The sequence below is a fragment of the Pseudomonas reactans genome, from assembly GCF_013385825.1.
GTDB classification, from domain to species: Bacteria; Pseudomonadota; Gammaproteobacteria; order Pseudomonadales; family Pseudomonadaceae; genus Aquipseudomonas; species Aquipseudomonas reactans.
Window position 1 is genome coordinate 85,774 of record NZ_JACAPG010000005.1, and the last position, 55,430, is coordinate 141,203.

56 protein-coding genes (2 of these 56 only partly in view) are annotated in these 55,430 nt (G+C 60.4%); 18 read left to right on the plus strand and 38 right to left on the minus strand.

Translation table 11 applies throughout. The annotated features are described in order from the left end of the window. The 17 genes from nuoJ to HX868_RS05190 form a co-directional block, all read right to left on the minus strand. Positions 1-361, minus strand: the 5' portion of a protein-coding gene (gene nuoJ, locus HX868_RS05110) for an NADH-quinone oxidoreductase subunit J (RefSeq protein ID WP_016974946.1). 143 nt of this gene lie to the left of the window's left edge; the window shows 361 of its 504 coding nt (coding positions 1-361); the start codon lies at positions 359-361; the stop codon falls past the left edge of the window. A 9-nt stretch (positions 362-370) separates the two neighbouring features. Beyond that, a complete protein-coding gene (nuoI, locus tag HX868_RS05115) occupies positions 371-919 on the minus strand; it encodes an NADH-quinone oxidoreductase subunit NuoI (protein ID WP_003174725.1) in 549 nt (182 codons plus the stop codon). Between the two features lie 11 nt (positions 920-930). Next, entirely contained in the window at positions 931-1,938 is a 1,008-nt protein-coding gene (nuoH, locus tag HX868_RS05120) for an NADH-quinone oxidoreductase subunit NuoH (protein WP_017137518.1), read from the minus strand. Then, a complete protein-coding gene (gene nuoG, locus HX868_RS05125; protein ID WP_177002132.1) occupies positions 1,935-4,649 on the minus strand; it encodes an NADH-quinone oxidoreductase subunit NuoG in 2,715 nt (904 codons plus the stop codon). The genes nuoH and nuoG overlap by 4 nt, the downstream gene beginning before the upstream one ends. A 135-nt stretch (positions 4,650-4,784) precedes the next feature. Continuing rightward, the gene (nuoF, locus tag HX868_RS05130) at positions 4,785-6,140 is read right to left on the minus strand and encodes an NADH-quinone oxidoreductase subunit NuoF (RefSeq protein WP_016975547.1); all 1,356 of its coding nucleotides are present in this window, start codon (positions 6,138-6,140) and stop codon (positions 4,785-4,787) included. Further along, positions 6,137-6,634: an NADH-quinone oxidoreductase subunit NuoE gene (nuoE, locus tag HX868_RS05135; RefSeq protein WP_016975546.1), complete on the minus strand. Its 498-nt coding sequence runs from the start codon at positions 6,632-6,634 to the stop codon at positions 6,137-6,139. Before nuoE ends, nuoF begins: the two co-directional genes overlap by 4 nt. A 2-nt stretch (positions 6,635-6,636) precedes the next feature. Next, positions 6,637-8,421, minus strand: a complete 1,785-nt coding sequence (gene nuoC, locus HX868_RS05140; RefSeq protein ID WP_177002133.1) for an NADH-quinone oxidoreductase subunit C/D — start codon at positions 8,419-8,421, stop codon at positions 6,637-6,639. 72 nt (positions 8,422-8,493) lie between these two features. Beyond that, entirely contained in the window at positions 8,494-9,168 is a 675-nt protein-coding gene (locus HX868_RS05145; protein WP_016975544.1) for a NuoB/complex I 20 kDa subunit family protein, read from the minus strand. Between the two features lie 10 nt (positions 9,169-9,178). Beyond that, positions 9,179-9,592, minus strand: a complete 414-nt coding sequence (locus HX868_RS05150; protein WP_003219575.1) for an NADH-quinone oxidoreductase subunit A — start codon at positions 9,590-9,592, stop codon at positions 9,179-9,181. 632 nt (positions 9,593-10,224) lie between these two features. Further along, complete coding sequence (gene aceA, locus HX868_RS05155; RefSeq protein ID WP_034120253.1) at positions 10,225-11,550, minus strand: isocitrate lyase; 1,326 nt, start codon at positions 11,548-11,550, stop codon at positions 10,225-10,227. 491 nt (positions 11,551-12,041) lie between these two features. After that, positions 12,042-12,779 carry a secretin N-terminal domain-containing protein gene (locus HX868_RS05160; RefSeq protein WP_177002134.1) on the minus strand — a complete coding sequence of 246 codons (738 nt, stop codon included), beginning with the start codon at positions 12,777-12,779 and terminating at the stop codon, positions 12,042-12,044. A 210-nt stretch (positions 12,780-12,989) separates the two neighbouring features. Continuing rightward, on the minus strand, positions 12,990-13,412 hold the full coding sequence (locus tag HX868_RS05165) for a GNAT family N-acetyltransferase (protein WP_095015613.1): 423 nt from the start codon (positions 13,410-13,412) through the stop codon (positions 12,990-12,992). Beyond that, positions 13,405-14,571 carry a ribosomal protein uL16 3-hydroxylase gene (locus tag HX868_RS05170; RefSeq protein WP_177002135.1) on the minus strand — a complete coding sequence of 389 codons (1,167 nt, stop codon included), beginning with the start codon at positions 14,569-14,571 and terminating at the stop codon, positions 13,405-13,407. Before HX868_RS05170 ends, HX868_RS05165 begins: the two co-directional genes overlap by 8 nt. An 84-nt stretch (positions 14,572-14,655) precedes the next feature. Then, complete coding sequence (purB, locus tag HX868_RS05175) at positions 14,656-16,026, minus strand: adenylosuccinate lyase (RefSeq protein ID WP_177002136.1); 1,371 nt, start codon at positions 16,024-16,026, stop codon at positions 14,656-14,658. A gap of 124 nt (positions 16,027-16,150) precedes the next feature. Next, the gene (gene hflD, locus HX868_RS05180) at positions 16,151-16,774 is read right to left on the minus strand and encodes a high frequency lysogenization protein HflD (RefSeq protein ID WP_016975539.1); all 624 of its coding nucleotides are present in this window, start codon (positions 16,772-16,774) and stop codon (positions 16,151-16,153) included. Next, positions 16,771-17,895 carry a tRNA 2-thiouridine(34) synthase MnmA gene (gene mnmA / locus HX868_RS05185; RefSeq protein ID WP_177002137.1) on the minus strand — a complete coding sequence of 375 codons (1,125 nt, stop codon included), beginning with the start codon at positions 17,893-17,895 and terminating at the stop codon, positions 16,771-16,773. The genes hflD and mnmA overlap by 4 nt, the downstream gene beginning before the upstream one ends. A 59-nt stretch (positions 17,896-17,954) precedes the next feature. After that, on the minus strand, positions 17,955-18,401 hold the full coding sequence (locus HX868_RS05190) for an NUDIX hydrolase (protein WP_177002138.1): 447 nt from the start codon (positions 18,399-18,401) through the stop codon (positions 17,955-17,957). 248 nt (positions 18,402-18,649) lie between these two features. Between HX868_RS05190 and HX868_RS05195 the strand changes: the two genes are divergently transcribed. Beyond that, a complete protein-coding gene (locus tag HX868_RS05195) occupies positions 18,650-19,546 on the plus strand; it encodes a DMT family transporter (protein WP_177002139.1) in 897 nt (298 codons plus the stop codon). Between the two features lie 35 nt (positions 19,547-19,581). Continuing rightward, positions 19,582-20,490, plus strand: a complete 909-nt coding sequence (locus HX868_RS05200) for a LysR family transcriptional regulator (RefSeq protein WP_177002140.1) — start codon at positions 19,582-19,584, stop codon at positions 20,488-20,490. Positions 20,491-20,547: 57 nt separating this feature from the next. Here the strand turns inward: HX868_RS05200 and HX868_RS05205 are convergent, their stop codons facing one another. Then, positions 20,548-22,773, minus strand: coding sequence for an NADP-dependent isocitrate dehydrogenase (locus tag HX868_RS05205; protein WP_177002141.1), 2,226 nt, complete (start codon positions 22,771-22,773; stop codon positions 20,548-20,550). A 493-nt stretch (positions 22,774-23,266) separates the two neighbouring features. Here HX868_RS05205 and icd point away from each other — a divergent pair, with 493 nt between their 5' ends. Next, entirely contained in the window at positions 23,267-24,523 is a 1,257-nt protein-coding gene (icd, locus tag HX868_RS05210) for an NADP-dependent isocitrate dehydrogenase (protein ID WP_028616796.1), read from the plus strand. 76 nt (positions 24,524-24,599) lie between these two features. Here the strand turns inward: icd and cspD are convergent, their stop codons facing one another. Next, entirely contained in the window at positions 24,600-24,866 is a 267-nt protein-coding gene (gene cspD / locus HX868_RS05215; RefSeq protein WP_425504214.1) for a cold shock domain-containing protein CspD, read from the minus strand. A gap of 219 nt (positions 24,867-25,085) precedes the next feature. Here cspD and clpS point away from each other — a divergent pair, with 219 nt between their 5' ends. Beyond that, entirely contained in the window at positions 25,086-25,454 is a 369-nt protein-coding gene (gene clpS / locus HX868_RS05220) for an ATP-dependent Clp protease adapter ClpS (RefSeq protein ID WP_005789091.1), read from the plus strand. 29 nt (positions 25,455-25,483) lie between these two features. Further along, positions 25,484-27,754, plus strand: a complete 2,271-nt coding sequence (gene clpA, locus HX868_RS05225; RefSeq protein ID WP_033896823.1) for an ATP-dependent Clp protease ATP-binding subunit ClpA — start codon at positions 25,484-25,486, stop codon at positions 27,752-27,754. A gap of 186 nt (positions 27,755-27,940) precedes the next feature. On the opposite strand, the gene infA is transcribed toward clpA, so the two are convergent. The 3 genes from infA to aat form a co-directional block, all read right to left on the minus strand. Further along, on the minus strand, positions 27,941-28,159 hold the full coding sequence (gene infA / locus HX868_RS05230) for a translation initiation factor IF-1 (protein WP_002553999.1): 219 nt from the start codon (positions 28,157-28,159) through the stop codon (positions 27,941-27,943). A gap of 100 nt (positions 28,160-28,259) precedes the next feature. After that, positions 28,260-28,967 (minus strand): arginyltransferase, encoded by a 708-nt coding sequence (locus HX868_RS05235; RefSeq protein ID WP_177002143.1) that lies wholly within the window; start codon positions 28,965-28,967, stop codon positions 28,260-28,262. Between the two features lie 55 nt (positions 28,968-29,022). After that, a complete protein-coding gene (aat, locus tag HX868_RS05240) occupies positions 29,023-29,703 on the minus strand; it encodes a leucyl/phenylalanyl-tRNA--protein transferase (protein ID WP_028616792.1) in 681 nt (226 codons plus the stop codon). Positions 29,704-29,949: 246 nt separating this feature from the next. Here aat and HX868_RS05245 point away from each other — a divergent pair, with 246 nt between their 5' ends. From HX868_RS05245 to cysG, 7 genes are read left to right on the plus strand one after another with little or no spacing between them, the layout of a single operon-like run. Then, positions 29,950-30,225: a hypothetical protein gene (locus HX868_RS05245; protein WP_177002144.1), complete on the plus strand. Its 276-nt coding sequence runs from the start codon at positions 29,950-29,952 to the stop codon at positions 30,223-30,225. After that, positions 30,200-32,608 (plus strand): DNA translocase FtsK, encoded by a 2,409-nt coding sequence (locus HX868_RS05250; RefSeq protein ID WP_095015622.1) that lies wholly within the window; start codon positions 30,200-30,202, stop codon positions 32,606-32,608. Before HX868_RS05245 ends, HX868_RS05250 begins: the two co-directional genes overlap by 26 nt. Before the next feature lie 54 nt (positions 32,609-32,662). Next, the gene (gene lolA / locus HX868_RS05255; protein ID WP_177002145.1) at positions 32,663-33,286 is read left to right on the plus strand and encodes an outer membrane lipoprotein periplasmic chaperone LolA; all 624 of its coding nucleotides are present in this window, start codon (positions 32,663-32,665) and stop codon (positions 33,284-33,286) included. Positions 33,287-33,296: 10 nt separating this feature from the next. Continuing rightward, positions 33,297-34,619, plus strand: a complete 1,323-nt coding sequence (locus HX868_RS05260; protein WP_016975526.1) for a replication-associated recombination protein A — start codon at positions 33,297-33,299, stop codon at positions 34,617-34,619. After that, positions 34,619-34,993 (plus strand): fluoride efflux transporter CrcB, encoded by a 375-nt coding sequence (gene crcB, locus HX868_RS05265; protein ID WP_012724934.1) that lies wholly within the window; start codon positions 34,619-34,621, stop codon positions 34,991-34,993. Before HX868_RS05260 ends, crcB begins: the two co-directional genes overlap by 1 nt. A gap of 16 nt (positions 34,994-35,009) precedes the next feature. Further along, on the plus strand, positions 35,010-36,290 hold the full coding sequence (gene serS / locus HX868_RS05270; protein WP_028616788.1) for a serine--tRNA ligase: 1,281 nt from the start codon (positions 35,010-35,012) through the stop codon (positions 36,288-36,290). Next, entirely contained in the window at positions 36,291-37,685 is a 1,395-nt protein-coding gene (cysG, locus tag HX868_RS05275; RefSeq protein ID WP_177002146.1) for a siroheme synthase CysG, read from the plus strand. Positions 37,686-37,732: 47 nt separating this feature from the next. Here cysG and HX868_RS05280 read toward each other — a convergent pair whose 3' ends face one another. The 6 genes from HX868_RS05280 to tusD form a co-directional block, all read right to left on the minus strand. Beyond that, positions 37,733-38,728, minus strand: a complete 996-nt coding sequence (locus tag HX868_RS05280) for a glutathione S-transferase family protein (protein ID WP_177002147.1) — start codon at positions 38,726-38,728, stop codon at positions 37,733-37,735. An 88-nt stretch (positions 38,729-38,816) separates the two neighbouring features. Beyond that, a complete protein-coding gene (locus HX868_RS05285) occupies positions 38,817-39,818 on the minus strand; it encodes a glycosyl transferase family protein (protein WP_177002148.1) in 1,002 nt (333 codons plus the stop codon). Next, positions 39,815-40,150: a TusE/DsrC/DsvC family sulfur relay protein gene (locus tag HX868_RS05290; protein WP_177002149.1), complete on the minus strand. Its 336-nt coding sequence runs from the start codon at positions 40,148-40,150 to the stop codon at positions 39,815-39,817. Before HX868_RS05290 ends, HX868_RS05285 begins: the two co-directional genes overlap by 4 nt. Further along, positions 40,147-40,425, minus strand: a complete 279-nt coding sequence (tusB, locus tag HX868_RS05295) for a sulfurtransferase complex subunit TusB (protein ID WP_177002150.1) — start codon at positions 40,423-40,425, stop codon at positions 40,147-40,149. The genes HX868_RS05290 and tusB overlap by 4 nt, the downstream gene beginning before the upstream one ends. Next, on the minus strand, positions 40,425-40,775 hold the full coding sequence (tusC, locus tag HX868_RS05300; RefSeq protein ID WP_016977548.1) for a sulfurtransferase complex subunit TusC: 351 nt from the start codon (positions 40,773-40,775) through the stop codon (positions 40,425-40,427). The genes tusB and tusC overlap by 1 nt, the downstream gene beginning before the upstream one ends. Before the next feature lies 1 nt (position 40,776). Then, on the minus strand, positions 40,777-41,169 hold the full coding sequence (gene tusD, locus HX868_RS05305; protein ID WP_177002151.1) for a sulfurtransferase complex subunit TusD: 393 nt from the start codon (positions 41,167-41,169) through the stop codon (positions 40,777-40,779). A gap of 157 nt (positions 41,170-41,326) precedes the next feature. On the opposite strand from tusD, the gene HX868_RS05310 reads away from it, so the two are divergent. Further along, complete coding sequence (locus HX868_RS05310) at positions 41,327-42,490, plus strand: CaiB/BaiF CoA transferase family protein (protein ID WP_177002152.1); 1,164 nt, start codon at positions 41,327-41,329, stop codon at positions 42,488-42,490. Positions 42,491-42,558: 68 nt separating this feature from the next. Here HX868_RS05310 and HX868_RS05315 read toward each other — a convergent pair whose 3' ends face one another. Both HX868_RS05315 and HX868_RS05320 read right to left on the minus strand, forming a co-directional pair. Continuing rightward, positions 42,559-43,053, minus strand: coding sequence for a SprT family zinc-dependent metalloprotease (locus HX868_RS05315; protein ID WP_010209629.1), 495 nt, complete (start codon positions 43,051-43,053; stop codon positions 42,559-42,561). Positions 43,054-43,181: 128 nt separating this feature from the next. After that, positions 43,182-43,784, minus strand: a complete 603-nt coding sequence (locus HX868_RS05320; RefSeq protein WP_016977555.1) for a Yip1 family protein — start codon at positions 43,782-43,784, stop codon at positions 43,182-43,184. 341 nt (positions 43,785-44,125) lie between these two features. Here HX868_RS05320 and ttcA point away from each other — a divergent pair, with 341 nt between their 5' ends. Then, positions 44,126-44,950 carry a tRNA 2-thiocytidine(32) synthetase TtcA gene (gene ttcA, locus HX868_RS05325; RefSeq protein ID WP_177002153.1) on the plus strand — a complete coding sequence of 275 codons (825 nt, stop codon included), beginning with the start codon at positions 44,126-44,128 and terminating at the stop codon, positions 44,948-44,950. Between the two features lie 67 nt (positions 44,951-45,017). Continuing rightward, positions 45,018-45,689, plus strand: a complete 672-nt coding sequence (locus HX868_RS05330) for a DNA-3-methyladenine glycosylase I (RefSeq protein ID WP_028616779.1) — start codon at positions 45,018-45,020, stop codon at positions 45,687-45,689. A gap of 152 nt (positions 45,690-45,841) precedes the next feature. On the opposite strand, the gene HX868_RS05335 is transcribed toward HX868_RS05330, so the two are convergent. Genes HX868_RS05335 through arsC form a run of 3 tightly spaced genes read right to left on the minus strand, consistent with a single transcriptional unit; the run spans position 45,842 to position 47,194 of the window. Beyond that, the gene (locus tag HX868_RS05335; protein WP_177002154.1) at positions 45,842-46,246 is read right to left on the minus strand and encodes a DUF2069 domain-containing protein; all 405 of its coding nucleotides are present in this window, start codon (positions 46,244-46,246) and stop codon (positions 45,842-45,844) included. After that, a complete protein-coding gene (gene wrbA / locus HX868_RS05340; protein WP_028616777.1) occupies positions 46,230-46,844 on the minus strand; it encodes an NAD(P)H:quinone oxidoreductase in 615 nt (204 codons plus the stop codon). Before wrbA ends, HX868_RS05335 begins: the two co-directional genes overlap by 17 nt. Further along, on the minus strand, positions 46,841-47,194 hold the full coding sequence (gene arsC, locus HX868_RS05345; protein ID WP_177002155.1) for an arsenate reductase (glutaredoxin): 354 nt from the start codon (positions 47,192-47,194) through the stop codon (positions 46,841-46,843). Before arsC ends, wrbA begins: the two co-directional genes overlap by 4 nt. 115 nt (positions 47,195-47,309) lie before the next feature. Here arsC and HX868_RS05350 point away from each other — a divergent pair, with 115 nt between their 5' ends. After that, positions 47,310-47,771: a TlpA family protein disulfide reductase gene (locus HX868_RS05350; protein ID WP_095015633.1), complete on the plus strand. Its 462-nt coding sequence runs from the start codon at positions 47,310-47,312 to the stop codon at positions 47,769-47,771. 123 nt (positions 47,772-47,894) lie between these two features. Here the strand turns inward: HX868_RS05350 and HX868_RS05355 are convergent, their stop codons facing one another. The 4 genes from HX868_RS05355 to HX868_RS05370 all read right to left on the minus strand — a co-directional run bounded on the left by HX868_RS05355 (position 47,895) and on the right by HX868_RS05370 (position 52,697). Continuing rightward, positions 47,895-48,299 (minus strand): META domain-containing protein, encoded by a 405-nt coding sequence (locus HX868_RS05355; RefSeq protein WP_177002156.1) that lies wholly within the window; start codon positions 48,297-48,299, stop codon positions 47,895-47,897. Next, the gene (locus HX868_RS05360; protein ID WP_177002157.1) at positions 48,296-48,736 is read right to left on the minus strand and encodes a hypothetical protein; all 441 of its coding nucleotides are present in this window, start codon (positions 48,734-48,736) and stop codon (positions 48,296-48,298) included. The genes HX868_RS05355 and HX868_RS05360 overlap by 4 nt, the downstream gene beginning before the upstream one ends. Before the next feature lie 71 nt (positions 48,737-48,807). Further along, on the minus strand, positions 48,808-49,797 hold the full coding sequence (locus HX868_RS05365) for a 2-hydroxyacid dehydrogenase (RefSeq protein ID WP_177002158.1): 990 nt from the start codon (positions 49,795-49,797) through the stop codon (positions 48,808-48,810). A 146-nt stretch (positions 49,798-49,943) separates the two neighbouring features. Beyond that, positions 49,944-52,697: a response regulator gene (locus HX868_RS05370; RefSeq protein ID WP_177002159.1), complete on the minus strand. Its 2,754-nt coding sequence runs from the start codon at positions 52,695-52,697 to the stop codon at positions 49,944-49,946. 206 nt (positions 52,698-52,903) lie between these two features. Between HX868_RS05370 and HX868_RS05375 the strand changes: the two genes are divergently transcribed. Beyond that, positions 52,904-53,632, plus strand: coding sequence for a response regulator transcription factor (locus HX868_RS05375; RefSeq protein ID WP_016977572.1), 729 nt, complete (start codon positions 52,904-52,906; stop codon positions 53,630-53,632). After that, entirely contained in the window at positions 53,619-54,977 is a 1,359-nt protein-coding gene (locus HX868_RS05380) for a sensor histidine kinase (RefSeq protein ID WP_177002160.1), read from the plus strand. Before HX868_RS05375 ends, HX868_RS05380 begins: the two co-directional genes overlap by 14 nt. Here the strand turns inward: HX868_RS05380 and HX868_RS05385 are convergent. Then, positions 54,974-55,430, minus strand: the 3' portion of a protein-coding gene (locus HX868_RS05385) for a DUF2062 domain-containing protein (protein WP_012724913.1). The gene runs 59 nt beyond the window's last position; 457 of the gene's 516 nt are visible here — the last part of the coding sequence; the start codon falls outside the window, past its right edge; the stop codon is at positions 54,974-54,976. The genes HX868_RS05380 and HX868_RS05385 overlap by 4 nt on opposite strands.

Below are 55,430 nucleotides of genomic sequence, written 5' to 3' on the forward strand. Positions count from 1 at the left end.
CGATGGCCTGGCCGCTCTGGTGAGCGAACAGCACATACAGCAGTTCACCCAGCAGCAGGGCTGCGAGGATAACCGGGCCGAGCCAGATGCCGGGCTTGAGCCAGACGCGTTCCTGGGCGACCGAAGCCGGGCCCAGGTTGAGCATCATCACCACAAACACGAACAGCACCATGATGGCGCCCGCATAGGCGATCACTTCCAGCACGCCGGCGAACGGGGCGCCGAGTGCGAAGAAGGTCATGGCCACGGCGATCAACGAAATGATCAGGTAGAGCAGGGCGTGCACAGGATTGGTGTTGGTGATCACGCGAAGCGTGGACACCACTGCAATACCGGACGCGAAATAGAAAGCGAATTCCATCTTTCTTCCTTAAGGCAGCAAGCTCTTCACGTTGATCGGCTCGGCTTCGTTTTGTGCGGCGCCTTTCGGCTTACCGGCAACGGCCATACCTGCAACACGATAGAAGTTGTAATCAGGGTTTTTACCGGGACCAGAGATCAGCAGATCTTCTTTCTCGTACACCAGGTCCTGACGTTTGAACTCGGCCATCTCGAAATCCGGTGTCAGCTGGATCGCGGTGGTCGGGCAAGCTTCCTCGCAGAGGCCGCAGAAAATGCAGCGCGAGAAGTTGATGCGGAAGAAGTCCGGGTACCAGCGACCGTCTTCGGTTTCAGCTTTCTGCAGGGAGATGCAACCCACCGGGCACGCCACGGCGCACAGGTTGCAGGCTACGCAACGCTCTTCGCCATCGGGGTCGCGGGTCAGCACGATACGGCCGCGATAGCGCGGCGGCAGGTACACCGCTTCTTCCGGGTATTGCAGGGTGTCGCGTTTGCGGAAGCCGTGACCGAACACCATCACCAGGCTTCGCAACTGGGTACCGGTACCCTTAACGATGTCGCCAATATATTTGAACATGGGTCAAATCCTCACTGAACCGCGCCGGCTGGCGTGTTCAACAACACAACGGCAGCCGTCACCAGCAAATTGATCAGGGTCAGTGGCAGGCAGAAGCGCCAGCTGAAATCCATCACCTGGTCGTATCGTGGACGCGGAATGGAAGCGCGCAGCAGGATAAACAACATGATGAAGAACGCGGTCTTCAGGAAGAACCAGAAGAACGCCAACTGCGGCAGGATGCCGAACGGACCGTGCCAGCCGCCAAAGAACAGCGTGACCAGCAGGGCCGAGATCAAGATGATGCCGATGTACTCACCGACGAAGAACATGCCCCATTTCATGCCGGCGTATTCGATGTGGTAGCCGTCGGCCAGTTCTTGTTCCGCTTCCGGCTGGTCGAACGGGTGACGGTGAGTCACGGCGACGCCAGCAATGAAGAAGGTACAGAAACCGAAGAACTGCGGAATGATGAACCACAGGTTCTGCGCCTGGTACTCGACGATGTCGCGCATGTTGAACGAGCCAACCTGCACCACGATGCCCATCAGCGCGAGGCCCATGAACACTTCGTAGGACACGGTCTGGGCCGAAGCCCGCAAGCTGCCCAGCAGGGCGAACTTGTTGTTGCTCGACCAACCGGCGAACAGCACCGCATAGACCGACAAACCGGCCATGGCGAAGAAGAACAGCAAGCCGATGTTCAGGTCCGCCACGCCCCAGGTCGGGGTGATCGGGATGATCGCGAAGGCAATCAGCAAGGCGCTCATGGCCACGACCGGTGCCAGGGTGAAGATCACCTTGTCGGCAAACGGCGGGGTCCAGTCTTCCTTGAAGAACATTTTCAGCATGTCGGCCGCGATCTGGAACATACCGAATGGGCCAACGCGGTTCGGACCGTAACGGTCCTGCCACCAGCCCAGCAGGCGACGTTCGACGAAGCTGAGCAGGGCGCCCGCGACGACCACGGCCAACAGGATCACGATGGCCTTGACCACCGAAATGATCACGTCAATTACTTCCGGCGTGAACCAAGTCATTGCGCTGCCTCCTGCAGACCGTCAACGGTTTTGCCAAAGATCGCCGCTGGAATGCCAGCGAAACCCTTCGGCAGTGCAACCAGGCCAGCGCCTAGCTCGTCGTTGATGCGCAGCGGCAGACGCAGGGTCTGGCCGGCGACGTTCAGGCTGAGCAGGGCACCATCGTTGACGCCCAGGCGGTCGGCTTCGGACTTGGCCAGGGAAACGTAGGCGGCTGGGATGCGCTCTTGCACCGGGGCGGCTTTCGAAGAGTTCTCTTCGCTGCCGAACAGGTGGAAGAACGGCACGACCTGCCAAGTGCCCTGGGCCGGGTTGAATGGACGTGGTACGGCAGAGAACCAGTTCAACGAATCACCGGTGCTTTCGATCAGGCGCGTGCCCGGGTCGCCAGCACGGATGTGACCACCGACTTCGTCCTGGAACTTGTTCCAGGCTTGCGGCGAGTTCCAGCCCGGCGACCAGGCGAACGGTACCTGTTGGCGCGGTTCGGCGGAGCCCGAGTAGCCTTCCATGGAGAAGGCGAACGCGGTGTCCGGGTCTTGCGGAGTACGTGGCTCGTGCACGCTGATATTGGCGCGCATGGCGGTACGACCGGAGTAACGCAGCGGCTCACGGGCGAGTTTCATGCCCTTGATGCGGAACGCGGCGGACGGTGCGGCGTCGACGATACGGGCGAGTTGCGGCGCGCTCGCGGCGGCAGCGGCGGTCACGTGGTCGAGCTGGGTCCAGTCGATCGGCTGGTTCAGCAGGGTCGCGCGCAGGGCATGCAGCCAGCGCCAGCCTTCGTGAACCAGGATGCTGGCGTCCATGTACTTCGGATCGAACACCTGGAAGAAGCGCTGGGCGCGGCCTTCCTGGCTGACCAGAGTACCGTCGCCTTCGGCGAAGGTGGCGGCTGGCAGGACCAGGTCGGCGCGCTCGCTGGTAGCCGTCTTCTGGTGGTCGGCAACGATCAGCACCTTGGCGGCGTTGAGCGCAGCGTCAACCTTGGCGGCATCGGTGCGGGTGTACAGGTCGTTTTCCAGCACCACGATGGCGTCGGCTTTGCCGTCTGTTACGGCTTGCAGGGCCGCGTCCAGGGACTCGCCACCGAGCATGGCCAGGCCAAGACTGTTGGCTTCCGGCACGACCAGGCTGATGGAACCGTTCTTGTCGCGCAGCTTCAGCGCCTTGGCGATGTTGGCAGCGGCTTCGATCAACGCCTTGGAACCCAACGAGGTGCCGGCGATGATCAATGGACGCTTGGCCGCCAGCAGGGCGTCGGCGATACGCTGGGCCAGTTCAACGGCTTCAGCGTCCAGGCCTTCGACGGCAGGGGCGCTGGCGTCGAGGGCGTGGGCCACGGCGAAACCGATGCGGGCCAGGTCGTCCGGTGCTGCGTGCACGCATTCTTCGGCGATGTCGTCGAGCTTGGTTTCAGCCAGGCTCGCGATAAACAGCGGGTTCAGCGCGTGCTGGCCGATGTTTTTCACGGCGGCGTCGAGCCAAGGCTGTACGCGCATGGCGTCGGCCATGTCTTCAGCCTTGCCTTTGACCGACTGGCGCAGCGAAAGGGCGACACGGGCAGCGGTCTGGGTCAGGTCTTCACCGAGCACGAAGATGGCGTCGTGGTCTTCGATGTCGCGCATGTTCGGAACCGGCAGCGGGCTGTCGTTCAGCACTTGCAGGACCAGACGGATGCGCTCCAGCTCAGCGGCTTCGATACCGCTGTAGAAGTGCTCGGCGCCAACCAGTTCGCGCAACGCGAAGTTGCTTTCGAGGCTGGCGCGCGGCGAGCCGATACCGACGATGTTGCGCCCGCGCAGCAGGTCGGCGGCTTTATCCAGGGCGTCGTCCAGGCTCAGTTTGCCGCCGTTGGCCAGCAGTGGCTGGCGTGGGCGGTCTTCGCGGTTGACGTAGCCATAGCCGAAACGGCCACGGTCGCACAGGAAGTATTGGTTGACCGAACCGTTGAAGCGGTTTTCGATGCGACGCAGTTCGCCGTAGCGCTCACCCGGGGAGATGTTGCAACCGCTGGAGCAGCCATGGCAGATGCTCGGGGCGAATTGCATGTCCCACTTACGGTTGTAGCGCTCGGAGTGAGTCTTGTCGGTGAATACACCGGTCGGGCAGACCTCGGTGAGGTTGCCGGAGAACTCGCTTTCGAGCACACCGTCTTCAACGCGACCGAAGTACACGTTGTCGTGGGCGCCGAACACGCCGAGGTCGGTGCCGCCAGCGTAGTCTTTATAGAAGCGCACGCAGCGGTAGCAGGCGATGCAGCGGTTCATTTCGTGGGAAATGAACGGGCCGAGGTCCTGGTTCTGGTGGGTACGCTTGGTGAAGCGATAACGGCGCTCGTTGTGGCCGGTCATCACCGTCATGTCTTGCAGGTGGCAGTGACCGCCTTCTTCACAGACCGGGCAGTCGTGAGGGTGGTTGGTCATCAGCCATTCAACAACACTGGCGCGGAACGCCTTGGATTCATCATCGTCGATGGAGATCCAGGTGTTGTCGGTGGCTGGGGTCATGCACGACATGACGATACGACCACGGGTGTCGTTCTCGTCGGTGTATTGCTTGACCGCGCACTGGCGACAGGCACCGACGCTACCAAGCGCGGGGTGCCAGCAGAAATACGGGATGTCGAGGCCTAATGAGAGACATGCCTGTAACAGGTTGTCTGCCCCATCGACTTCGAGCGCTTTGCCGTCTACGTGGATAGTGGCCATGGTTCAAAGTTCTTCGTTGGCCCGTTGTCAGCGGGCGTGGCTAATGGAATCTTGTTATTCATGGGCATCAACACAGCCTTTACGGCGTCAGCCCATGAGAAAGCTACGGGTGTGGACCCTTCGCCTTTTAAAGCGTTACGCGCCGACTACGATCGGCTTTGCCAGAGGCGGGACGGCGGCGCTGGTAGGCGCGATGCCGGCTTCGAACTCCGAGCGGAAGTATTTGATGGCACTGCCCAATGGCTCCACGGCGCCCGGTGCGTGAGCACAGAAGGTCTTGCCTGGGCCAAGGAAACCGACCAGGCCGAGCAGGGTTTCGATATCACCCTCGCGGCCTTCGCCATTTTCCAGCGCCATCAGCAGCTTCACGCTCCACGGCAGACCGTCGCGGCATGGGGTGCAGAAACCGCAGGATTCACGGGCAAAGAACTGCTCCATGTTGCGTAGCAACGAGACCATGTTCACGGTGTTGTCCACCGCCATCGCCAGGCCCGTACCCATCCGGGTGCCGACCTTGCCGATGCCGCCGGCGTACATCTGTGCGTCGAGGTGCTCGGGGAGCAGGAAGCCGGTGCCGGCGCCGCCTGGCTGCCAGGCTTTCAAGGTGTAGCCGTCGCGCATGCCGCCGGCGTAGTCCTCGAACAGCTCGCGTGCGGTCACGCCGAACGGCAGCTCCCACAGGCCAGGGTTCTTGACCTTGCCGGAGAAGCCCATGAGCTTGGTGCCCATGTCTTCACTGCCTTCGCGGGCCAACGATTTGTACCAGTCCACGCCGTCGGCAATGATTGCCGGCACGTTGCACAGGGTTTCGACGTTGTTCACGCAAGTCGGCTTGCCCCACACGCCGACAGCGGCGGGGAAGGGCGGCTTGGAGCGCGGGTTGGCGCGGCGGCCTTCGAGGGAGTTGATCAGTGCGGTTTCTTCACCGCAGATATAACGCCCGGCGCCGGTGTGTACGAACAGTTCGAAGTCAAAACCCGAACCGAGGATATTCTTGCCCAACAGGCCTGCTGCCTTGGCTTCTTCTACCGCACGGTTGAGGTGCTTGGCGGCGGTGGTGTATTCGCCACGCAGGAAGATATAGCCACGGTAGGTTTTCAACGCGCGGGCGCTGATCAGCATGCCTTCGATCAGCAGATGGGGCAGTTGCTCCATCAGCATGCGGTCTTTCCAGGTGTTCGGCTCCATTTCATCCGCGTTGCACAGCAGGTAACGGATGTTGATGGATTCGTCCTTGGGCATCAGGCCCCACTTCACGCCCGTGGGGAAGCCTGCACCGCCGCGACCTTTCAAGCCTGCGTCTTTCACGGTCTGGACGATGTCGTCCTGGGCCATGTCGGCAAAGGCTTTGCGCGCCGCCGCGTAGCCGTTCTTGGCCTGGTACTCGTCGAGCCACACGGGCTCGGCATCGTCACGCAGGCGCCAGGTCAGCGGGTGGGTCTCAGGCGAACGCTTGATCAGGTTGGCCGGGCCGAAAGATGTAAGGGTCATGGGTAGCCCTCGAGCAATTGGGTCACGCCAGTTGCCTGCACGTCACCGAATGTGTCGTCGTCGATCATCAACGCCGGCGCCTTGTCGCAGTTGCCCAGGCAGCACACTGGCAGCAGCGTGAAGCGGCCGTCAGGGGTGGTTTGGCCGAGGCCGATGCCCAGTTTGGTCTGGATCGCGTCAACCACCGATTCGTGGCCGCCGATATAGCAGACCATGCTGTCGCACACGCGAATGATGTGGCGACCGACCGGCTGACGGAAGATCTGGCTGTAGAACGTGGCCACGCCCTCAACGTCGCTGGCAGGGATGCCGAGGATCTCGCCGATGGCGTAGAGGGCGCCATCCGGCACCCAGCCACGTTCCTTCTGGACGATCTTCAAGGCTTCGATCGACGCCGCGCGCGGGTCTTCGTAGTGATGCAGCTCGTGCTCGATGGCCGAGCGCTCGGTTTCACTTAGGGTGAAACGGTCTGTCTGGATAAGCGTGCTGTTCATGCTTAGCGGTCCACGTCGGCCATAACGAAATCGATACTACCCAGGTACGCAATCAAGTCCGCGACCATCTCGCCTTTGATCACCGAAGGGATCTGCTGCAAGTGGGCAAAGCTTGGGGTACGGATCCGGGTGCGGTAGCTCATGGTGCCGCCATCGCTCGTCAGGTAATAACTGTTGATACCCTTGGTCGCTTCAATCATCTGGAAGGATTCGTTGGCCGGCATGACCGGGCCCCACGAAACCTGCAGGAAGTGCGTGATCAGGGTTTCGATGTGCTGCAGCGTGCGCTCTTTCGGCGGCGGCGTGGTCAGCGGGTGATCCGCCTTGTACGGGCCGGCCGGCATGTTGCGCATGCACTGCTCGATGATCTTCAGGCTCTGGCGCATTTCTTCGACGCGCACGATGCAACGGTCGTAGGCATCGCCATTGGCCGCCAGCGGCACTTCGAATTCGAAGTTCTCGTAGCCGGAGTACGGACGCGCTTTACGCAGGTCGAAATCGCAACCCGTTGAGCGCAGACCGGCACCGGTGACGCCCCATTCCAACGCCTCTTTGGTGTTGTACTGGGCGACGCCGATGGTACGGCCCTTGAGGATGCTGTTATCCAGCGCAGCCTTTTGGTACTCGTCCAGACGCTTGGGCATCCAGTCGATGAATTCCTTGACCAGGCGCTCCCAGCCATTCGGTAGGTCGTGGGCAACACCGCCGATACGGTACCAGGCCGGGTGCAGACGGAAGCCGGTGATGGCTTCGATGACCTTGTAGGCACGCTGACGGTCGGTGAAGGTGAAGAACACCGGGGTCATGGCGCCGACGTCCTGGATATAGGTACCCAGGAACAGCAGGTGGCTGGTGATCCGGAAGAACTCGGCCATCATGATGCGGATGGTGTCGACGCGGTCCGGTACCTTGATGCCGGCCAGCTTCTCGACCGAGAGCACGTACGGCAGGTTGTTCATCACGCCGCCGAGGTAGTCGATACGGTCGGTGTACGGGATGAAGCTGTGCCACGACTGACGCTCGGCCATCTTCTCGGCACCACGGTGGTGGTAGCCGATGTCCGGGACGCAGTCGACGATTTCTTCGCCGTCCAGTTGCAGGATGATACGGAAGGCACCGTGAGCCGAAGGGTGGTTCGGGCCCAGGTTGAGGAACATGTAGTCCTCGTTGGTGCCAGAGCGTTTCATGCCCCAGTCTTCCGGACGGAAACGCGCCGCTTCCTCTTCAAGCTGTTGCTTGGCGAGGTTGAGGCTGAACGGGTCGAATTCAGTGGCGCGGGCAGGGAAGTCCTTGCGCAGCGGGTGACCTTCCCAGGTCGGCGGCATCATGATGCGCGTCAGGTGCGGGTGGCCCGGGAAGTCGATACCGAACATGTCCCACACTTCACGCTCGTACCAGCTGGCGTTCGGCCAGATACCGGTGACGGTCGGGACGCTCAAGTCGCTTTCGTTTAGTGCGACCTTGATCATCACGTCGCTGTTACGTTCCAGCGACATCAGGTGGTAGAACACGGTGAAATCGGCGCCGCTCGGCAGGCCCTGGCGCTTGGTGCGCAGACGCTCGTCCACGCCATGCAGGTCATAGAGCATGACGTACGGCTTGGGCAGGTTGCGCAGGAAGGTCAGGACTTCGACGAGCTTGGCGCGCGCCACCCACAGCACCGGCATACCGGTGCGCGTGGCCTGGGCGGTGAAGGCGTCAGGGCCAAAACGGTTATTGAGTTCGACGACCACATCCTGGTCGTCTGCCTTATAAGGCGGGATGTACAGAGCGCTGCCTGTAGTCATGGTTTTTTTATCGCTTTCGGTCAACGTAAAGAATGAAGCCAGGTGTTCGTTCTATAAAAGAAGCGGGCTGGATCAGACTTCGTCAGGGCTGCGCAGGTTGGTGACTGCGATTCGCTGTTCGCGGCGCTCTTCCTTTTGCGAAGGCATCTCGGCGCGGTACACGCCTTGATCGCCGACGACCCAGGAAAGCGGGCGACGCTCCTTGCCAATCGATTCCTGCAGCAGCATCAAGCCTTGCAGGAATGCTTCAGGGCGGGGCGGGCAGCCAGGCACGTAGACGTCCACGGGCAGGAACTTGTCCACCCCTTGAACGACGGAGTAGATGTCGTACATGCCACCGGAGTTGGCGCACGAACCCATGGAGATAACCCACTTCGGCTCGAGCATTTGCTCGTAGAGACGCTGGATGATCGGCGCCATCTTGATAAAGCAGGTGCCGGCGATAACCATGAAATCCGCCTGGCGCGGTGATGCCCGGATAACTTCGGCGCCAAAGCGCGCGATGTCGTGGGGCGCCGTGAAGGCGGTGGTCATTTCCACGTAGCAGCACGAAAGGCCGAAGTTGTACGGCCACAGGGAGTTCTTACGTCCCCAGTTGACCGCGCCACTCAGCACGTCTTCGAGCTTGCCCATGTAGATGTTTTTGTGGACTTGATCTTCTAACGGATCGGAAACGGTTTCCCGTTCGCCGATAGGGTACTGATCGTTAGGAGCATCCGGGTCGATCCTGGTGAGATTGTATTGCATCGCCAAAGCCTCATTGTTTCAGCTTCGCTTGCCGCTTACGACGAGCTTCCGGAGCCCAGTCAAGGGCGCCCACTCGGAATAGGTAGACAAGGCCTGCCAACAGAATTGCTATGAAAACGAGAGCTTCGACGAATCCGGTCCAGCCGCTTTCGCGGACGGACACAGACCAGGCAAAGAGAAAGAGGGCTTCGATATCGAAGATCACGAACAGCATCGCGACCAGATAGAATTTGGCTGAGAGCCGCAAGCGGGCGCCACCTGTAGGCAGCATGCCGGACTCGAACGGTTCATTTTTGCTGCGGCCCCAGGCTTTTGACCCGAGGAGGCTGGAGACACCAAGCATGAAGGCGCAGAGGCCGACAACACCGAGGAGGAAAATGGCAAAGCCCCAGTTGTGGGCCATGAGTCCTGTCGCTTCGGTCATGCTGGAAATCCTTAACAGAGAGCAAAAGTCTCTGAGCTCGAAAAAGTAACGATGCAGTGACGATATGTCGCACTGCAATCAATCGCGGTGATTTTATGGCTAAACACCGGGCAAGTAAAATTCCTATAGCGAAATTATTCGATGGAATAAGGACATAGTGCACCTTCGTGGGGCTGTAGCCCTTGTGTGGTGGGCATTAGCGGGCATTTAATCAAATGTGTTTTGTTTAGACTGTAACGAAGTTTTCATACGCCAAATGATAATGAATATTGTTTGCGTGGGGTTTAAGCGAATGTTTCTCGTGTGGCGAGGGAAGTTGCCGTAACTTGCTTGATTGTCGCTTAGTTGCTGACGGGGATCTTTTAACCGATCTGAACCACGCGAATACCGCTCTGGATCAATGTTTTGCACATTTTTTCATGCGCGCCGCCCTGTAGGAGCCGGCTTGCCGGCGATGAGGCCCTTGAATCTTGCGGTGATTTCAACGTCGCCATCGCCGGCAAGCCGGCTCCTACAGAGTGTGGTGTTTTTGCTGTGGGCAAAAAAAACGCCCCGAACAGGTCGGGGCGTGATTGTTGTGCGGCACTGCGGTTAGGCCTTCCTTGGGGCCGCAGTGGCCGTGTACGCAGTGCTTAGTGGAACTGCTCTTCTTCGGTCGAACCGGTCAGCGCGGTTACGGACGAGGTGCCACCCTGGATCACGGTGGTCATGTCGTCGAAGTAGCCGGTGCCCACTTCCTGCTGGTGCGCCACGAAGGTGTAACCCTTCGATGCGTCAGCGAACTCCTGCTCTTGCAGCTTCACGTAGGCGGTCATGTCGTTGCGGGCGTAGTCGTGCGCCAGGTTGAACATGCTGTGCCACATGTTGTGAATGCCGGCCAGGGTGATGAACTGGTGCTTGTAGCCCATGGCGGACAGTTCGCGCTGGAACTTGGCGATGGTCGCGTCGTCCAGGTTTTTCTTCCAGTTGAAAGAAGGCGAGCAGTTGTAGGACAGCAGTTGGTCCGGGTATTCCTTCTTGATCGCTTCGGCGAAACGGCGGGCTTCGTCCAGGTCCGGCTTGGCGGTTTCGCACCAGATCAGGTCGGCGTATGGCGCGTAGGCCAGGCCGCGGGCAATCGCCTGGTCCAGGCCGGCACGTACCTTGTAGAAACCTTCCTGAGTGCGCTCGCCGGTCACGAACGGTTGGTCGTACGGGTCGCAGTCCGAAGTCAGTAGGTCAGCAGCGTTGGCGTCGGTACGCGCCAGGATGATGGTCGGAGTACCGGCAACGTCAGCAGCCAAGCGGGCAGCGGTCAGCTTCTGCACGGCTTCCTGGGTCGGAACCAGTACCTTGCCGCCCATGTGGCCACATTTCTTCACGGAAGCCAGTTGGTCTTCGAAGTGCACGCCGGCAGCGCCAGCCTCGATCATGCTCTTCATCAGCTCGTAGGCGTTCAGTACGCCGCCGAAACCGGCTTCAGCGTCAGCCACGATCGGCGCGAAGTAGTCGATGTAGCCTTCGTCGCCTGGGTTCTTGCCGGCTTTCCACTGGATCTGGTCGGCGCGACGGAACGAGTTGTTGATGCGCTTGACCACGGTTGGAACCGAATCCACCGGGTACAGCGATTGGTCGGGGTACATGGATTCAGCGGAGTTGTTGTCCGCTGCCACTTGCCAGCCGGACAGGTAGATCGCCTGGATACCGGCTTTTACCTGTTGTACTGCCTGGCCGCCAGTGAGGGCACCCATGCAGTTGACGAAATCTTTGTCGGGACGGAAGGAAGGCTTGGCACCTTGGGTCACCAGGTTCCACAGCTTCTCGGCGCCGAGTTTTGCAAAGGTGTGCTCAGGTTGAACCGAGCCACGCAGGCGGACGACGTCAGCAGCGGAATAAGCGCGGGTCACGCCTTTCCAGCGTGGGTTTTCAGCCCAGTCTTTTTCGAGGGCTGCAATTTGCTGTTCGCGTGTCAGTGCCATGGAAGTAAACCTCGTCGCGTCTTCTTGTGGTGGAAAAAATCCATTTGCCAGCCCTGCATTCAAATGCGTGGGCAGGGCTGCTCGCTGACCAGAAGCTTAGGCGGTCATGTCGGGTCTGGCGGGGAATGCGACGGGATGAACGATTGGCGAGAGGGGCGGTAGGTAAAGGCGGGCCGCGAACAGTCTGAGGGCGTCGTGGGCCCTTGGGTGTTCAACAGCGTGTAGCCGGGTTACCTGGTTAGCTTCCGTCCCTCGGGACAACTTCGTTCCAGTCGCAACCTCGTCAAACACGCCTTGTGGGCGGTACAGACACGAATCGGCTCAGGTGGGTAGCTTAGAGCGGCGATCCGAAGGCCCTTGCCAGGGCCCCTGATTAGCGGGAGCGAGGCCATCATGCCCATGCTTTTTTGGATCGTCAAATGTTTTGTAGTGCTTTTTTTCAAGCACTACATCTTTAGTCTAATACGACTCATCAGTCAGTTTTTGGTGCTTCAGTTCAGGGTGTCGACCTTGACCCGCACAGTCAGGTCGTCACGGCCCTGAGTAGAGTAGCTGCGGGTTGTAGAGGATTTGTCGGCCTGGGTTTCGCGATTGATGCCGGCCAGGGGGATCCACTCGCCTAGTCGCCCGCTGACAGTTGTGTCGGTGCTTTGCACATTCACTACATCGGGACGCTCCTGGCTCATGCGGTCACGGTTGGTACTGATCGCCAGGTGCACGGTCTCGCCGGTAACGCTTGCAGTCACATAGAAACCCTGGGTGACGTTGCGATACTGGGTCTGGTTCTGCAGGCGGCCGTAGCTGTCTTGCTGGGTGGTGGTCAGCGGGACGCTCTGGCCGACCTGGATCAGTGCGGGCACGCCTTCGCTAGCCTGGATCTGCTGGATCCCGCCGTCGCGGCTGGCAGTGCCGTAGCTGATGATGCGGGTCTGGCTGTCGCCGCTGTTCTGCTGGTTGTTTTCGTTGGTGTCGACGGTGATCAGCAGGCGCTTGGCCGGGGTGTCGAGCTGTGAGAGCAGGGTGCGCAAGTCTTGGATCTTGGCGGGGGCAGCGTTGACAATAAGCTGGTTGCCGTAGGCGCTGACGGTGCCGTCCTTGCCGATGAAGTTCTGCGCAACGGGCAGCAGGTCGGTGCTGGTACGGTTGCTCAGGTTGACGACTTCAGTGTCAGCCATGGCTGAAACGCTGGCGGTCAGGAGAAGGGCGGTGAGCAGGGTGCGTAGGGACATGTCCGTTATCTCTGCAGTCATTTAGGCTGGATAGTGCCAGTTTGTCGGCCTGGCAGGTCGCAAATTGAATCGTAGACGGCAAAATGCCCTGCATGGCAGGGCATTTTGAGTGTTGCTGGTATCGCTATCGCCGGCAAGCCGGCTCCTACAGAGGAGCGCGCATTTTTGTAGGAGCCGGCTTGCCGGCGATAAGGGCGACGCGGTTCCGGATCAGCCCTCGCGCACCATATCGACGTGCGGAATCCCGACTTCAAGGAATTCGTCACTGACGATCTTGAAGCCCAGTCGCTCATAGAACGGCGCCGCATACACCTGCGCACTCAGGAACTGCTTGGCCTGGCCGCGCTGCTCGGCCACGCCGATCACCGCTTCCATCAGCTTGTCACCGACCTTCAGCCCGCGCCAGTCCTTGAGCACTGAAACGCGTCCGATCTCGCCGCTGGGCAGCAGGCGCGCGGTGCCAATCGGAAAATCGCCTTCGAATGCAAGGAAATGCACCGCGCCGGCGTCATCCGCGTCCCACTCCAGCTCTGGCGGAACCGATTGTTCAGCGATAAACACCGCTTCACGAATGCGCCGAATCTCGGCGATATCCTTTTGCCAGTCCGCGACACTTACGTGAATCTTATTCATCGGCAAATCCCAGGCTTCCTTGCTTGACCAACTCGCACAGCAGGTCGCGACCGTCTTCGTCCGCCAGCCACGGGCCGAGGTTTTCGGCGTGCAGGGCGTCGGCGGCGCAGATCAGCTTGAGCAGTTCGCGCAGCTTGCCCGGCAGGTAACGGCTTTGGCCGCTGGCGAACAGCAGCACGTCGTCGTCGACTTCCGACCAGGCCATGCGCGCGCTCGGGTTGCGTACCAGGATCGCGCCGTCTTGCAGGGCGCTGATGAAGTCTTCTTCGCCCAGTTCCTCGCCGGCCACCAGTTCAGGATAGCGCGGTTCGGTCATGAACTGGCCGAACCAGGTCAGCAGCATGCGCTCGTCGCTCATGTGCTCGGCCAGCAGGCTCTTGAGGCGATCCAGCGCGTCGCTCTGGATCTGGTGCGGGTCGCTGACCGGCTGGGCGTCGGCGTCGGTGTAGCGTTCTTCGTCCGTCAGGTATTGGCTGAGGAAGTCGGTGAAGTGGGTCAGCACTTCAGCAGCGCTCGGTGCACGGAAGCCCACGGAGTAGGTCATGCAGTCATCTTCGGCAATGCCGAAGTGCGCCAGGCGTGGCGGCAGGTAGAGCATATCGCCCGGTTCCAGCACCCATTCGGCGCTCTCTTCGAATTCGGCGAGGATGCGCAGGTCGGCGTGCTGCAGCAGCGGGCTTTCCGAGTTGCACATCTGGCCGATCTTCCAGTTGCGCTTGCCCTGGGCTTGCAGCAGGAACACGTCGTAGTTGTCGAAGTGCGGACCCACGCTGCCGCCGGGCGCGGCGAAGCTGATCATCACGTCGTCGATGCGCCAGCTTGGCAGGAAGCGGAACTGCTCGAGCAATTCGGCCACTTCCGGCACGAACTGGTCGACGGCCTGCACCAGCAGGGTCCACTCGCGCTCAGGCAGGCTGCTGAAGGCATCTTCAGCAAACGGGCCGCGACGCAATTCCCACGCACGCTCGCCGTGTTCGATCACCAGGCGCGATTCGACTTCTTCTTCCAGGGCCAGGCCGGCCAGTTCGTCGGCGTCGATCGGGCTTTCGAAATCAGGGATGGCCTGGCGGATCAGCAGCGGCTTTTTCTGCCAGTAGTCGCGCAGGAATTCCCGTGCCGTGATGCCGCCCAGAAGTTGAAGAGGGATATCAGGATTCATGTGTAACCTATTGAAAAAAAGCACTTTTCAGACTGGAATAAAAACGCCCGGCGCGGCCGGGCGTCTCAAAGGGTCTTGCGAAGATCAGATGCGCTTGGCTTGCTCTACAGCGTTGCCGATGTAGTTGGCCGGAGTCAGCAGTTTCAGCTCGGCCTTGGCCGCGGCTGGCATGTCCAGGCCGTCGATGAAAGTCTGCAGTGCTTCAGGGCTGATGCCCTTGCCGCGCGTCAATTCTTTCAGTTTCTCGTACGGGTTTTCGATGTTGTAGCGACGCATCACGGTCTGGATCGGCTCGGCCAAGACTTCCCAGCACGCGTCCAGGTCAGCGGCGATCTTCTGCTCGTTGAGCTCCAGCTTGCTGATGCCCTTGAGGCTGGCTTCGTACGCGATCACGCTGTGAGCGAAGCCCACACCGAGGTTGCGCAGCACGGTGGAGTCGGTCAGGTCGCGCTGCCAGCGGGAGATCGGCAACTTGCTGGCCAGGTGCTGGAACAGCGCGTTGGCGATGCCGAGGTTGCCTTCGGAGTTTTCGAAGTCGATCGGGTTGACCTTGTGCGGCATGGTCGACGAACCGATTTCACCGGCAATGGTGCGCTGCTTGAAGTAGCCCAGGGAGATGTAGCCCCAGATATCGCGATCGAAGTCGATCAGGATGGTGTTGAAGCGCGCAATGGCGTCGAACAGCTCGGCGATGTAGTCGTGCGGTTCGATCTGCGTGGTGTACGGGTTGAAATCCAGGCCCAGCTCGTCTTCGATGAAGGCGCGGGCGTTGGCTTCCCAGTCGATCTCAGGGTAGGCCGACAGGTGAGCGTTGTAGTTGCCCACGGCGCCGTTGATCTTGCCCAGCAGCGGCACGGCCGCAACTTGAGCGATCTGACGCTCCAGGCGGTACACCACGTTGGCCAGTTCTTTGCCCAGGGTGGTCGGCGACGCCGGCTGGCCGTGGGTGCGCGACAGCATCGGCACGTCGGCGAAGCGGATGGCCAGTTCGCGGATGGCGTTGGCAGTCTGGCGCATCAGCGGCAGCATCACGTCATCACGGCCTTCACGCAGCATCAGGGCGTGGGACAGGTTGTTGATGTCCTCGCTGGTGCAGGCAAAGTGGATGAACTCGCTGACCTGGGCCAGTTCCGGCAGCTTGGCCGCTTGCTCTTTGAGCAGGTATTCGATGGCTTTGACGTCGTGGTTGGTGGTGCGCTCGATCTCTTTCACGCGCTCGGCGTGCTCTAGGGAGAAGTTTTCCGCCAGGGTGTTGAGCACAGCGTTGGCTTCGGCGGAAAACGCCGGCACTTCGCTGATGGCGGGGTGAGCGGCCAGGCGCTGGAGCCAGCGCACTTCAACCAGCACGCGAGCACGGATCAGGCCGTATTCGCTGAAAATAGGGCGCAGGGCCTGGGTTTTGCCGGCGTAGCGGCCGTCAACAGGGGAAACCGCAGTGAGCGAAGAGAGCTGCATGGGGTGTTCTCGGACAGTCGGGCAACGAAATGGGGCGCGTATCATACATGAAAAAATCCGCCGGTCCGTCGCCAACTGACCGGCGTATTACGCGTAACGCTTGAAAAAATGCGGTTGCTGCGACTTATTCGTTGCGCATCAACGGGTAAAGCTCTTTGAGCAATTTGCGGCGGCTGATCACCAACTGCCAACGATGACCGCCCAACTGGCGCCACAACCGTGCCGAACGAATACCGGCCAGGAGCAGGGCGCGGATTTTCGAGGCGTTGTTCGGTTGTTGCAGGTTGCGCATGTCGCCGTGCACCTGAATGCGCTGGCGCAAGGTGCTCAGGGTGTCTTGATACAGCGCACCACAGGCCGCGATCACGTTTTCGTGGGCCGGGCCGAAGTGTTCCACCTGGGATTGAATCTGTGGCAAACGCTTGCCGATGACCTCGAGCATGTCGTCGCGCTTGGCCAGTTGACGCTCAAGACCGAGCATCGACAGGGCGTAGCGCAATGGCTCGCGCTGCAACGTGCTGGGGTCGCGCTCAAGGGCGCCGATCAGCGCGCGGTAACCTTCACGCAACGCGATATCGTCGCCGCCGTAGACCTCCAGCGTGTCCTTGGGATCGCGGATAAGCAAGCTGCCGAGCATGCAGGTCAGGCCGGCTTCGGTGACCTGGCCGGTCTTGGCGATCTTGTCCACTAATACGGCGGCGAGGAAAACCCCGCCCAGCGCCGTCAATTGCTCCTGGGTCGGGCTCATGCCGATTTGCTCCAGGCTTCGGCCACTTCAATCACGCCGCCGCCCAGGCAGATTTCATCGTCGTAGAACACCACGGACTGGCCAGGTGTGACCGCGCGTTGCGGGTCATCAAAGGTGGCGCGGTAGCCGGTGGCAGTTTTTTCCAGGGTGCAGGGCTGGTCGCTTTGGCGATAACGCACTTTGGCGGTCAGGCGACGCGGCGTGCTCAGGTCGATCGGGTTGACCCAATAGATTTCCGAAGCGAGCAGGGCGCCGGAGAACAACAGTGGATGCTCGTTGCCTTGGCCGACGATCAGCACGTTGTTTTCCAGGTCCTTGACCAGCACGTACCACGGCTCTTCACCGGCGTCTTTCAAGCCGCCGATGCCCAGGCCCTGGCGTTGGCCGATGGTGTGGTACATCAGGCCATGGTGACGGCCGATGACTTCACCTTCGGTGGTGTGGATTTCGCCCGGTTGCGCCGGCAGGTACTGCTTGAGGAAGTCGCTGAAGCGGCGCTCGCCGATAAAGCAGATCCCGGTGGAATCCTTCTTCTTGGCGGTGGCCAGGCCGTGTTTCTCGGCGATCTTGCGCACTTCGGGTTTTTCCAACTCGCCCACCGGGAACAGGGTCTTGGCGATCTGTTCACCGCCGACGGCGTGCAGGAAGTAGCTCTGGTCCTTGTTCGGGTCCAGGCCTTTGAGCAGTTCGGTGCGACCATCGATATCGCGACGGCGCACATAGTGGCCAGTGGCGATCAGGTCGGCGCCGAGCATCATGGCGTAATCAAGGAACGCCTTGAACTTGATTTCACGGTTACACAGGATGTCCGGATTCGGCGTGCGGCCGGCCTTGTATTCGGCCAGGAAGTGCTCGAACACATTGTCCCAGTACTCAGCGGCGAAGTTGGCGGTGTGCAGCTTGATACCGATCTTGTCGCACACGGCCTGGGCGTCCGCCAGGTCGTCCATGGCGGTGCAGTATTCCGTTCCATCGTCTTCTTCCCAGTTCTTCATGAACAGGCCTTCCACCTCATAACCCTGCTCCATGAGCAGAACGGCGGAAACGGAAGAATCCACGCCGCCGGACATGCCGACGATGACGCGCTTCTTTTGTGTGTCAGAAGGGGCTGGATCACGCATAGGGTTTCAACGGGTGTCTTGAAAAAGGACGCGATTCTATCAGGCTCAGGCCTTCAAGGCTAAAGAGAAGGGCGGATCAATTCGAGACTGTGGCGCTGGCCGGCCAGATAGTCATCGATACAGCGGATGATCAGCTCGCTACGCCAGTCGTTGCGTACGGCCATCAGCTCGTCACGGGTCAGCCAGCGGGCGCGCAGGATGCCTTCGTCGAGTTGATAGTCTGGGTGGTGTTTCAAGGCCTTGGCGATGAAACAGACACGTTGATAAGTCACACCGTTGCTGGGGGCGGTGTAGAGGTAAATGCCGACGATGCCGGTGGCTTCGACGTCCCAGCCGGTTTCTTCGAGGGTTTCGCGGACTGCGGCTTCGGTGAGGGTTTCGTGCGGGTCGAGGTGGCCGGCGGGCTGGTTGAGCACGGCGCGGCCGCCTTTGAGTTCTTCGACCATGAGGAAGCGGCCGTTGTCCTCGACGATAGTGGCGACGGTGATGTGGGGTTGCCAGGTCATAAGCGGCCTCAAGGATGATGTGGCTGGAGAAACTTGGTCAATGTGTGGCTTGCCTGCGATGGCGATGGGTCAGTTGCAGCTATATCGGCTGGCAGGCAGCTATCGCAGGCAAGCCAGCTCCCACATTTTGATTGGGTTTCTTCAGTAAGTCTGCATAAGCGTTCTGCATGATGCGCCTTACATTTTATGATTTTACGGATGCCAGGGTCCGGCGCATTTTACCTCTTCAAGTCAATTTGGAGAGTGTCATGAGTCCGGTTGCCCACAAAAGCTACGAAGTACGTCTCACCTCACCGCTACCTATTGCCTTCATTCTGTTGTGGAGCTCCGGTTATATCGGCGGCGCCTTCGGCGTGCGTTATGGCGAGCCGTTCACCATGACGTTCTACCGATTTGCCCTGGCGGCGCTGGTTTTCCTGGGAGTTGCACTCGCGATTAATGCGCAATGGCCGAAAAAGCTTACGCCTTACCTTCACGCTGCTGCAGTTGGGTTGCTTCTGCAGGCGTTGCAGTTCGGTGGCTTGTACACCGGCATCAGTCAGGGCGTTCCAGCAGGGCAAGCCGCGCTGATCGTCGGGCTGATGCCGGTATTTGTCGTGATCGGTGCTTTTTTCTTTTTAGGTGAGCAATTGAGTTGGCGCGACCTGCCGGGGTCCATCCTGGGAGTCGGCGGTGTGGTTATTGTCGTGACCAGCAGCCTTTTCGGCACCGAGGCGTCATTAGGCGGGTATGGCGCAGTGGGCCTGGCGTTGTTGGGCATCACGTTAGGCACGCTCTATCAGAAGCGTTTTCTAGGTGGCGTGAACCTGTGGGTGGGCTGCTTCATTCAGATGGTTGTCGCGTCGCTGGTTATGTTGCTGCTGGCCTACACCACCGAAACCATGCGCGTGACCGAATGGGCGCCATTTGCAGCGTCGATAGCCTGGATCACGTTGATGAACTCCGTTGGGGCGCTAACGCTGCTGTATTTGATGATTCGCCGGGGGGAGGCAAGTAAGGCGACTAACTTGTTTCATGTTATTCCGGCGGTCACGCAGATCATGGCGTCGCTAGTATTGGGTGAAGTGCCGAGTGCGGTGGCGATTGTGGGGTTTGTTGTGTCGGCGGTTGGGGTTTATTTGATGAATCATTTGCGGGCGAAGTGAGTGGTATTGACAGAAACGCCAGGAGCCTTGCACTAATGTTTGGCGTATTTACTCACTCGCATTGGTGTGTCATGAGAGTCAATCTTGATATTCAGTCGCTGCGCAGTTTTCTCAAGGTCGCTGAGTTGGGTAGTTTTACTCGGGCTGCGCAGGCGCTGAGCCTGACTCAGCCGGCGATCAGTCAGCAGATTCGGCGGTTGGAGGATTTGCTAGGTGTTGAGCTTTTTGCTCGCGACAACCGTCAAGTGTTGCTCACGCTTGAGGGCGAGCGCCTGACCGGCTACGCCCAGCAGATGGTTGGCATCAACGATAAGGTGGGGAGCCTGTTTGATGTCAGCCGCACTCAGGAGTCCGTGACGTTGGGCATTCCCGAGTATTTCAGCGAGGAGATCTTGCAGCGCGTTATCCCTGCTGTCGCGCTTGAATTACCTGTAGTGCGAATTGTGGTCAAAGTGGCGCGATCCGCAGTGCTCGCGGAGGCTTTCAATGAGGGGCGAGTCGATGTTTGTCTGATGATTGACGAGTTGCAAAAAGTCGCTGGACAGCCTTTGCACGAGCTCTCGTTAGTATGGCTGGGTGGTGAGCGTGGAGCGGCCCTGGTGGCTGGCCAGGAAGTGGCGCTGGCCTTGTTCAAAGCGCCTTGCGTGTTCAGGAGCCTGGCGATTCGACGTCTCGAAGAGAGTGGGGTCAAGTGGCGCTGTGTGTACGAGTGTGAAGATCTGATGTCCTTGCGTTCGGCGGTCCACGCAGGGGTTGGCGTGACGCTTCTGCCTTGGTTCGCCCAAGTGCAGGGCTTGAATAAGCTGGACGCGCTCGCGCATTTTCCGGCGTTGCCCGGATTTGGTGTGGAGCTTAAGCAGAGGGTGGGCTGGGAGCCTTGGTACAGGTCTCAGTTGTTAGCAATTATCGAGGCGGCGTGGCGCGAGGAGTACGGCGCTGCATGAATGCTAAAAACACAAACCCCGGCACCAGGCCGGGGTTTATGATGTCACCTCACAACCTTACTTCAACTTGGCAATTGCCGCATTGAGGGTCTTGCTTGGGCGCATGGCCTTGCCTGTCAGCTCTGGGTTCGGCGCGTAGTAGCCACCGATGTCCACTGGCTTGCCCTGTACAGCGTTGAGCTCGGCGACGATGGTCGCTTCGTTCGCGGTCAGGGTTTTTGCCAGTTCGCCAAACTGCGCTTGCAGTGCAGTGTCTTCGGTCTGGGCGGCCAGGGCTTGAGCCCAGTACAGCGCCAGGTAGAAGTGGCTGCCGCGGTTGTCGATGTTGCCGACTTTGCGCGATGGCGACTTGTTGTTGTCGAGGAACTGGCCGGTGGCTTGGTCCAGGGTCTTGGACAGTACCAGGGCTTTCGGGTTGTTGTACGTCACACCCAAATGCTCAAGGGAGGCGGCCAGGGCCAGGAACTCGCCCAGGGAATCCCAGCGCAGGAAGTTCTCTTCCACCAGTTGCTGCACGTGCTTTGGTGCCGAACCGCCGGCGCCGGTTTCGAACAGGCCGCCGCCGTTCATCAGCGGCACGATCGACAGCATCTTGGCGCTGGTGCCCAGTTCCATGATCGGGAACAGGTCGGTCAGGTAGTCACGCAGCACGTTACCGGTCACCGAGATGGTGTCCAGGCCCTTGCGGGTGCGCTCCAGGGTGAATTTCATCGCGTCGACCGGCGACATGATGCGGATGTCCAGGCCTTCGGTGTTGTGGTCTTTCAGGTAAGCCTGAACTTTCTCGACCACGACGCCGTCGTGTGCACGCTTAGGGTCCAGCCAGAAAATGGCCGGGGTGTTGCTGGCGCGGGCGCGGTTGACGGCCAGTTTGACCCAGTCCTGGATCGGCGCGTCTTTGGTCTGGCACATGCGGAAGATGTCGCCGGCTTCGACTTTCTGTTCCATCAGCAGGCTGCCCTTGCTGTCGGTGACGCGGACTACGCCGTCAGCCTTGATCTGGAAGGTCTTGTCGTGGGAGCCGTACTCTTCGGCTTTCTTCGCCATCAGGCCAACGTTTGGCACGCTGCCCATGGTGGTTGGGTCGAAGGCGCCATTGGCCTTGCAGTCTTCGATGACCGCTTGGTAGATGGTGGCGTAGCAGCGATCCGGGATCACAGCCTTGGTGTCGTGCAGTTGGCCGTCGGTGCCCCACATTTTGCCGGAGTCACGGATCATGGCTGGCATCGAGGCGTCGACGATCACGTCGCTCGGCACGTGCAGGTTGGTGATGCCTTTGTCGGAGTTGACCATCGCCAGGGAAGGGCGGGCCGCGTAAACGGCCTGGATGTCGGCTTCGATCTGCGCTTGCTGGTCGGCCGGCAGGGCCTTGATGCGAGCGTACAGGTCGCCGATGCCGTTGTTCAGGTTGAAGCCGATCTGTTCCAGTACGGTGGCGTGCTTGGTCAGGGCGTCTTTATAGAACTCGGCAACGATCTGGCCGAACATGATCGGGTCAGAGACCTTCATCATGGTGGCTTTCAGGTGAACCGACAGCAGCACGCCTTGCTTCTTGGCGTCTTCGATTTCAGCGGCGATGAACGCGCGCAGGGCTTTCTTGCTCAGTACGGCGGTGTCGATGATTTCGCCGGCCTGTACCGAAGTCTTTTCCTTCAGGACAGTGGCGGTACCGTCTTGGGCGATCAGCTCGATTTTGACAGCGTCAGCGGCTTCGATCTGCACGGCTTTTTCGCTGCCGTAGAAATCGCCACTGTTCATGTGGGCAATGTGCGACTTGGAGTCGGCAGCCCAGGCGCCCATCTTGTGCGGATGCTTGCGTGCATAGTTCTTGACCGACAGCGGTGCGCGGCGGTCGGAGTTGCCTTCGCGCAGTACCGGGTTCACGGCGCTGCCCTTGACCTTGTCGTAACGTGCACGGGTTTCTTTTTCCGCGTCGGTGGTTACGGTTTCCGGGTAGTCCGGCAGGGCGTAGCCCTGGGCCTGCAGTTCCTTGATCGCGGCTTGCAGCTGCGGGGTCGAGGCGCTGATGTTAGGCAGCTTGATGATGTTGGCTTCAGGCGTAACGGCCAGGTCGCCCAGTTCGGCGAGGTGGTCCGGGATAGCCTTGGCGCCCAGTTGCTCGGGGAAGCTTGCGAGGATGCGCGCGGCGAGGGAGATGTCGCGGGTTTCCACGGCAATATCAGCGGAAGCGGTGAAGGCCTCTACGATAGGCAGCAGTGAATAGGTGGCGAGGGCCGGGGCTTCGTCGGTGAAGGTGTAGATGATCTTCGAGCGGGTGGGCATATTCGGATTAACTCTCTTCTTTGCTGAAAGCGTGCGCAGAAACTCGAGATGCGCCGGGTGGAGCGCGTTCGTTCAAAGTCATCCATGAGCGAAATGTCGAGGTTTCTTCGCGGTGATGTTGGGTTGCATCAGTCGAGCGTCAAGCGTTTGGACTATTGTAATAGTCCTGCTTTCTGGCTGAGGGCTACTGTCTAGAGCGGTCAACCGTCGTGACTCTTTGGTCAGCGGCGGCATTATACATAGGTCGCTATGCTTACGCCGAGCCTTCATACAAAAGGTGTGTCGTCCATTGGTCTAAAGGTCGCAGGGCCGAGGTTGCTACCAAAGTCGCACGATGTGCTCAAGATTGGCGATTTTGCCTTTGCTTTCAAGCTTGTAGGCGACAAATTATGCTGTTTTCGATGCAAATGAGCATGGCGTGAGGTTTCAGTCGCCATTTATCTGGAGTAGGCTCGAACGCAGCCAGATGTTCAATCCATAGATGGAGTTCAGCATGGGATACAAGAAGATTCAGGTTCCGGCAGTCGGCGACAAAATCACCGTCAATGCAGACCATTCTCTCAATGTTCCTGACCAACCGATCATCCCTTATATCGAAGGTGACGGTATCGGCGTCGACATCAGCCCGGTGATGATCAAGGTAGTCGATGCAGCTGTTGAAAAGGCCTACGGCGGCAAGCGCAAGATCTCCTGGATGGAGGTATATGCCGGCGAGAAAGCGACTCAAGTCTACGACCAGGACACCTGGCTGCCCCAGGAAACCCTGGATGCGGTCAAGGATTACGTGGTGTCTATCAAAGGGCCGCTGACCACCCCCGTCGGCGGCGGCATCCGCTCGCTGAACGTGGCCCTGCGTCAGCAACTCGACCTTTATGTATGCCTGCGCCCGGTGCGCTGGTTTGAGGGCGTGCCCAGTCCGGTCAAGAAGCCTGGCGACGTGGACATGACCATCTTCCGTGAAAACTCAGAAGACATTTATGCCGGGATCGAGTGGAAGGCCGGTTCGCCTGAAGCGATCAAGGTAATCAAGTTCCTTAAAGAGGAAATGGGCGTCACCAAGATTCGTTTCGACCAGGATTGCGGGATTGGCGTGAAGCCGGTCTCCAAGGAAGGGACCAAGCGTCTGGCGCGTAAAGCCCTGCAATATGTGGTGGATAACGATCGCGACTCACTGACCATCGTGCACAAAGGCAACATCATGAAGTTCACCGAAGGTGCCTTCAAGGAATGGGCCTACGAAGTGGCGGCCGAAGAATTTGGCGCCACACTGCTCGACGGCGGCCCGTGGATGCAGTTCAAGAACCCGAAGACCGGCAAGAATGTGGTGGTCAAGGATGCCATTGCCGACGCCATGCTCCAGCAGATCCTGCTGCGTCCGGCCGAGTATGATGTGATCGCGACGCTTAACCTGAATGGTGATTACCTGTCCGACGCATTGGCGGCGGAGGTGGGCGGTATTGGTATTGCGCCGGGCGCGAACCTTTCGGACACCGTAGCGATGTTCGAAGCGACCCACGGTACTGCGCCTAAATATGCGGGCAAGGACCAGGTGAATCCGGGTTCGTTGATTCTGTCAGCCGAGATGATGCTGCGGCACATGGGGTGGACCGAGGCGGCGGATTTGATCATCAAGGGCACCAATGGCGCGATTTCTGCCAAGACTGTGACGTATGACTTCGAACGCCTGATGGACGGTGCCACCCTGGTGTCTTCGTCTGGCTTCGGTGATGCGCTGATCTCGCACATGTAAGCGACGGGGGTAAAAAAACCGGCCATACCGTAAACGGAATGGCCGGTTTTTTATTGGGCGCCTGCTCGGTGGCCGATTAGGCTAATTGCTCTTCTGATTTTTGAGCGACGCCCTCTTTGGCTGTGCCGATGGTGACTGGCGCACTGATTGCGACTGCGTGCTTGCCCTTGGGCCCCTGAACAATGTCAAAGGAGACCGGCTGCCCCGCTTTCAGCGTTTTATATCCGTCCATTTGGATCGCTGAGTAATGCGCAAAAAGGTCTTCATCCTTGCCGTCTTCAAGAATGAAGCCGTACCCTTTGGCATTGTTGAACCACTTGACCTTACCGCTTGCCATGCCCATATCCCTCTGCACCAGACTCCATCACTGGAGTATCATCCAGTTTATCCGTCCTAACCCGAATAAATAAGGTTGACTGCGCGGACCTTTTTTACCCACTGTGGGTTCTATTGGTTGTAACACCGTTTCGCCGATAGTCAAGGCGACCGATCGGTCAGTAGTTGAAATTCTGACAGGTCGCCCCCACCACTGTATTTGAACCACTGACGAACCTTTCTTTCCATGCATGCAAACAGCCAGATTCGACTAACATTCAATCAGGATCGACCGGATCAGGAACATGATGACGACGGTTCTGCAGGCATTGCTGTTCAGGAGGCCAAGCCTGCCTTACAGGCGCCGCCGATGTACAAGGTGGTTTTGTTCAATGATGACTACACACCGATGGATTTCGTGGTCGAAGTGCTCGAGGTGTTTTTTAACCTGAACCGCGAGTTGGCGACCAAGGTAATGCTGGCCGTTCACACAGAAGGACGGGCAGTATGTGGAGTGTTTACCCGCGACATCGCCGAGACAAAGGCCATGCAGGTCAACCAGTACGCCAGGGAAAGCCAGCATCCGCTACTCTGTGAAATCGAGAAGGACGGTTAACGCCGACCACTTGGGTATGAGGTGAAGCTATGTTAAACCGCGAGCTCGAAGTCACCCTCAATCTTGCCTTCAAGGAGGCTCGTTCGAAGCGTCATGAATTCATGACCGTCGAACACCTGCTGCTGGCACTTTTGGATAATGAAGCTGCCGCCACCGTTTTGCGTGCGTGCGGCGCCAACCTCGACAAACTCAAGCATGACCTGCAGGAGTTTATCGACTCCACGACGCCACTTATTCCAGTCCACGATGAAGACCGTGAAACCCAGCCAACCCTGGGCTTCCAGCGGGTGCTTCAGCGTGCCGTGTTCCATGTTCAGAGCTCCGGTAAGCGTGAAGTCACAGGCGCCAATGTGCTGGTGGCGATTTTCAGCGAACAGGAAAGCCAGGCAGTGTTCCTGCTGAAACAGCAGAGCGTTGCCCGTATCGATGTCGTCAACTACATCGCCCACGGTATCTCCAAGGTGCCTGGGCACGGCGATCATTCCGAGGGTGAGCAGGATATGCAGGACGACGAGGGCGGTGAGTCTTCTTCTTCGGGCAATCCACTGGATGCCTATGCCAGCAACCTCAACGAACTGGCGCGCCAGGGGCGGATCGATCCGCTGGTGGGGCGTGAGCTTGAAGTTGAGCGCGTAGCGCAGATCCTTGCACGTCGTCGCAAGAACAACCCGTTGCTGGTGGGTGAGGCGGGCGTGGGTAAAACCGCGATTGCCGAAGGCCTGGCCAAGCGCATCGTGGATAACCAGGTGCCAGACCTGCTGGCCAACAGCGTCGTCTACTCCCTGGACCTGGGCGCGTTGCTCGCCGGGACCAAGTACCGTGGCGATTTCGAGAAGCGCTTCAAGGCGCTGCTCGGTGAGCTGAAAAAACGCCCGCAGGCGATCCTGTTCATCGACGAAATCCACACCATCATTGGCGCCGGTGCGGCTTCCGGTGGGGTGATGGACGCCTCCAACCTGCTCAAACCGCTGCTGTCGTCGGGTGATATCCGTTGCATCGGCTCGACCACGTTCCAGGAATTCCGCGGGATCTTCGAAAAAGACCGTGCCCTGGCGCGTCGTTTCCAGAAGGTCGACGTGTCCGAGCCTTCGGTTGAAGACACCATCGGCATCCTGCGTGGGCTCAAGGGGCGTTTCGAAGCGCACCATGGCATCGAGTACACCGATGAAGCCCTGCGTTCGGCGGCTGAACTGGCGTCGCGCTACATCAATGACCGGCACATGCCGGACAAGGCCATCGACGTGATCGACGAGGCGGGTGCCTACCAGCGCCTGCAGCCGGTTGAGAAGCGTGTGAAGCGCATCGATGTGCCTCAGGTCGAGGACATCGTGGCGAAGATCGCGCGGATTCCGCCTAAACACGTCAACAGTTCCGACAAGGAGCTGCTGCGTAACCTGGAGCGTGACCTCAAGCTCACCGTGTTCGGCCAGGATGCGGCCATCGATGCGCTGTCCACCGCGATCAAGTTGTCGCGTGCGGGCCTCAAGTCGCCGGATAAGCCCGTTGGTTCGTTCCTGTTCGCTGGCCCGACCGGCGTCGGCAAGACCGAAGCGGCGCGGCAGTTGGCCAAGGCCATGGGCATTGAGCTGGTGCGTTTCGACATGTCCGAATACATGGAGCGTCACACCGTGTCGCGCCTGATCGGTGCGCCTCCGGGCTATGTCGGTTTCGACCAGGGCGGTCTGTTGACCGAGGCGATCACCAAGCAACCGCATTGCGTGCTGCTGCTCGATGAAATCGAGAAGGCCCACCCGGAAGTCTTCAACCTGCTGCTGCAGGTGATGGACCACGGCACCCTGACCGACAACAACGGGCGCAAGGCGGACTTCCGCAACGTGATCGTGATCATGACCACCAACGCCGGTGCCGAGACCGCTGCGCGGGCTTCGATCGGCTTCAGCCATCAGGATCACTCTTCCGATGCAATGGAAGTGATCAAGAAGAGCTTCACGCCGGAGTTCCGCAACCGTCTGGACACCATTATCCAGTTTGGTCGCCTCAGTCATGAGGTTATCAAGAGCGTGGTGGACAAGTTCCTCACCGAGCTTCAGGCGCAGCTGGAAGACAAGCGCGTGCAGCTGGATGTCACGGAAGCGGCGCGCAGTTGGATCGCCGAGGGTGGCTACGATGCGGCAATGGGTGCACGCCCAATGGCGCGTCTGATCCAGGACAAGATCAAGCGGCCATTGGCCGAAGAGATCCTGTTCGGCGAGCTTTCCGACCATGGTGGCGTGGTGCACATCGACCTGAAGGATGGCGAGCTGACCTTCGAGTTCGAAACCACGGCTGAAATGGCCTGATCGCTGTAAACCTGTAGGAGCGAGCTTGCTCGCGAAGATCGTCAACGATAACGCATGCTGTCTGATTCCCTGCGTTGTCCTTGGGTTCTTCGCGAGCAAGCTCGCTCCTACAGTCGTTTTGCGGCCTCTATAAATCCTGCGCACACAAAAACGCCCGGCATAACCGGGCGTTTTGTATTGACTTGCTTAGCGAGCGCGGTAAGTGATGCGCCCTTTGCTCAAGTCATAGGGCGTCAGCTCGACGCGCACTTTGTCACCGGTAAGAATACGAATGTAGTTCTTGCGCATCTTGCCGGAGATATGCGCGGTTACGACGTGCCCATTTTCCAACTCCACACGAAACATGGTGTTGGGCAGGGTGTCGACGACAGTGCCTTCCATTTCGAAGCTGTCTTCTTTCGACATGCAGTAAAGCCCTCGGTATCCAGTGAATGGCCCGGTGCAACTGCGCCAGGCAAAAGCGGCGTGCATTGTGCCCGAAAAAGGGTGTTTAAGCCAAGGGGTTCTAGTTAAGCACGACCCATCTTTGATTAATCAGCAGTTCTATGGGCCGATATTGGGTCTTGTAGTTCATCTTTTTGCAGTTCTTGATCCAGTAGCCGAGGTACACCGCCTCCAGTTCCAGGCGCAGTGCTTCGCCGATTTGCCAGAGGATTGCAAAGCGCCCCAGGCTGCGGCGCTCTTCGGCAGGCTCGTAGAAGGTGTAGACCGCCGACAGGCCGTTAGGCAGCAAATCGGTCACGGCCACTGCCACCAACCGGCCGTCGGCGCGAAACTCATAGAAGCGCGAGAACGGCAGGTCGCGGACCAGGAACGTGGAAAACTGGTCGCGACTGGGCGGGAACATATCGCCGTCGGCGTGGCGTTCCTCGATATAGCGCTGGTAAAGGTCGAAATACTCTTCGGTGAAGCGTGGCTTGGTTGGCATTACCGTAAGGTCGGCGTTGCGCTTAAGGATGCGTTTCTGGTTGCGGTCCGGCAGAAACTGCGCCGCAGGGATGCGTGCCGGCACGCAGGCATTGCAGTTCTGGCAATGAGGCCGGTACAGATGATCGCCACTGCGCCGAAAGCCCATCTCCGACAGGTCGGCATACACATGCACGTCCATAGGCTGGCTGGGATCGAGGAACAGTGTGGTGGCCTGCTCGTCGGGCAGATAGCTGCAAGAGTGGGGTTGAGTGGCATAAAACTTCAAACGCGCCAACTCGGTCATGATCAACCCTCGGATAAGCTTTGAAATAAGTGTAAGCCAGGAGCGCGGAAGTCGCCTAGGAAACCCACGGTCCAGCGCTGCGCTGATCCAGATGGTCGCGCAGGAAACCTGCGAAGTCGCTGCGGGATATGGCGCGGGCACCCAGGCTGTGCAGGTGATCATTGGGCATCTGGCAGTCGATCAATACAAAGCCCCATTCCTGTAGTTGGCGGGTCAGCGTGGCAAAGCCGAATTTCGAGGCGTTATCGGCACGGCTGAACATGGACTCGCCGAAAAACAGCTGGCCCATCGCCAAGCCATACAAACCACCCACCAGTTTGCCGTCGTCCCACACCTCTACCGAATGGGCGTAGCCGCGCTGGTGCAGTTCCAGGTAAGCGCTCTGGATGCTCTCGGTGATCCAGGTGCCGTCGGCATAGGCGCGCGGTGCGGCGCAGGCCTGGATGACGGCAGCGAAATCCTGGTCGAAGGTCACGCTGTAGCGCTGCTGGCGCAACAATTTGCCCAGGCTGCGGGACACATGCAGCTCGTCGGGGAATATCACCGTGCGCGGGTCGGGTGACCACCAGAGGATCGGCTGGCCGTCCGAAAACCACGGAAAGCAGCCATGGCGATAGGCTTGTACCAGGCGTTCGGCCGAAAGATCGCCACCGGCAGCCAGCAGGCCATTGGGTTCGCGCATGGCCTTGGCCAGGGGAGGGAATGTCAGTGAATCGCGTTGTAACCAGGTCAGCATGGCATCCAGGCTTACGGAAGGGGAGGGGAGTGGCAGGTATGGCACCTGCTCGTGCAGTGCTGATTATTGTCGACATGGCGCCATCGGGCCAGTCCGAATCGGGCGTTAGGGCGGATTAGCGTGAGCAGGTGTTTCTGCAACTCTGTGTCGGCGGCGTGGTCGTAATCGGGTCTGTGCGATGCAGGCCATTTGCCAAGCTTGCCTGGATTGACAAAAACAGCGCATAAGCCTTTGTCAGCAAAGGCAATGCATGCTCAAATTGAACATGTTGTGAGACTAAATTGGCTGTGCTGCCGAGTGAAGGGCGGGGGCGTGGCATCGCCGGCACAAACCCGTACAATGCGGGCATTGTGGCGCTTTCGTCATTTCATCCAGCAAGCGCCCAATGTTAAAAGTAGATTCAACGACGCACGTTCATTTTTCAGCTGCTCGGATTGGGCAGTATTTGCAGTCATTCAACAGATGGACGCGCTAAAGGCGCAGGAAAAGACCCGTTTTGAAGAAATCCGCCGCAACACCTAAAGCAGCAGTCGTGCCGGCCTGGCGCCAGCACCTGCATTATCGCCTCAAGGAAGGCGCGCTGATCGCTATCGGCGCGCTGTGCCTGTTCCTGATGATGGCCTTGCTCACGTATGGCAAGGACGATCCGGGCTGGAGCCACAACAGCAAGATCGAAGACGTGCAGAACTTCGGCGGACCTGCCGGTTCCTACAGCGCCGACATCCTGTTTATGGTGCTGGGTTACTTCGCTTATATCTTTCCGTTGCTGCTGGCGATCAAGACCTGGCAGATCTTCCGCCAGCGTCATGAACCGTGGCAGTGGAGCGGTTGGCTGTTCTCCTGGCGCCTGATCGGCCTGGTGTTCCTGGTGCTGTCCGGCGCGGCGCTGGCGCATATCCATTTTCATGCACCGACCGGCTTGCCGGCGGGCGCGGGCGGGGCGTTGGGCGAAAGCCTCGGTGATCTGGCACGCAGGACCCTGAATATCCAGGGCAGCACGCTGATGTTCATCGCGCTGTTCCTGTTCGGCCTCACCGTGTTCACCGACCTGTCGTGGTTCAAGGTGATGGACGTGACCGGCAAGATCACCCTCGATCTGCTGGAACTGTTCCAGGGCGCCGCCAACCGCTGGTGGGCGGCCCGTGTCGATCGCAAGCGCATGGTCGCCCAATTGCGCGAGGTAGATACCCGCGTCAACGAGGTGGTGGCGCCGAGCACGCCGGATCGGCGCGAGCAGGCCAAGGTCAAGGAACGCCTGATTGAGCGCGAACAGGCCCTGAGCAAGCACATGTCGGACCGCGAGAAGCAGGTGCCGCCGGTGATCGCTCCGGCACCGCCCAAGGCTCCCGAGCCAAGCCATCGCGTGCAGAAAGAGAAACAGGCGCCGCTGTTCGTCGACAGTGCCGTAGAAGGCACCTTGCCGCCGATCTCGATCCTCGACCCGGCCGAAAAGAAACAACTCAACTATTCCCCGGAATCCCTGGCGGCCGTCGGCCACCTGCTGGAAATCAAGCTCAAGGAATTCGGCGTCGAAGTGTCGGTGGACTCGATCCACCCCGGCCCGGTGATTACCCGTTACGAAATCCAGCCGGCCGCCGGCGTCAAGGTCAGCCGCATTTCCAACCTGGCGAAAGACTTGGCGCGTTCCCTGGCCGTGACCAGCGTGCGCGTGGTGGAAGTCATCCCCGGCAAGACCACCGTGGGTATCGAGATTCCCAACGAAGACCGCCAGATCGTGCGCTTTTCCGAGGTGCTGTCGACCCCGGAATACGACAACTTCAAATCGCCGGTCACCCTGGCCCTGGGTCACGACATCGGCGGCAAGCCAGTGATCACCGACCTGGCGAAGATGCCTCACCTGCTGGTGGCCGGTACCACCGGTTCCGGTAAGTCGGTGGGGGTGAACGCGATGATCCTGTCGATCCTGTTCAAGTCGGGCCCGGAAGACGCCAAGCTGATCATGATCGACCCGAAGATGTTGGAATTGTCGATCTACGAAGGGATTCCGCATTTGCTCTGCCCGGTGGTCACCGACATGAAGGACGCCGCCAACGCCCTGCGCTGGAGCGTCGCCGAGATGGAGCGCCGCTACAAGCTGATGGCGAAAATGGGCGTGCGTAACCTGTCGGGCTTCAACGCCAAGATCAAGGAAGCCCACGAACGCGGCGAGACCATCGATGACCCGCTTTACAAGCGCGAAAGTATTCACGACGAAGCGCCGAAACTGACCAAGCTGCCGACCATCGTGGTGGTGGTCGACGAATTCGCCGATATGATGATGATCGTCGGCAAGAAGGTCGAAGAACTGATCGCACGTATCGCCCAGAAGGCCCGTGCTGCCGGCATCCACTTGATCCTCGCCACTCAGCGTCCTTCGGTGGACGTGATCACGGGCTTGATCAAGGCCAACATTCCTACGCGGATGGCGTTCCAGGTGTCGAGCAAGATCGACTCGCGGACCATCATCGACCAGGGTGGCGCCGAACAACTGCTTGGCCACGGTGACATGCTCTACATGCCGCCGGGCACCAGCCTGCCGATCCGGGTCCACGGTGCCTTCGTTTCCGACGATGAAGTACACCGCGTGGTGGAAGCCTGGAAACTGCGCGGCGCACCTGAATACAACGACGACATTCTCAACGGCGTCGAAGAAGCCGGCAGCGGCTTTGAAAATGGCGGCGGCGGTGGTGACGATGATGCTGAAACCGACGCGCTGTACGACGAGGCCGTGGCCTTCGTACTGGAGAGCCGTCGCGCCTCGATTTCCGCGGTGCAACGTAAATTGAAAATCGGCTACAACCGTGCCGCCCGCATGATCGAGGCCATGGAAATGGCCGGTGTCGTGACCGCTATGAACACCAACGGCTCGCGCGAAGTCATTGCCCCTGGGCAGATGCGCGACTGATCCCGTGTCGCGTGGCAGCACGCGGCACGCCCTGAACACTCAATGAGGACTCCCATGCGCCTTATCCGCATGCTGTTGTTGCCGGCTCTGGCCCTGACCGCTGTTTCGGCCCACGCTGACCCGGCCTCCGTGGCCAGCCTGAAGAACCTGTTGGACAAATCCCAGACCCTGACCGCGCGTTTCTCCCAGCTGACCCTGGATGCCGGCGGTACCCAGTTGCAGGAAACCGCAGGCGAAATGGCCGTGCAGCGTCCTGGCCTGTTCTACTGGCACACCGAAGGCAAGGCCGAGCAGACCATCGTGTCTGATGGCCAGAAGGTCACCCTGTGGGACCCGGACCTGGAGCAGGCGACCATCAAGAAGCTTGATCCGCGCCTGAACCAGACCCCGGCGCTGTTGCTGTCGGGTGATGTGTCGAAGATCAATGACAGCTTCGACATCACCTCCAAGCAAACCGGTGACGTGATGGATTTCACCCTCAAGCCAAAAGCCAAAGACACCCTTTTCGATAGTCTTCGCCTTTCGTTCCGTGGCGGTTTGATCAATGACATGCAACTGGTCGATAGCGTGGGTCAGCGCACCAATATTCTGTTTACCGGCGTCAAGGCCAACGGCGTTGTGGATGCATCCAAGTTCAAGTTCGTCATCCCCAAGGGTGCCGATGTGATCCAGGAATAACACGCTGCCCATGGACCTGTTTCGAAGTGACCCGATTGCCCAGCCACTGGCCGCGCGCTTGCGTTCGACCAACCTGGACGAGTACGTCGGTCAGGAGCACCTGCTCGCTCGCGGTAAGCCTTTGCGCGAAGCCCTGGAGCAGGGCGCGCTGCACTCGATGATTTTCTGGGGGCCGCCGGGGGTGGGCAAGACTACCCTGGCGCGGCTGCTGGCGAAGGTCTCGGATGCACACTTCGAAACAGTCTCGGCAGTACTCGCCGGGGTCAAGGAGATCCGCCAGGCGGTGGAAGTCGCCAAGCAGCAGGCCGGGCAGTACGGCAAGCGCACCATCCTGTTTGTCGACGAAGTGCACCGTTTCAACAAGTCACAGCAGGATGCGTTCCTACCCTATGTGGAAGATGGCACGCTGATTTTCATCGGTGCCACCACGGAAAACCCTTCGTTTGAATTGAACAACGCCTTGCTGTCGCGTGCGCGGGTCTATGTGCTCAAAAGCCTGGACGAAGCAGCGATGCAGAAGTTGCTGCACCGCGCCCTGAGTGAAGACAAAGGGCTGGGCAAACGGCAACTGAGCGTGAGCGAAGAGGGCTTCAAGATTCTGCTCACCGCCGCCGATGGTGATGGGCGCCGCTTTCTCAACCTGGTGGAGAACGCCTCCGACCTGGCCGAAGACGGCAGCGAGATTGGCGTCGACCTCCTGCAAAGCCTGCTCGGCGACACGCGCCGGCGCTTCGACAAGGGCGGCGAAGCTTTTTACGACCAGATTTCGGCGCTGCATAAGTCCGTGCGCGGCTCCAACCCGGACGGCGCGCTGTATTGGTTCGCGCGCATGATCGACGGCGGCTGTGACCCGCTGTACCTCGCACGCCGCGTGGTGCGCATGGCCAGCGAAGACATCGGCAACGCCGACCCGCGCGCCTTGAGCCTGTGCCTCGCCGCCTGGGACGTGCAGGAGCGCCTCGGCAGCCCGGAAGGCGAGTTGGCGGTGGCCCAGGCCATCACCTACTTGGCCTGTGCGCCGAAAAGCAACGCGGTGTACATGGGCTTCAAGTCCGCCCTGCGCGCCGCCGCCGAATACGGCTCCCTCGAAGTGCCGATGCACCTGCGCAACGCGCCGACCAAGCTGATGAAACAGTTGGGCTACGGTGATGAATACCGCTACGCCCACGATGAACCGGATGCCTATGCGGCCGGTGAAGACTACTTTCCCGATGACCTTGAGCCACTCCCGCTCTATCAGCCGGTGCCCCGTGGCCTGGAGCTGAAGATCGGCGAAAAACTCAATCATCTCGCCCAACTCGATCGACTCAGCCCCAGACAGCGGAGAAAGTAGTGTTCAAGACGATTCTTGCCGTGTCCGCAGCCGGCATCGCTGGTACATTATTGCGTTTCGCCGCTGGCACATGGGTCAGCGCCAATTGGCCGAAGCATTTTTATGCGGCGACCCTGGCAGTCAACCTGGTCGGCTGCCTGATCATCGGGCTGTTGTACGGCTGGTTCCTGTTACGCCCGGAAGTACCGATTGAAATTCGCGCCGGCTTGATTGTCGGCTTTGTAGGCGGTCTGACGACCTTTTCATCCTTTTCACTGGATACGCTGCGCCTGCTGGAAAGCGGGCAGGCCCTGATAGCCTTCGGGTACCTGGGCATCAGCGTGTTCGGCGGGCTGCTCGCCACCTGGGCTGGCCTGTCCTTGACCAAACTTTGATAAACGAGAGACCGACATGCTCGATTCCAAACTGTTACGTAGCAACCTTCAGGACGTAGCGGACCGCCTGGCATCCCGTGGCTTTGCCTTGGATGTTGCGCGCATCGAAGCGCTGGAAGAACAGCGCAAGACCGTCCAGACCCGCACCGAAGCACTGCAGGCTGAGCGTAATGCGCGTTCCAAATCCATCGGTCAGGCCAAGCAGCGCGGCGAAGACATCGCCCCGCTGATGGCGGATGTCGAGCGCATGGGCACCGAGCTGTCCGACGGCAAGGTCGAGCTGGACAAGATCCAGACCGAGCTGGATTCGATCCTGCTGGGTATCCCCAACATCCCGCACGAATCCGTGCCGATTGGCGCAGACGAAGACGGCAACGTTGAGGTGCGCCGTTGGGGCACGCCAACCGCGTTTGATTTCGAGATCAAGGACCACGTTGCCCTGGGCGAATTGACCGGCGGCCTGGATTTCGAAACTGCCGCCAAGATGTCCGGCGCGCGCTTTGCCTTGCTGCGCGGTCCGATTGCACGCATGCACCGCGCCCTGGCGCAGTTCATGATCAACCTGCACACCGGCGAACACGGTTACGAAGAAGCCTACACCCCGTACCTGGTGCAGGCGCCGGCGCTGATGGGCACCAGCCAGTTGCCGAAGTTCGAAGAAGACCTGTTCAAGATCAGCCGGGACGGCGAAGCCGACCTGTACCTGATCCCGACCGCTGAAGTGTCGTTGACCAACATCGTCGCCGGCGAGATCCTCGACGCCAAGCAACTGCCGATCAAGTTCGTGGCCCACAGCCCGTGCTTCCGCAGCGAAGCCGGTGCGTCTGGCCGTGACACTCGCGGCATGATCCGCCAGCACCAGTTCGACAAAGTCGAGATGGTACAGGTGGTCGAGCCGTCGACTTCCATGGAAGCCCTGGAAGGCCTGACCGCCAACGCCGAGCGCGTCCTGCAACTGCTGGAGCTGCCATACCGCGTGCTGGCACTGTGCACCGGCGACATGGGTTTCAGCGCCGTGAAGACCTACGATCTCGAAGTGTGGGTACCGAGCCAGGACAAGTACCGCGAGATTTCGTCGTGCTCCAACTGCGGTGATTTCCAGGCTCGTCGCATGCAGGCGCGTTTCCGCAACCCGGAAACCGGCAAGCCTGAGCTGGTCCACACCCTCAACGGTTCCGGTTTGGCGGTAGGCCGTACCCTGGTGGCGGTGCTGGAAAACTACCAGCAGGCTGACGGTTCGATCCGTGTGCCGGAAGTGCTCAAGCCTTACATGGCGGGCGTTGAGGTCATCCGCTAAATGGAATTTCTGCCGCTGTTTCATAACCTGCGCGGCAGTCGTGTGTTGGTCGTCGGTGGCGGGGAGATTGCCTTGCGCAAATCCCGGCTGCTGGCCGATGCCGGTGCGTTGCTGCGGGTGGTTGCTCCCCAGATTGAACACCAGCTCAATGAGCTGGTACTGGGCAGTGGCGGGGAACTGATTTTGCGCGGTTATCAGGAGGCGGACCTCGACGGTTGCACCCTGATCATCGCGGCCACGGACGATGAGCCGTTGAACGCGCAAGTGTCCAGCGATGCCAAGCGTCGGTGTGTACCGGTCAACGTGGTGGATGCACCGGCCTTGTGCAGCGTGATCTTCCCTGCGATTGTCGACCGTTCACCTTTGGTGATTGCAGTGTCCAGCGGCGGCGATGCGCCGGTGCTGGCGCGCTTGATCCGGGCCAAGCTGGAAACCTGGATTCCGTCCACCTATGGCCAACTGGCCGGATTGGCGGCGCGTTTTCGCGCTCAGGTCAAAGGCTTGTACCCGGATGTGCAGCAGCGCCGCGCATTTTGGGAAGACGTGTTCCAGGGCCCGATTGCCGACCGTCAATTGGCCGGGCAGGGTGCCGAAGCCGAGCGCCTGTTGATCGAAAAGGTCAACGGCGCGCCGCCGAATGCACCGGGCGAGGTCTATCTGGTGGGCGCAGGACCGGGTGATCCCGACCTGCTGACCTTCCGCGCCCTGCGCTTGATGCAGCAAGCCGATGTGGTGCTGTATGACCGCCTCGTAGCTCCCGCGATTCTCGAGCTGTGCCGCCGTGACGCCGAGCGTGTCTACGTCGGCAAACGCCGCGCCGATCACGCCGTGCCGCAAGACCAGATCAACCAGCAATTGGTGGACCTGGCCAAGCAAGGCAAGCGCGTGCTGCGCCTCAAGGGTGGCGATCCGTTCATCTTTGGCCGGGGTGGCGAAGAGATCGAGGAGCTGGCGGCCCACGGCATCCCGTTCCAGGTGGTGCCGGGGATCACGGCGGCAAGCGGTTGCGCGGCGTATGCCGGGATTCCGCTGACTCACCGTGACTATGCGCAGTCCGTACGTTTCATTACCGGGCATTTAAAGGACGGGACGTCGGACCTGCCTTGGGATGACCTGGTGGGGCCATCACAGACCCTGGTGTTCTACATGGGTTTGATTGGCTTGCCGATCATCTGCGAACAGCTGATCAAGCATGGTCGTGCATCGGATACCCCTGCAGCGTTGATCCAGCAGGGCACCACATCCAACCAGCGTGTGTTCACCGGCACGCTGGCGGACCTGCCGCGCATGGTGGCGGAGCATGAAGTGCATGCACCGACACTGGTGATTGTGGGTGAGGTGGTGGTGTTGCGTGAAAAGCTCAAGTGGTTCGAAGGCGCCCAGTCCCAAGTCTGACACTGTACCTGTGGCGAGGGAGCAAGCTCCCTCGCCACAAGGTGTTTTCAGCTCAAGATGCCGTTGCCGACCAGGCGCTGACGATCATGGGCAGCATCAAAATGCTGCAACGGCCCCTTCGGCACAATCCCCGTCGGGTTGATCGTGCGGTGACTGGCATAGTAATGCCCCTTGATATGCGCAAAATCCACCGTCTCCGCCACACCCGGCCATTGATACAGCTCCCTTAGCCAGTTCGACAGGTTCGGATAATCCGCAATCCTGCGCAGGTTGCATTTGAAGTGGCTGTAATACACCGCATCAAAGCGAATCAGCGTGGTGAACAGCCGTACATCCGCCTCGGTCAGGTATTCACCGGCCAGGTAGCGATGCTCACCCAGATGCTGCTCCAAGTGATCCAGCTCCGCAAACACATCCTCAAACGCACGTTCATACGCCTGCTGCGACGTCGCGAAGCCCGCGCGGTACACGCCGTTGTTCACGGCCGGGTAAATACGCTCATTCAGTGCGTCAATGGTCGGGCGCAGCGGCTCGGGGTAGAAGTCCAGGGTATTGCCGGTCAATTCATTAAACGCGCTGTTGAACATGCGGATGATCTCCGCCGATTCATTGCTGACGATGCGCTTGAGCTTCTTGTCCCACAGTACCGGCACGGTGACGCGCCCGGTGTAGTCGGCCGTGTCAGCCGTGTAGCGCTGGTGCATGAAGTCGAAATCATCCAGCTTGTCGCCGGTGGAGCCGTGAGCCTTGTCGAAGGTCCAGCCGTTTTCCAGCATCAGCCAACTGACCACGGACACCTCGATCAGGCTTTCCAGACCCTTGAGCTTGCGCAGAATCAGGGTGCGATGGGCCCACGGGCAGGCGAGAGAGACATAGAGATGGTAGCGACCGGCCTCGGCCTTGAATCCGCCTTCGCCACTCGGGCCTGGCGCGCCGTCGGCGGTCACCCAGTTGCGGCGTTGCGCCTGTTCCCGTTGGAATGCGCCGTCTGCGCTACTTTCGTACCACTGGTCTTTCCAGTGTCCTTCGATCAGCAAACCCATGACTGGCTCCTTGGCTAATAAGCGTTGGAGGCCAGTCTAAAGGGCTGAGTTCGATTTAAAAGCGCAAAGACCGGGCGCTAATGATCGATTAAATCGATTTGTCCCGCGCGTCCCAGTATTGCTGGGCCAGGACGAACGCCTGTTCCCGTGAATGGCCCAGGCCGCGCAAGGCCAGGGCCATAGTCGCGATCAAGGCAAGTTGCGGGTAACTGTCTTCGACATCGCCGCGCCACAACGCCTTCAGGTGTTCCGGTTCGAGTGTGGCGGGTTTGACGTGGCGCTGGGCGGAGAGGGCGGGCCACTCTTCGTCCCAGCTTTCGCCGCCCGTGGTGCCGTACAGGTGGCTGGCCGAGTCGGGGTTGATCTCGATTTCGCCGCCATCACCCTTCACTACGATGACATTGTCGCCGAGCAGGCCGCTGGCATCGCGGTGCACGCCCTGATAACCCGGATGGAAAATGCTTTGCAGGCCCAGGCGCGCATTCAAGGGGTTGAGCAAGCGCGCCAGGGAGTGGATCGGCGAGCGCAGGCCCAGGGTGTTGCGCAGGTCGATCATGCGTTGCAATTGCGGCGCCCAGTCGCCCAGCGGGATAAACGCCAGGTTGCCTTGCGCATAAGCGGCCTCGACCTGCTGCCAGTTGCGGCACAGTGGGATCTGCAAACCTTCCAGCAATTGCTCGGTGTACAACCGCCCGGCCGTGTGTGCGCCGCCGCCGTGCATAAGGATGCGCACGCCGTTCTGCGCCAGGCACTTGGCCGCCAGCAGGTACCACGGCAGGTGGCGCTTCTTGCCGGCGTAGGTTGGCCAGTCGACATCCACGTTCAGCGCCGGGGCATCCAGGCGTTCGCGCACGGCTTCGCTGAAGCCAGCGAGTTCTTCAGGGCTTTCTTCCTTGTGGCGCAACAGCATCAGGAACGCGCCGAGCTGGGTGTCTTCGACTTTTTCGTCGAGCAACATGCCCATGGCTTCGCGGGCTTCCTCGCGGGTGAGGTTGCGCGCGCCGCGCTTGCCTTTGCCCAGGATGCGCACGAACTGCGCAAACGGGTGTTCGGCAGGGGTTTCAAGGGTCAGCGGGGCAAAATCGGTCATAAGCAATTCGTCGGCCTGGGCAGGCCCGCCAGCTTGGCGGCGAGTTTGGCGGGAGTGCCGTTGAACAGTTTGTTGAGGTGCAGGCTGTTGCCCTTTTCCGGGCCGAGCTTCAAGGCGGTGTACTTGATCAGCGGACGTGTGGCCGGGGACAGCTGGAATTCGGCATAGAACTGGCGCAGCAGTTCGAGGATTTCCCAGTGGGCCGGGGTCAGCTCCAGCGCCTCGGCGGCAGCCAGGGCATGGGCGACCTCTGCGGACCAGTCGTTCAGGTCGGCCAAATAACCGTCCTTGTCCAGTTCCAGGGTACGTGCGCCTACGGTCAGGGTGTTCATAGCCAGGTGTTGACCTTGTCGTAGTCGATCGACAGTTGCACGAACCCTGGGTAGTCCACGCCGTCGGCCCAGTCCGGCAGCGGCAGGTTGCGCGCCTGCATGTCTTCGGCCAGCACAAACACCTTCACGCCCTTGGAGTGCAGGGCCGGGGCGTGGAGCCCATAGGCGCCGTCGCCGCACAGCAGGATCGCGTCCTCGGCACCGCAGATACGCAGGCAGCTGTCGAGGCGACTATCGGAAAACGGGGAGTGAGACACCACGTGTAAAGTCGACATCAGAGGGTAATCACCTGGTCGTAACGGTCAATCAATTGGGAAATAGCATCGTTGCTCAACGGTTGCGCCTCGGTGGGCGGCGTCAAGCCGCGCACGGCCATGCTGTGGCGGCAGACAAATACATCGTCGATGCCGAACAGCCCCAATGCCTGCAGGTTGGCACTGAGGTCCTTTTGTTGGACGGCTTTGGCGTTCTGGTGCGCAGCGAGCTGGAACACGCCGTCATCCATGAACAGCAAGCCGATGGGCAGATCGAACGCGCCACCGGCCAGCACAATATCCAGCGCTTCCCGTGCGCTCGGCCCGGACCACGGCGCCTGACGGCTGATCACCAATAAGGATTTAGACATCTCACGACCCTCCAAAACAGATCAGGCGGTCGGCATCCTGGATCGCATCATGTAATTGCCCCAGGCCAGACAGCGCCCAGGGCGCATCCAGATTCACCGCTGTGCGCTGATACCGCGTGGCTTCCTCTTGGTTGAGCACGCCACGGCGTAACGCAGCGGCAATGCACACCACGCCATCAAGCTGGTGCTGGCTGACAAACTCACGCCATTGGCGGGCGATGTCTTGCTCATCCTGGGGCGCAACGATGTTGTTGGACGCGCTGTACACGCCATCCTGATAGAAAAACAGCCGCACAATCTCGTGCCCGCCGGCCAGCGCCGCCTGGGCGAACAGCAGGGCGCGGCGCGAGGAGGGCGCGTGGGCCGCGGAAAACAGGGCAATCGCAAACTTCATGGAACACTCTGCAAGCAAACGTGGGCCAATGATAAAGCCGCCGCCACGAAAAAGCCCGCCGTGATCAAAACGGTCACCTTTGCTGACTGTTTCGGCGATTGCCGGAAAGCGCAGGGCTGCCTAGTCTGTGGGCAGTCGAAACGGAAATGGAGTGCCCATGTCAGGTCCCTTGGCGTCCCTCAAAGTGCTGGATTTTTCCACCCTGCTGCCCGGCCCGTTTGCCTCCCTGATGCTGGCGGACATGGGCGCCGAGGTGCTGCGTATCGAGTCGCCCACGCGCCTGGACCTGTTGCGGGTGCTACCGCCCCATGATCAGGGCACATCGGCCAGCCACGCCTATCTCAACCGCAATAAACGCAGCCTGGCGCTGGACCTCAAGCAGGCCGAGGCGCTGGAGATCGTGCGGGCGCTGGTGAAGGACTACGACATCCTGCTCGAACAATTCCGACCGGGGGTGATGGAGCGTCTGGGTTTGGGTTATGAGGCATTGAAGTCGATCAATCCCCGGCTGATTTATGTGTCGATCACCGGTTATGGCCAGACAGGTCCCTATAAGGACCGCGCCGGGCACGATATCAACTACCTGGCGTTGGCCGGTGTGGCCAGCTACACCGGGCGCCAGGACAGCGGGCCGCTGCCGTTGGGCGTGCAAGTGGCGGACGTGGGCGGTGGTTCGCTGCATGCGGTGGTGGGGTTGCTCGCGGCGGTCATCGCGCGGCAGCAGAGCGGGGTTGGTCAATACCTGGATGTGAGCATGACCGACTGCTCGTTCAGCCTGAACGCCATGGCCGGCGCGGGTTACCTGGCGTGTGGGGTGGAGCCGGAGCGGGAAAGTCATGTGCTCAATGGCGGCAGCTTTTACGATTACTATCGCTCGCGGGATGGGCGCTGGATGTCGGTGGGTAGCCTGGAACCTGGGTTTATGCAGCAACTCTGCGAGGCGCTGGGACGGCCGGAATTGGCGGCGCTGGGTTTGTCTCCCAAGCTGAAGGTGGCGCTGCAGGTTGAATTTGAGAAGCGCAGCTTTGATGAGCTGTGCGCGTTGTTCGCCGGAGTGGATGCGTGCGTGGAGCCGGTGTTGAGCCTGAGTGAGGCGGTGGAGCATCCACAGCTCAAGGCGCGGCAATTGGTCAGCCAGGTGCCACGGGGCGATGGGTCGACTCAGGCGCAACTGGCCTGTCCTTTGAAGTTTTCCGAGGGTTTGCCGCCGCCCCGACATATCGGTGCCGAGGTGGGGGCGCACAGTGACGAAGTGCTGGCGGAGTTGGGATTCAGTGTTCAGCGGATAGACGCCTGGCGAAAAAACGGCACAATTCTGTAGGAGCCGGCTTGCCGGCGATGGCGATCTTGAGGGCGCCATCGCCGGCAAGCCAGCTCCTACAGAAGAGGTCACTCCACCCGCGTTTCCCCAGTAAACACCAAGGTTTGCCGGCACCGCCTGCACAAATACCGCCGCCCCTGAGCCACCATGCCATGGCGTTGTGACGAGAACGGAAAGTCACTGTCCGCACACGGGCATCGGTAGATATAACGGGTCACTTGGCGACGCTTCACTTCATAGGTGTGGCAACGGTCCGGCGGCAGTTCGTAAACCCCGCGCATGATCAATTGCCATTCCTCACCATGGGGCTGGATGCGTTCACCAAACAATTGGTGGGCAATCAGGTGCGCCACTTCATGGGCCACGGTCTGTTTCAGGAAGTGTTGGCTGTTTTCACGGTACAACTGTGGGTTGAAACGCAGCAGGTTCTCGTGCAAATGCGCGACACCGGCCTTCTGGCCCCGCAGCTTGAGGCTGACCTGGGGGCGTTTGAAGCTTCGTTTGAAAAAGGATTCGGCTTGTAGGAAACAATCTTCGACGCGGGTATTGAGTTGCTCGGGCATGCTGACCATATCTCCAGAGACGCCCAGTATGCCGCAAAGCTGGGTGTTTCCGAATCTGTCAGGCGCCGAATGGTCATGCATGATGCACAAAGCCACCTTGCGGTGGCTTTGCCTAGGGTTTTAAACGGTCAGTTGGTGTAGATCGGGCCCACGCCCAGCCCCCAGACGATCACGGTAAACGCCATGATTGCCACCAGTACCACCAGGCCCACGGCCAGTACCGAGCTGGAAAATAGAAAGCCTTCATCCGGATCGATGTTCATGAAGGTCGGCAGCCCCACATAAAGTAAGTACACCGTGTAGCAAATGGCCGCCGTGCCCACGACCATGCCCAGCCACATATGCGGATACAGTGCGGCCAGCCCACCGATAAACAGCGGCGTAGCGGTGTAGGTGGCAAAGGCCACGCAGCGTGCCATGCTGGGGTTGGCGTCGTAGGTGCGCGCCATCCAGTGAATGAACGCACCCATCACCGCCACGCCACCGAGCATGGCAGCGTAGGACATGATGGTCATCCACAAGGCGCTTTCCTGGGTCAGCATCACTGGCGCACGGTTGCCGATGACCCAGCCAACCTGGGTGGTGCCGATAAAGGCGGAAACGGCGGGGATCGCCGCGAGAATCAAGGTGTGAGTGAGGTACATGTGGCCGATGCTTTCTTCTTTATCGCCACGGATTTCCCGCCATTCCTGGTCGGGATGGGTAAACAGCCCCACGACGTGATGGATCATGCCAGTCACTCCTGTCGTTATTACCATCGCCCCCCATCGGAGCGCCCACGGGCCAAATGGCCTCAGAGGTCTGGATAGATGTGCGACCTCTAGTCGCAGTATAGGAAGTGATGACCTGAATAACTGTAGGGCCTTTAGAGCAAATTGCGCTGTAAACATTGGGCTTAATCGCGGCGGGGTCTTTGTAGGAGCCGGCTTGCCGGCGATTGCGGTATAAAGTGCCACCAAGGTGTGGCGGCCACCGCGATCGCTGGCAAGCCAGCTCCTACAATGGAACTCGCTGGTTCTTATCGGTAAAATGCTGCGCTTTTCGTCACACACCTCTAGCGGATCCAAGCGCCATGGGCACTCTTACGGTCAACCAGAACAAACTGCAAAAACGCCTGCGTCGCCTGGCCGGTGAAGCGGTCGCCGATTTCAACATGATCGAGGACGGCGACAAGGTCATGGTCTGCCTCTCCGGCGGCAAAGACAGTTACACCATGCTCGACGTGCTGCTGCACCTGCAAAAGGTCGCGCCGATCAGGTTCGAGATCGTCGCCGTCAACATGGACCAGAAACAACCGGGCTTCCCTGAGCATGTGCTGCCGGCCTATCTCAAGGAGTTGGGCGTCGAGTACCACATCGTCGAGAAAGATACCTACTCGGTGGTCAAGGAGCTGATTCCGGAAGGCAAGACCACGTGCTCGCTGTGCTCGCGCCTGCGCCGTGGCACGCTGTACACCTTCGCGGATGAAATCGGCGCGACCAAGATGGCCCTGGGTCACCACCGCGACGATATCGTTGAGACCTTCTTCCTCAATATGTTCTTCAACGGCTCGCTCAAGGCCATGCCGCCCAAGTTGCGCGCCGATGACGGGCGTAACGTGGTGATCCGCCCGCTGGCGTATTGCAACGAGAAGGACATCCAGGCCTACTCCGACTTCAAGCAGTTCCCGATCATCCCGTGCAACCTGTGCGGCTCCCAGGAGAACCTGCAACGCCAGGTGGTCAAGGACATGCTGGTGGACTGGGAGCGCAAGACCCCGGGCCGTACCGAAAGCATCTTCCGCAGCCTGCAGAATGTGCAGCCGTCGCAGTTGGCTGACCGCAACCTGTTCGACTTCACCAGCCTGAAAATCGATGAGACTGCCGCCTCGCGTTTCGTCAATGTGGTGAACCTCTGAGCTGTTTCAACGCTCTGACACACGGCGCTCGCGGGCGCCGTTTTCAATTCAATTCCCAGGAGAGGGCATGCGCGATTACAAGTGGCTGCACGAATATTGTCTGAACCGCTTCGGTTCGGCGGCCGAGTTGGAAGCCCATCTGCCTGTAGCCAAGACCCCGGCGCAACTGCGCAAGATCAGCGATGATCGCTACCTGTCGACCCTGGCGCTGCGTGTGTTTCGTGCGGGCTTGAAGCACAGCGTGGTGGATGCCAAGTGGCCGGCGTTCGAAAAGGTGTTTTTCGGCTTCGACCCGGAAAAAGTCGTGCTGATGGGCGCCGAGCATCTGGAGCGGCTGATGCAGGACACCAGCATCATCCGGCATTTGGGCAAGCTCAAGAGCGTGCCGCGCAATGCGCAGATGATCCTCGACATCGAGCAGGAGAAGGGCAGCTTCGGCGCGTTTATCGCCGATTGGCCGGTGACTGATATCGTCGGGCTATGGAAGTACCTGAGCAAGCACGGCCATCAACTTGGCGGGCTGTCAGCGCCGCGCTTCTTGCGCATGGTCGGCAAGGACACTTTTGTGCCGAGTTATGACGTGGTGGCGGCGCTGAACGCGCAGAAGATCGTCGACAAGGCACCGACCAGCCTGCGCGACCTGGCGACGGTGCAGGGCGCGTTCAACCAGTGGCACGCCGAGAGTGGGCGGCCGATGTGCCAGTTGTCGATGATGTTGGCGTACACCGTCAATCACTAACCGCTTTTACTGTGGCGAGCGGGCTTGCCCCGCGTTGGGCTGCGAAGCAGCCCTAATTCTGCTATCGCATTTTTTCAGATGGATGCCATCGTCTGTTTTTGGGGCCGCTGCGCAGCCCAACGCGGGGCAAGCCCGCTCGCCACAACGCTAGGTTATTCAGTCAACCGCCGATTCAACTGATGCCGCCACCGCACATACAACAACGCCGTACAAAACACCGCCAGGCTCGCCAGCATCTCCAGCACCCCGAACCACTGCCGGTTCGGGTCATACGCCGCCAGCGCGCCCTTGATGAAATACAGGTTCACCACAAAGCACATCCACGAGTGCCCGCGCGCGCTGCCCAGCAGCATGCCTGGCGCGAGCAACAGCAGCGGCACCAGTTCGATCAGCAGGATCACCCACGGCCGCGCGCCATGCAGGTCGGCGACGAATAGGTAATACACGCACAGCAGACCCACCAGGCCCAAAAACGCCAGCAGGCTGAGCACGCGTGCCAGCTTGACCCGCGGCTCGAGCCACGCTTGGGGTGGCAGGACCTTAGGCTTTCTGGCCACTGCCGCTCTCCAGCAAGGTAGCGGTAGTCGCCAGACGCAGGCCAAGGGCACGGCACAGGGCGATTTCATGTTGATCGAGCATGCGTTTGCCGTCGGGGCCGGCGTGATGGCTGGCGCCATACGGTGTGCCACCGCCCTGGGTGTCGAGCAAGGCCTGTTCGCTGTAGGGCAGGCCAGTGATCAGCATGCCGTGGTGCAGCAGCGGCAGCAGCATCGACATCAACGTGGTTTCCTGACCACCGTGCAGGCTGGCAGTGGAGGTGAACACCCCGGCCGGCTTGCCGACGAGGGCGCCGGTGAGCCATAGGTTGCTGGTACCGTCGATGAAATACTTGAGCGGCGCCGCCATGTTGCCGAAACGGGTCGGGCTGCCCAGGGCCAGGCCCGAGCAGTGCTTCAGGTCGTCGAGGCTGGCGTATAGCGCGCCTTCGTCCGGAATGCTCGGCGCTACGGCTTCGCACTCGGTGGAGATCGCCGGCACGGTGCGCAGTCGCGCTTCCATGCCGCCTTGCTCAATGCCCCGGGCTATCTGCCGGGCCATTTCGCTCACCGAGCCATTGCGGCTGTAATACAACACCAGCACATAGGGCGACGTCACGGCAGGATCTCCAGCACGTTTTCCGGCGGACGGCCAATGATGGCTTTGTCGGCGGTTTCCAGGATCGGGCGCTCCATCAGCTTCGGGTGCTCGGCGATGGCGGCAATCAACTGGGCTTCGCTGAGGCTGGCGTCGGCGAGGTTGAGCGCCTTGTATTCATCTTCGCCGGTGCGCAGCAGTTGGCGGGCGCTGATGCCCAGCTTGCCCAGCAGCGTCTTTAATTGCGCGGCGTTCAGCGGGGTTTCCAGGTAGCGCACCACGTTGGGCGTGAGGCCGCGGGCTTCCAGCAGTTCCAGCGCACCGCGGGATTTCGAGCAGCGCGGGTTGTGATAAAGCGTCAGATCGGTCATGTGCGGGTCGCATCTTGCGTAAGGTGGCGGGTATTCTACCCGCGCAGCGACCTGTCCTTAAACCGTAAGAGGCGATAGGTCGCAGCCAACGTTCATTTTTGCGAAGGATTACCCCATGACAAGGCGACTGATCGGTGCATTGGCGATCATCACAACCCTGCTGCTCAGCGGCTGCGGTAACGATTACGGCGTTGACCAATATGGCAAGAAGGTGGCTGCCGAACGCTTGGACAAGCAGTGGCTGGTGGTCAACTACTGGGCCGAATGGTGTGGCCCGTGCCGCACGGAAATCCCCGAGCTGAATGCCTTGGCCGAGCAACTGAAGGCGCAGAACGTGGGCGTATTCGGGGTCAACTTCGACAACGTGCAAGGCGAAGAGCTGAAAGCCGCCAGCGATAAGCTGGGCATCAAGTTCACGGTGCTGGCGCAGAATCCGGAAGAGATTTTCGATATTCCACGCAGCGAAGCCTTGCCGGTGACCTACATCATCGATGACAAGGGCAAGGTGCGTGAGACGTTGATGGGCGAGCAGACGGCGGACGGGGTGTTGGCCAAGCTCAAAGCTCTGAAGGGCTGACACGCTTTTACTGTAGGAGCGAGCTTGCTCGCGAAGAACGTCAACGATAACGCGTTTATTCTGGTCACGCGCGTTGTCCTTTGGTTCTTTGCGAGCAAGCTCGCTCCTACAGTGGAAGGAGGATCAGCCTTCTTCAAGCCATAGGCGAATCGGCTTGCCCTCGGCCGGCCAGAATCGCGTCTGTTCGATCGGCGAGATGTCCCAGCGCTGTACACCCTGCAGGGCCTGGAAGAAGCGGTGTTCCTGCTCCATCAAGGCCTCGGCGCAGAGTTTGCGGGTGCTGCCGATCTGGCCGAAGCTGAGTTTTTCGCCGTCGACGGTGTAGGGCGCGAACCAGTGGTTGCAGCCGCCGTTGCCGTAGGCACGGCCATCGGCGCCGAGGGTAACGGTCAGGTGCGCGTAGTCCATCAGCGGCCGTTCACCAATCCATTCCACCACGTAGCTGTGATCCTGCTTGAGCTTGACCGCGTCCCCGGCGCAACCCGTCAGGGCCGCCCCGACGGCGGCGAGCAGAAGCAGGCCTCTCATTGCGCGGCCTGCTGGCATTTCGGGCAGCGGTGCTTGTCGCCCTCGCTGGCCCAGCCCAATTCGGCAATGCGCGCGTTAGCGGCGGGTTGCAGCGGCGCTTTGGTCAGCTTGGTTTCCACCGCGAATTCAAACTCCAACACCGCATCGCAGCTGTCGCAGTTGACCTTCCAGGTGTGAATCTCCAGCTCGCCGAACTTCGGCCCCTGGGCCATGGCGACCCACTGGCCCGCCGGGCGGATGGAGTAGCGCGCATCACCTTCGACGGTGAGGCGCATCGACAGGGTTTTACTGCCGCGCAGGGAGACGATCAAAACGTCGCCATGCTTGATCGAACCCCCATTGCCAGTGACCTGGTAACGGCCCGGCACCAGGGCGCGGCATTCGATCAGGGTGTGTTGCGGGCTCAGCAAACTGAAGCGGAAATCGTGTTCGGCCATGGATCCTCCAAATAGGCGCGGCATCCTATCACGGGTGCTGGCTCATCATGAGCCTGGTATGTGACCGCTGATCATCCCTCGACGAGGTTCTGCGCCCGCCCATTGGCCCAGGCCGCAATGTTGGCCAGGGTAGTACCGGCAATCGCTGCCAGGGCTTCGCGGGTAAGAAACGCCTGGTGGGCGGTGATGATCACGTTGGGGAAGGTCAGCAGGCGGGCGAGTACGTCGTCCTGTAGGGGCAGGTCGGAGCGGTCTTCGAAGAACAGCTGGGCTTCTTCTTCATACACATCCAGTCCCAGGTAGCCGAGCTGACCGTCCTTGAGCGCTTCGATCAGCGCCGGCGTGTCGACCAGCCCGCCGCGACCGGTGTTGATCAGCATCGCGCCTGGCTGCATCTGCGCCAGGGAACGGGCGTTGATCAAGTGCTTGCTGTCGGCGGTCAGCGGGCAATGCAGGCTGATGATCTGCGCCTGGGCCAGCAGTTCGGGCAGGCTCACGTAGCGCGCTTCCAGGGCCTGCACTTGCGGGTTGGGGAAGGGGTCGTAGGCGAGTAACCGGCAACCGAAGCCGGCCATGATTTTGGCGAAGGTGGCACCGATCTGCCCGGTGCCGACCACGCCGACGGTCTTGCCCACCAGGTCGAAACCGGTGAGGCCGTGCAGGCTGAAATCACCGTCGCGGGTGCGGTTATAAGCGCGGTGCAGGCGACGGTTGAGGGCGAGGATCAGCGCGACCGCATGCTCGGCCACCGCATGGGGCGAATACGCCGGCACGCGCACGATGGTCAGGCCCAGCTGTTTGGCGGCGGCCAGGTCCACATGGTTGTAGCCCGCCGAACGCAGCGCGATCAACCGCGTGCCGCCCTTGGCCAGGTGCTCCAGGACCGGGGCGCTGAGGTCGTCGTTGATAAAGGCGCAGACCACTTCGTGATGCTCGGCAAGGGCCACGGTGTCGAGGTTGAGGCGGGCGGGCTGGAACTGCAGTTCCAGGCCGGGCGGCAGGGGTTCGCCGAGAAAACTGTCGCGGTCGTAGGTCTGGCTGCTGAAAAGAATGACGCGCATGGAAAAGCTCCCTGCAATTCAAGAGTTGGGATAAGTCCCCTGTAGGAGCGGGCTTGCCCGCGAAAAACGCCAGGACAGCACGTTTCTACAGGCACCCGTGTAATCGTTGACGACCTTCGCGGGCAAGCCCGCTCCTACAAGGGCGTTCAGGCGTTGACCCGCGCTTCACTGGCGAGTCGGGCAATGGCCATGTCCAGTTCGTCCAACGCATGCTGGGCCTTGGCGTCGTCCTGCTTGAGCAGGGTTTCGGCGCGGTGGCACGCAGCCCGCAACTGCGGTACGCCGCAGTAACGGGTGGCGCCGTGCAGGCGGTGCACGCGTTCGATCAGGGCGTTGTTGTCGTTGGCGTCACGGGCAAGGGTGATGGCGAGTCGGTCGGCCTCCAGGGAGGCGAGCAGCATGGCGAGCATATCCGCCGCCAGATCAGCCTTGCCGGCGGCCAGGCGCAAGCCTTCTTCATGGTCCAGCACGGGCAGTTGTATGCCGGGGCCGAGGCCGTCTGATGCGCGTTCCGGGCCTTGATTGCGCAGCGCTAGGCCGGTCCACTTCAACACCACCTGGGCCAGTTGCCGCTCGCTGATGGGTTTGGTCAGGTAATCGTCCATGCCGCTTTGCAGCAAGGCGCGTTTTTCGTTGGCCATGGCGTGGGCGGTGAGGGCGACCACCGGCAATGGCGTGCCGCTGCGTTCGCTTTCCCACTGACGGATCGCCTCGGTGCTCTGGCGGCCGTCCATGCCGGGCATTTGCACGTCCATCAGTACCAGGTCGAAGGTATCCTGTTTCACCGCGTCGATGGCGGCATACCCGCTTTCCACGGCGCGCACTCGTGCGCCCATGTCTTCCAGCAGGGTCTGTACCAGCAGCAGGTTCGCCGGGTTGTCGTCCACGCACAGCACGCGCGGCGCACGACTGGACAACGGCTCGCCCGGTTCGCTGCGCGATGGGCGCGGGCTGATCAGGTCGGACAGCGCGCGACGCAGCTTGCGCGTGCACGCCGGCTTGGCCTGCAACTGGCTGTTGGGGTTGGGCACGGATTGGTTGAACAGCATCTGTTCGGTGGTCGGGCACAGCACCAGCACTTTGCAGCCCAAATGTTCGAGGTCCCATAGATGCTGGTTGAGGCGCTCGGGCGGGATGTCGTTGGCGGTCACGCCGAGTACCGCAAGGTCGATGGCCTGCTCGGTCTGATGGGCGCTGGTGATACCGTTGGTGAGGCTTTCCAGGCTATTGAACGGCGTGACGTCCAGGCCGCAGTCTTCCAGTTGATGTTGCAGCGCCTGGCGCGCCAGTTCGTGGTTTTCCAGCACTGCCACGCGATGGCCCAGCAGCGGCGCGCAAGGCAGGTCTTCGACATCGTCACGGGTCTTGGGCAGGTTCAGGCTGATCCAGAATTCCGAGCCTTCGCCTGGCGTGCTGTCTACGCCGATTTCACCGCCCATCTGCTCGATCAGGCGCTTGGAAATCACCAGGCCCAATCCCGTGCCGCCGGGTTGGCGCGACAGCGAGTTGTCGGCCTGGCTGAAGGCCTGGAACAGCGCGCGCACGTCCTGATTGGACAGGCCGATGCCGGTGTCCTGCACGCTGATGCGCAATTGCACGCTGTCTTCCTGCTCGTCCTCGATCATCGCCCGGGCGACAATGGTGCCTTCGCGGGTGAACTTGATCGCGTTGCTGATCAGGTTGGTGAGGATCTGCTTGAGGCGCAGCGGATCACCCACCAGCGCCAGCGGCGTATCGCGATACACCAGGCTTACCAGTTCCAACTGCTTGGCGTGGGCGGCGGGGGCGAGGATGGTCAGGGTGTCTTGCAGCAAGTCGCGCAGGTTGAACGGGATGCTGTCGAGCACCAGCTTGCCGGCTTCGATTTTCGAGAAGTCGAGGATCTCGTTGATGATGCCCAGCAGGTTGTCGGCGGACTTTTCGATGGTGCCCAAGTAGTCGAGCTGGCGTGGGGTCAGCTCGCTTTTTTGCAGCAAATGGGTAAAGCCGAGAATGCCATTGAGCGGCGTGCGGATTTCATGGCTCATGTTGGCTAGGAACTCCGACTTGATGCGGCTGGCCTCCAGGGCCTCCTTGCGCGCCAGGTCCAGCTCGATGTTCTGGATCTCGATGGTTTCCAGGTTCTGGCGCACGTCTTCGGTGGCTTGGTCGATGCTGTGTTGCAGTTCTTCCTGGGCGTTCTGCAAGGTCTCGGCCATGCGGTTGATGCCCGAGGCGAGCTGGTCCAGTTCCTGGCTGCCCAAGGGCGGCAAGCGGGTTTCCAGGTTGCCGTCCTTGAGTTGGGCCACGGCTTGTTTGATCTGGCCGATGGGCGAGTTGATGGTGCGGCTGATGCGCAGGGCCAGCGCCGCGGTGCAGATCAGGCCGATGGCGATCAGCAACAAACTGGCGAACAGGCTGCGGTAGCCACGCAGCAACATGCCGTTGTGGGACAGTTCCACCTCGACCCAACCCAGCAGGCGGTCGGCTTCATCCGGGATCAGCTCGCCCGCGAGGTTGCGATGGCGGCCAAACACCGGCAGCAAATAGCGGGTGGCGTCATTGCCAGTGCGCTGCAATAAATGGGAGCTGTTGCCGACCGGCGGCTGGTTGAGCATGGTCGGGCCGGCGTGGGCGAGGGGCGCGCGATCGGGGCTGAGGAAGGACACGGCACGCACATCGGGCTGTTCCAGGGATTGGGTGGCGATGCGCTCGAGCAAATCGGTATTGCGCGCACTGAGGGCGGGCGCGACCAGAGGCGCCAACTGTTCGGCGATCATTTCGCCGCGTTGCAGCAATTGGGTCTGCAGTTCAGAAAGCTGCATCCAGGTGAAATAGCCGCCCAGCAACGAGGCCATCAGGCTGGTCGGTAATAAGGTCAGCAACAGTACGCGGCCTTTTATCCCCATTCTTGTCAGCACGCCACTCTCCTGCTACCACATTGATATCTACGGAATTGCGCGGGCATCCGGCCCGCGCCACCTGCGCAGTGTAGCCATTTGCGCGGCGAGGAATCTTGCAAATTAATGACCTACGGCAATCTTGAAGGCATTTGGCGGCCAGTGGCGATTGCCTGCGGCGGGGTTATCTTGAATAATCAGTCATTGAGAATGACTTGCAGATACTAATGAATCCCGTAGCAATTGGCCTGCCCAGTATCCTGACCATCGAAGACGACCCCGTGTTGGGCGCTTATGTCCATGAGCACCTGGGACGTTGTGGTTTCCACGTCACGTGGTGCCAGAATGGCCAGCAAGGCCTGCAGATGGCGCGTGACCAAGTGTTCGACGTGGTGTTGATGGACATTCTGCTGCCAGGGCTGGACGGTTTGTCGATCCTGACCCATCTGCGCCAGAGTCATTCGATCCCGGTGATCCTGATGTCGGCACTGGGTGCCGAGGCCGATCGCATCAGCGGTTTTCGCCTGGGCGCCGACGACTACCTGCCCAAGCCCTTCAGCATGATCGAGTTGCGCGTGCGCATCGAGGCTATCCTGCGTCGGGTGGCACTGGACCGACGTCCGTTGCCGAGCCTGGCGCCAACGCGTGACGATGCCCGTACCCTGCGCTTTGACGATGAGCTGTGCGATGTCTGCCACCGGGAACGTTGGGCTGGCCTGACCCGCAGTGAGTATCGCCTGTTGGAAACCCTGCATCGCAACGCTGAAGAAGTCCTCAGCAAACCCTTCCTTTACCAGCATGTGCTGCAACGCGGTTACGCGCCCCATGACCGTAGCCTCGACATGCATATCAGCCAGATCCGCCGCAAGCTCAAGGCCATCGGCTACACCGAGCGCGAAGTGCGCACGGTGTGGGGCAAGGGCTATGTATTGAGCGGTGCCGATGACAGCCTTTAAACGCCTGCCGGGCAAACACTCGTTATTCTGGAAGCTGGCCTGCCTGTTGATCGCCTTCTGTTTGCTGATGATCTGGCTCAGTTGGTCGTGGGGGCGCTACATGGAGCAGAAGAACGCCTACCTGTCGGATGAAGCGCGGATCACCTTGAGTGGCTACGCGGTGCGAGCGGAGCAGGCCTGGAACCGAGACGGCAATGCGGGCGTCGATGCGTGGCTGCAGGAGATGGGCAAACGCGAAACCACCTGGATAGGCGTGATCGGCAATGACCTGCAATCGCTGAGCAGCTACCCGCTGACCGACAAGGAAAGCCAGCGCCTCACCTTTCTGCGTGGCCTGGACTGGCCGGTGAGCCGGCATACCAAAGGCCTGCCGTGGCTGAAAATCCCGTTTCCCGTCGACCCCAACGCAGGTTCGCTGGTGATTGAATTGCCGCAGCGCTTCATGCCAGGGCGTTATCAACTGTTCTGGCGGGTGGTGACCAATGGCGTGATCCCCGGCCTGTTTACTTTGTTGCTGTGTGTCGGCCTGTATCGGCTGCTGATCATGCCCCTCAATCAATTGCGTGAGCAGGCCAATGCCTGGCGGGCCGACCAGTTGAATACGCGGCTGTCCCACGACGCCACCAGTCGTCAGGATGAATTGGGTGAGCTAGGCCGTGCGTTCGACCATATGTCCGAGCGCTTGCAGGGCACGGTGGTTTTGCAGCAGCAACTGCTGCGGGACATGTCCCATGAGCTGCGCACACCGCTGAGCCGCCTGCGCGTGGCCTGTGACAGTGAGCAGGACCTGACGCAACTGCGCGAGCGGCTTGGCCGTGAGATCGACGCCATGCAACGCCTGGTGGAAGACAGTCTGCAACTGGCCTGGTTGGACACCGAGCGGGCGCCGATGCCCCAGGAAGATATCCAGCTTCAGGCGCTGTGGGACATGTTGCGCGAAAACGCATGCTTCGAAAGCGATTGGCCCGCATCACGCCTTCCGTGCCTGCTCGGCCCGGAGTGCTGGGTGCGGGGCAACCTGAATGCGTTGGCCCAAGCCCTGGAAAACATCCTGCGCAACGCTATTCGCCACTCACCCTTGGGCGAAGTGGTCAGCCTGGATGGCCGGCGTGAGGGGGATTACTGGCATGTATGGCTGGAGGACCAGGGCGGCGGGATCGATGACGGAGACCTGGAACGAATCTTCGCGCCCTTCACCCGCTTGGACGGATCACGCCCCGGCGATGGTGGCTTCGGTCTGGGCTTGAGCATCGCGCGCAATGCCGTGCAACGTCAGGACGGCAGCCTGTGGGCGGAAAACACCGGAAAAGGGCTGCGAGTGCACCTGCGCCTGCGGGCTTGCTAGGCGCGACGCTGTTTGCGTTTTTTCCATTGATGGGCCACCCACCAGCGCCAGTAGCCCATGGTCAGGCAATACGCGAGCGCACCCAGCACCAACCCCAACACCACTGAACCCAGCAGGAACGGCTGCCATAACGTGCTCAATTGGCCGCTGATCCATTCCCACGTCAGGTCATCCGGCAGGCTGCGCGGCGGCACATTCATCAGCCAGGCGCCGGTCATGTAGGTGCAGATAAATACCACCGGCATGGTGATCGGGTTGGTCAGCCATACCAGGCTGACCGCGATGGGCATGTTGCCGCGCACGGTGATCGCCAGGACAGCGGCCAGCAGCATCTGTAACGGAATCGGAATAAAAGCCGCGAACAAACCCACAGCCATTGCGCGTGCGACCGAGTGGCGGTTCAGGTGCCAGAGGTTCGGGTCATGCAGCAAGGTGCCAAGAAACTGTAATGAC

Excerpts from the sequence above, each read along its gene's own strand:
- icd (WP_028616796.1), top strand. The coding sequence starts at position 23,267 with ATGGGATACAAGAAGATTCAGGTTCCGGCAGTCGGCGACAAAATCACC.
- lolA (WP_177002145.1), top strand. The coding sequence starts at position 32,663 with ATGCGCCTTATCCGCATGCTGTTGTTGCCGGCTCTGGCCCTGACCGCT.
- HX868_RS05235 (WP_177002143.1), bottom strand. The coding sequence starts at position 28,967 with ATGACCGAGTTGGCGCGTTTGAAGTTTTATGCCACTCAACCCCACTCT.
- HX868_RS05150 (WP_003219575.1), bottom strand. The coding sequence starts at position 9,592 with ATGACCGAAGCGACAGGACTCATGGCCCACAACTGGGGCTTTGCCATT.
- HX868_RS05165 (WP_095015613.1), bottom strand. The coding sequence starts at position 13,412 with ATGAATAAGATTCACGTAAGTGTCGCGGACTGGCAAAAGGATATCGCC.
- aat (WP_028616792.1), bottom strand. The coding sequence starts at position 29,703 with ATGCTGACCTGGTTACAACGCGATTCACTGACATTCCCTCCCCTGGCC.
- HX868_RS05280 (WP_177002147.1), bottom strand. The coding sequence starts at position 38,728 with ATGGGTTTGCTGATCGAAGGACACTGGAAAGACCAGTGGTACGAAAGT.
- nuoF (WP_016975547.1), bottom strand. The coding sequence starts at position 6,140 with ATGACCCTTACATCTTTCGGCCCGGCCAACCTGATCAAGCGTTCGCCT.
- tusB (WP_177002150.1), bottom strand. The coding sequence starts at position 40,425 with ATGTCGACTTTACACGTGGTGTCTCACTCCCCGTTTTCCGATAGTCGC.
- serS (WP_028616788.1), top strand. The coding sequence starts at position 35,010 with ATGCTCGATTCCAAACTGTTACGTAGCAACCTTCAGGACGTAGCGGAC.
- HX868_RS05285 (WP_177002148.1), bottom strand. The coding sequence starts at position 39,818 with ATGACCGATTTTGCCCCGCTGACCCTTGAAACCCCTGCCGAACACCCG.
- HX868_RS05355 (WP_177002156.1), bottom strand. The coding sequence starts at position 48,299 with ATGAGAGGCCTGCTTCTGCTCGCCGCCGTCGGGGCGGCCCTGACGGGT.
- infA (WP_002553999.1), bottom strand. The coding sequence starts at position 28,159 with ATGTCGAAAGAAGACAGCTTCGAAATGGAAGGCACTGTCGTCGACACC.
- HX868_RS05200 (WP_177002140.1), top strand. The coding sequence starts at position 19,582 with ATGTTTGGCGTATTTACTCACTCGCATTGGTGTGTCATGAGAGTCAAT.
- tusC (WP_016977548.1), bottom strand. The coding sequence starts at position 40,775 with ATGTCTAAATCCTTATTGGTGATCAGCCGTCAGGCGCCGTGGTCCGGG.
- HX868_RS05290 (WP_177002149.1), bottom strand. The coding sequence starts at position 40,150 with ATGAACACCCTGACCGTAGGCGCACGTACCCTGGAACTGGACAAGGAC.
- HX868_RS05315 (WP_010209629.1), bottom strand. The coding sequence starts at position 43,053 with ATGCCCGAGCAACTCAATACCCGCGTCGAAGATTGTTTCCTACAAGCC.
- HX868_RS05190 (WP_177002138.1), bottom strand. The coding sequence starts at position 18,401 with ATGACCTGGCAACCCCACATCACCGTCGCCACTATCGTCGAGGACAAC.
- purB (WP_177002136.1), bottom strand. The coding sequence starts at position 16,026 with ATGCAGCTCTCTTCGCTCACTGCGGTTTCCCCTGTTGACGGCCGCTAC.
- mnmA (WP_177002137.1), bottom strand. The coding sequence starts at position 17,895 with ATGCGTGATCCAGCCCCTTCTGACACACAAAAGAAGCGCGTCATCGTC.
- HX868_RS05365 (WP_177002158.1), bottom strand. The coding sequence starts at position 49,797 with ATGCGCGTCATTCTTTTCAGCAGCCAGACCTACGACCGCGACAGTTTT.
- HX868_RS05350 (WP_095015633.1), top strand. The coding sequence starts at position 47,310 with ATGACAAGGCGACTGATCGGTGCATTGGCGATCATCACAACCCTGCTG.
- clpS (WP_005789091.1), top strand. The coding sequence starts at position 25,086 with ATGCATGCAAACAGCCAGATTCGACTAACATTCAATCAGGATCGACCG.
- ttcA (WP_177002153.1), top strand. The coding sequence starts at position 44,126 with ATGGGCACTCTTACGGTCAACCAGAACAAACTGCAAAAACGCCTGCGT.
- arsC (WP_177002155.1), bottom strand. The coding sequence starts at position 47,194 with ATGACCGATCTGACGCTTTATCACAACCCGCGCTGCTCGAAATCCCGC.
- HX868_RS05375 (WP_016977572.1), top strand. The coding sequence starts at position 52,904 with ATGAATCCCGTAGCAATTGGCCTGCCCAGTATCCTGACCATCGAAGAC.
- HX868_RS05310 (WP_177002152.1), top strand. The coding sequence starts at position 41,327 with ATGTCAGGTCCCTTGGCGTCCCTCAAAGTGCTGGATTTTTCCACCCTG.
- clpA (WP_033896823.1), top strand. The coding sequence starts at position 25,484 with ATGTTAAACCGCGAGCTCGAAGTCACCCTCAATCTTGCCTTCAAGGAG.
- tusD (WP_177002151.1), bottom strand. The coding sequence starts at position 41,169 with ATGAAGTTTGCGATTGCCCTGTTTTCCGCGGCCCACGCGCCCTCCTCG.
- HX868_RS05160 (WP_177002134.1), bottom strand. The coding sequence starts at position 12,779 with ATGTCCCTACGCACCCTGCTCACCGCCCTTCTCCTGACCGCCAGCGTT.
- aceA (WP_034120253.1), bottom strand. The coding sequence starts at position 11,550 with ATGGCACTGACACGCGAACAGCAAATTGCAGCCCTCGAAAAAGACTGG.
- HX868_RS05170 (WP_177002135.1), bottom strand. The coding sequence starts at position 14,571 with ATGAATCCTGATATCCCTCTTCAACTTCTGGGCGGCATCACGGCACGG.
- nuoE (WP_016975546.1), bottom strand. The coding sequence starts at position 6,634 with ATGAACAGCACGCTTATCCAGACAGACCGTTTCACCCTAAGTGAAACC.
- HX868_RS05380 (WP_177002160.1), top strand. The coding sequence starts at position 53,619 with ATGACAGCCTTTAAACGCCTGCCGGGCAAACACTCGTTATTCTGGAAG.
- HX868_RS05330 (WP_028616779.1), top strand. The coding sequence starts at position 45,018 with ATGCGCGATTACAAGTGGCTGCACGAATATTGTCTGAACCGCTTCGGT.
- HX868_RS05205 (WP_177002141.1), bottom strand. The coding sequence starts at position 22,773 with ATGCCCACCCGCTCGAAGATCATCTACACCTTCACCGACGAAGCCCCG.
- nuoG (WP_177002132.1), bottom strand. The coding sequence starts at position 4,649 with ATGGCCACTATCCACGTAGACGGCAAAGCGCTCGAAGTCGATGGGGCA.
- HX868_RS05145 (WP_016975544.1), bottom strand. The coding sequence starts at position 9,168 with ATGCAATACAATCTCACCAGGATCGACCCGGATGCTCCTAACGATCAG.
- hflD (WP_016975539.1), bottom strand. The coding sequence starts at position 16,774 with ATGAGCCCGACCCAGGAGCAATTGACGGCGCTGGGCGGGGTTTTCCTC.
- nuoH (WP_017137518.1), bottom strand. The coding sequence starts at position 1,938 with ATGACTTGGTTCACGCCGGAAGTAATTGACGTGATCATTTCGGTGGTC.
- HX868_RS05260 (WP_016975526.1), top strand. The coding sequence starts at position 33,297 with ATGGACCTGTTTCGAAGTGACCCGATTGCCCAGCCACTGGCCGCGCGC.
- nuoI (WP_003174725.1), bottom strand. The coding sequence starts at position 919 with ATGTTCAAATATATTGGCGACATCGTTAAGGGTACCGGTACCCAGTTG.
- HX868_RS05245 (WP_177002144.1), top strand. The coding sequence starts at position 29,950 with ATGCATGCTCAAATTGAACATGTTGTGAGACTAAATTGGCTGTGCTGC.
- HX868_RS05195 (WP_177002139.1), top strand. The coding sequence starts at position 18,650 with ATGAGTCCGGTTGCCCACAAAAGCTACGAAGTACGTCTCACCTCACCG.
- HX868_RS05360 (WP_177002157.1), bottom strand. The coding sequence starts at position 48,736 with ATGGCCGAACACGATTTCCGCTTCAGTTTGCTGAGCCCGCAACACACC.
- cspD (WP_425504214.1), bottom strand. The coding sequence starts at position 24,866 with ATGGGCATGGCAAGCGGTAAGGTCAAGTGGTTCAACAATGCCAAAGGG.
- nuoC (WP_177002133.1), bottom strand. The coding sequence starts at position 8,421 with ATGACTACAGGCAGCGCTCTGTACATCCCGCCTTATAAGGCAGACGAC.
- cysG (WP_177002146.1), top strand. The coding sequence starts at position 36,291 with ATGGAATTTCTGCCGCTGTTTCATAACCTGCGCGGCAGTCGTGTGTTG.
- HX868_RS05320 (WP_016977555.1), bottom strand. The coding sequence starts at position 43,784 with ATGATCCATCACGTCGTGGGGCTGTTTACCCATCCCGACCAGGAATGG.